The 56383-nt window shown below is 70.4% G+C and carries 55 protein-coding genes (2 of these 55 running past the window's edge); 13 read left to right on the top strand and 42 right to left on the bottom strand.

Translation table 11 applies throughout. The features are described from left to right. Positions 1 to 400 carry the 3' portion of an NUDIX domain-containing protein gene (locus ACFWCK_RS06670; protein ID WP_378805134.1) on the top strand. The gene continues 86 nt to the left of window position 1, outside the view, so the window shows 400 of its 486 coding nt (coding positions 87-486); the start codon falls outside the window, past its left edge; it ends in the stop codon at positions 398 to 400. Positions 401 to 421: 21 nt separating this feature from the next. On the opposite strand, the gene ACFWCK_RS06665 is transcribed toward ACFWCK_RS06670, so the two are convergent. The 4 genes from ACFWCK_RS06665 to ACFWCK_RS06650 form a co-directional block, all read right to left on the bottom strand. Continuing rightward, positions 422 to 994 (bottom strand): GNAT family N-acetyltransferase, encoded by a 573-nt coding sequence (locus ACFWCK_RS06665; RefSeq protein ID WP_233309159.1) that lies wholly within the window; start codon positions 992 to 994, stop codon positions 422 to 424. A gap of 28 nt (positions 995 to 1022) precedes the next feature. Next, complete coding sequence (locus ACFWCK_RS06660; protein ID WP_233309158.1) at positions 1023 to 1751, bottom strand: hypothetical protein; 729 nt, start codon at positions 1749 to 1751, stop codon at positions 1023 to 1025. Further along, complete coding sequence (locus tag ACFWCK_RS06655) at positions 1748 to 2149, bottom strand: DUF6114 domain-containing protein (RefSeq protein WP_233309157.1); 402 nt, start codon at positions 2147 to 2149, stop codon at positions 1748 to 1750. The genes ACFWCK_RS06660 and ACFWCK_RS06655 overlap by 4 nt, the downstream gene beginning before the upstream one ends. Positions 2150 to 2301: 152 nt before the next feature. After that, positions 2302 to 2916, bottom strand: a complete 615-nt coding sequence (locus tag ACFWCK_RS06650; RefSeq protein WP_233309156.1) for a DUF6230 family protein — start codon at positions 2914 to 2916, stop codon at positions 2302 to 2304. Between the two features lie 116 nt (positions 2917 to 3032). Here ACFWCK_RS06650 and ACFWCK_RS06645 point away from each other — a divergent pair, with 116 nt between their 5' ends. Then, entirely contained in the window at positions 3033 to 3632 is a 600-nt protein-coding gene (locus tag ACFWCK_RS06645) for a TetR/AcrR family transcriptional regulator (RefSeq protein WP_378805131.1), read from the top strand. A gap of 24 nt (positions 3633 to 3656) precedes the next feature. On the opposite strand, the gene ACFWCK_RS06640 is transcribed toward ACFWCK_RS06645, so the two are convergent. The 19 genes from ACFWCK_RS06640 to ACFWCK_RS06550 form a co-directional block, all read right to left on the bottom strand. Further along, positions 3657 to 4580, bottom strand: a complete 924-nt coding sequence (locus ACFWCK_RS06640; RefSeq protein WP_233309154.1) for an RluA family pseudouridine synthase — start codon at positions 4578 to 4580, stop codon at positions 3657 to 3659. A 2-nt stretch (positions 4581 to 4582) separates the two neighbouring features. After that, complete coding sequence (lspA, locus tag ACFWCK_RS06635) at positions 4583 to 5272, bottom strand: signal peptidase II (protein WP_378805130.1); 690 nt, start codon at positions 5270 to 5272, stop codon at positions 4583 to 4585. 9 nt (positions 5273 to 5281) lie between these two features. After that, positions 5282 to 5857, bottom strand: coding sequence for a DivIVA domain-containing protein (locus ACFWCK_RS06630; RefSeq protein WP_233309153.1), 576 nt, complete (start codon positions 5855 to 5857; stop codon positions 5282 to 5284). A 125-nt stretch (positions 5858 to 5982) separates the two neighbouring features. Then, positions 5983 to 6288, bottom strand: coding sequence for a YggT family protein (locus ACFWCK_RS06625; RefSeq protein ID WP_233309152.1), 306 nt, complete (start codon positions 6286 to 6288; stop codon positions 5983 to 5985). Between the two features lie 3 nt (positions 6289 to 6291). After that, positions 6292 to 6792: a cell division protein SepF gene (locus ACFWCK_RS06620; protein WP_378805128.1), complete on the bottom strand. Its 501-nt coding sequence runs from the start codon at positions 6790 to 6792 to the stop codon at positions 6292 to 6294. Between the two features lie 39 nt (positions 6793 to 6831). After that, positions 6832 to 7515: a YggS family pyridoxal phosphate-dependent enzyme gene (locus tag ACFWCK_RS06615; protein ID WP_378805127.1), complete on the bottom strand. Its 684-nt coding sequence runs from the start codon at positions 7513 to 7515 to the stop codon at positions 6832 to 6834. Further along, entirely contained in the window at positions 7512 to 8675 is a 1164-nt protein-coding gene (gene ftsZ, locus ACFWCK_RS06610; protein ID WP_378805126.1) for a cell division protein FtsZ, read from the bottom strand. Before ftsZ ends, ACFWCK_RS06615 begins: the two co-directional genes overlap by 4 nt. 165 nt (positions 8676 to 8840) lie before the next feature. Beyond that, complete coding sequence (locus ACFWCK_RS06605) at positions 8841 to 9740, bottom strand: FtsQ-type POTRA domain-containing protein (RefSeq protein ID WP_378805125.1); 900 nt, start codon at positions 9738 to 9740, stop codon at positions 8841 to 8843. 131 nt (positions 9741 to 9871) lie between these two features. Then, the gene (gene murC / locus ACFWCK_RS06600) at positions 9872 to 11272 is read right to left on the bottom strand and encodes a UDP-N-acetylmuramate--L-alanine ligase (RefSeq protein ID WP_378805124.1); all 1401 of its coding nucleotides are present in this window, start codon (positions 11270 to 11272) and stop codon (positions 9872 to 9874) included. A 70-nt stretch (positions 11273 to 11342) separates the two neighbouring features. Further along, entirely contained in the window at positions 11343 to 12416 is a 1074-nt protein-coding gene (locus ACFWCK_RS06595) for a glycosyltransferase (RefSeq protein WP_378805122.1), read from the bottom strand. Further along, a complete protein-coding gene (locus ACFWCK_RS06590) occupies positions 12413 to 13645 on the bottom strand; it encodes a putative peptidoglycan glycosyltransferase FtsW (RefSeq protein ID WP_233309145.1) in 1233 nt (410 codons plus the stop codon). Before ACFWCK_RS06590 ends, ACFWCK_RS06595 begins: the two co-directional genes overlap by 4 nt. Beyond that, positions 13608 to 15146, bottom strand: coding sequence for a UDP-N-acetylmuramoyl-L-alanine--D-glutamate ligase (murD, locus tag ACFWCK_RS06585; protein WP_378805120.1), 1539 nt, complete (start codon positions 15144 to 15146; stop codon positions 13608 to 13610). Before murD ends, ACFWCK_RS06590 begins: the two co-directional genes overlap by 38 nt. Continuing rightward, positions 15143 to 16258, bottom strand: a complete 1116-nt coding sequence (gene mraY / locus ACFWCK_RS06580; protein WP_233309143.1) for a phospho-N-acetylmuramoyl-pentapeptide-transferase — start codon at positions 16256 to 16258, stop codon at positions 15143 to 15145. Before mraY ends, murD begins: the two co-directional genes overlap by 4 nt. Then, the gene (gene murF, locus ACFWCK_RS06575; RefSeq protein ID WP_378805119.1) at positions 16255 to 17667 is read right to left on the bottom strand and encodes a UDP-N-acetylmuramoyl-tripeptide--D-alanyl-D-alanine ligase; all 1413 of its coding nucleotides are present in this window, start codon (positions 17665 to 17667) and stop codon (positions 16255 to 16257) included. The genes mraY and murF overlap by 4 nt, the downstream gene beginning before the upstream one ends. A gap of 54 nt (positions 17668 to 17721) precedes the next feature. Next, positions 17722 to 19500 (bottom strand): penicillin-binding protein 2, encoded by a 1779-nt coding sequence (locus ACFWCK_RS06570; RefSeq protein ID WP_233309141.1) that lies wholly within the window; start codon positions 19498 to 19500, stop codon positions 17722 to 17724. 61 nt (positions 19501 to 19561) lie between these two features. Beyond that, complete coding sequence (locus tag ACFWCK_RS06565) at positions 19562 to 20137, bottom strand: hypothetical protein (RefSeq protein WP_378805118.1); 576 nt, start codon at positions 20135 to 20137, stop codon at positions 19562 to 19564. Continuing rightward, complete coding sequence (rsmH, locus tag ACFWCK_RS06560; RefSeq protein WP_233309139.1) at positions 20134 to 21087, bottom strand: 16S rRNA (cytosine(1402)-N(4))-methyltransferase RsmH; 954 nt, start codon at positions 21085 to 21087, stop codon at positions 20134 to 20136. The genes ACFWCK_RS06565 and rsmH overlap by 4 nt, the downstream gene beginning before the upstream one ends. Before the next feature lie 108 nt (positions 21088 to 21195). Continuing rightward, the gene (gene mraZ / locus ACFWCK_RS06555) at positions 21196 to 21627 is read right to left on the bottom strand and encodes a division/cell wall cluster transcriptional repressor MraZ (protein ID WP_233309138.1); all 432 of its coding nucleotides are present in this window, start codon (positions 21625 to 21627) and stop codon (positions 21196 to 21198) included. Between the two features lie 261 nt (positions 21628 to 21888). After that, on the bottom strand, positions 21889 to 22260 hold the full coding sequence (locus tag ACFWCK_RS06550) for a DUF3040 domain-containing protein (RefSeq protein WP_233309137.1): 372 nt from the start codon (positions 22258 to 22260) through the stop codon (positions 21889 to 21891). A 136-nt stretch (positions 22261 to 22396) separates the two neighbouring features. On the opposite strand from ACFWCK_RS06550, the gene ACFWCK_RS06545 reads away from it, so the two are divergent. Further along, a complete protein-coding gene (locus ACFWCK_RS06545; RefSeq protein ID WP_378805116.1) occupies positions 22397 to 23482 on the top strand; it encodes a polyprenyl synthetase family protein in 1086 nt (361 codons plus the stop codon). 100 nt (positions 23483 to 23582) lie between these two features. Here ACFWCK_RS06545 and ACFWCK_RS06540 read toward each other — a convergent pair whose 3' ends face one another. Beyond that, a complete protein-coding gene (locus tag ACFWCK_RS06540; RefSeq protein ID WP_233309135.1) occupies positions 23583 to 23933 on the bottom strand; it encodes an Rv2175c family DNA-binding protein in 351 nt (116 codons plus the stop codon). Positions 23934 to 24106: 173 nt separating this feature from the next. On the opposite strand from ACFWCK_RS06540, the gene ACFWCK_RS06535 reads away from it, so the two are divergent. Beyond that, positions 24107 to 25141: a LysM peptidoglycan-binding domain-containing protein gene (locus ACFWCK_RS06535; protein WP_378805115.1), complete on the top strand. Its 1035-nt coding sequence runs from the start codon at positions 24107 to 24109 to the stop codon at positions 25139 to 25141. Positions 25142 to 25232: 91 nt separating this feature from the next. After that, on the top strand, positions 25233 to 27161 hold the full coding sequence (gene pknB, locus ACFWCK_RS06530; RefSeq protein WP_378805114.1) for a Stk1 family PASTA domain-containing Ser/Thr kinase: 1929 nt from the start codon (positions 25233 to 25235) through the stop codon (positions 27159 to 27161). A gap of 89 nt (positions 27162 to 27250) precedes the next feature. On the opposite strand, the gene ACFWCK_RS06525 is transcribed toward pknB, so the two are convergent. Continuing rightward, positions 27251 to 28585 carry a class II 3-deoxy-7-phosphoheptulonate synthase gene (locus ACFWCK_RS06525; protein WP_378805113.1) on the bottom strand — a complete coding sequence of 445 codons (1335 nt, stop codon included), beginning with the start codon at positions 28583 to 28585 and terminating at the stop codon, positions 27251 to 27253. Positions 28586 to 28646: 61 nt separating this feature from the next. Continuing rightward, complete coding sequence (locus ACFWCK_RS06520; protein WP_378805112.1) at positions 28647 to 29336, bottom strand: lysophospholipid acyltransferase family protein; 690 nt, start codon at positions 29334 to 29336, stop codon at positions 28647 to 28649. A gap of 170 nt (positions 29337 to 29506) precedes the next feature. On the opposite strand from ACFWCK_RS06520, the gene ACFWCK_RS06515 reads away from it, so the two are divergent. Continuing rightward, complete coding sequence (locus ACFWCK_RS06515) at positions 29507 to 31333, top strand: AMP-dependent synthetase/ligase (protein ID WP_378805111.1); 1827 nt, start codon at positions 29507 to 29509, stop codon at positions 31331 to 31333. Positions 31334 to 31401: 68 nt separating this feature from the next. On the opposite strand, the gene ACFWCK_RS06510 is transcribed toward ACFWCK_RS06515, so the two are convergent. The 3 genes from ACFWCK_RS06510 to ACFWCK_RS06500 all read right to left on the bottom strand — a co-directional run bounded on the left by ACFWCK_RS06510 (position 31402) and on the right by ACFWCK_RS06500 (position 37425). Then, positions 31402 to 31893 (bottom strand): peptide deformylase, encoded by a 492-nt coding sequence (locus ACFWCK_RS06510; protein ID WP_233309129.1) that lies wholly within the window; start codon positions 31891 to 31893, stop codon positions 31402 to 31404. Then, positions 31893 to 33884, bottom strand: a complete 1992-nt coding sequence (locus ACFWCK_RS06505; RefSeq protein ID WP_378805109.1) for an AAA family ATPase — start codon at positions 33882 to 33884, stop codon at positions 31893 to 31895. Before ACFWCK_RS06505 ends, ACFWCK_RS06510 begins: the two co-directional genes overlap by 1 nt. 127 nt (positions 33885 to 34011) lie before the next feature. Continuing rightward, positions 34012 to 37425, bottom strand: coding sequence for a pyruvate carboxylase (locus ACFWCK_RS06500; RefSeq protein ID WP_378805108.1), 3414 nt, complete (start codon positions 37423 to 37425; stop codon positions 34012 to 34014). Between the two features lie 83 nt (positions 37426 to 37508). On the opposite strand from ACFWCK_RS06500, the gene ACFWCK_RS06495 reads away from it, so the two are divergent. After that, positions 37509 to 38318: a ParA family protein gene (locus ACFWCK_RS06495; RefSeq protein ID WP_045252454.1), complete on the top strand. Its 810-nt coding sequence runs from the start codon at positions 37509 to 37511 to the stop codon at positions 38316 to 38318. An 86-nt stretch (positions 38319 to 38404) separates the two neighbouring features. Here the strand turns inward: ACFWCK_RS06495 and ACFWCK_RS06490 are convergent, their stop codons facing one another. The 3 genes from ACFWCK_RS06490 to ACFWCK_RS06480 form a co-directional block, all read right to left on the bottom strand. Then, complete coding sequence (locus ACFWCK_RS06490) at positions 38405 to 38950, bottom strand: MerR family transcriptional regulator (RefSeq protein WP_045272640.1); 546 nt, start codon at positions 38948 to 38950, stop codon at positions 38405 to 38407. A 132-nt stretch (positions 38951 to 39082) separates the two neighbouring features. Beyond that, positions 39083 to 39760: a MerR family transcriptional regulator gene (locus ACFWCK_RS06485; protein WP_378805107.1), complete on the bottom strand. Its 678-nt coding sequence runs from the start codon at positions 39758 to 39760 to the stop codon at positions 39083 to 39085. After that, entirely contained in the window at positions 39760 to 40236 is a 477-nt protein-coding gene (locus ACFWCK_RS06480; protein WP_233309126.1) for an FHA domain-containing protein, read from the bottom strand. The genes ACFWCK_RS06485 and ACFWCK_RS06480 overlap by 1 nt, the downstream gene beginning before the upstream one ends. A 113-nt stretch (positions 40237 to 40349) precedes the next feature. Between ACFWCK_RS06480 and lpdA the strand changes: the two genes are divergently transcribed. Next, positions 40350 to 41747 (top strand): dihydrolipoyl dehydrogenase, encoded by a 1398-nt coding sequence (lpdA, locus tag ACFWCK_RS06475; RefSeq protein WP_233309125.1) that lies wholly within the window; start codon positions 40350 to 40352, stop codon positions 41745 to 41747. 147 nt (positions 41748 to 41894) lie between these two features. Here lpdA and ACFWCK_RS06470 read toward each other — a convergent pair whose 3' ends face one another. The 7 genes from ACFWCK_RS06470 to ACFWCK_RS06440 form a co-directional block, all read right to left on the bottom strand. Beyond that, positions 41895 to 43043, bottom strand: coding sequence for an FAD-dependent oxidoreductase (locus ACFWCK_RS06470; RefSeq protein WP_378805106.1), 1149 nt, complete (start codon positions 43041 to 43043; stop codon positions 41895 to 41897). After that, the gene (locus ACFWCK_RS06465; protein WP_233309123.1) at positions 43030 to 43752 is read right to left on the bottom strand and encodes a methyltransferase domain-containing protein; all 723 of its coding nucleotides are present in this window, start codon (positions 43750 to 43752) and stop codon (positions 43030 to 43032) included. Before ACFWCK_RS06465 ends, ACFWCK_RS06470 begins: the two co-directional genes overlap by 14 nt. Then, complete coding sequence (locus ACFWCK_RS06460) at positions 43742 to 44896, bottom strand: type III polyketide synthase (protein ID WP_378805105.1); 1155 nt, start codon at positions 44894 to 44896, stop codon at positions 43742 to 43744. The genes ACFWCK_RS06465 and ACFWCK_RS06460 overlap by 11 nt, the downstream gene beginning before the upstream one ends. 127 nt (positions 44897 to 45023) lie before the next feature. Next, the gene (locus ACFWCK_RS06455) at positions 45024 to 45638 is read right to left on the bottom strand and encodes a CYTH domain-containing protein (RefSeq protein WP_233309121.1); all 615 of its coding nucleotides are present in this window, start codon (positions 45636 to 45638) and stop codon (positions 45024 to 45026) included. Continuing rightward, positions 45631 to 45843: a hypothetical protein gene (locus tag ACFWCK_RS06450; protein ID WP_045252387.1), complete on the bottom strand. Its 213-nt coding sequence runs from the start codon at positions 45841 to 45843 to the stop codon at positions 45631 to 45633. The genes ACFWCK_RS06455 and ACFWCK_RS06450 overlap by 8 nt, the downstream gene beginning before the upstream one ends. Before the next feature lie 71 nt (positions 45844 to 45914). Beyond that, positions 45915 to 46385 (bottom strand): A24 family peptidase, encoded by a 471-nt coding sequence (locus ACFWCK_RS06445; RefSeq protein ID WP_233309120.1) that lies wholly within the window; start codon positions 46383 to 46385, stop codon positions 45915 to 45917. 80 nt (positions 46386 to 46465) lie between these two features. After that, a complete protein-coding gene (locus ACFWCK_RS06440) occupies positions 46466 to 47320 on the bottom strand; it encodes a Rieske 2Fe-2S domain-containing protein (RefSeq protein ID WP_378805104.1) in 855 nt (284 codons plus the stop codon). 111 nt (positions 47321 to 47431) lie between these two features. On the opposite strand from ACFWCK_RS06440, the gene ACFWCK_RS06435 reads away from it, so the two are divergent. From ACFWCK_RS06435 to ACFWCK_RS06420, 4 genes are all read left to right on the top strand, one after another. After that, the gene (locus tag ACFWCK_RS06435) at positions 47432 to 47881 is read left to right on the top strand and encodes a YybH family protein (RefSeq protein WP_378805103.1); all 450 of its coding nucleotides are present in this window, start codon (positions 47432 to 47434) and stop codon (positions 47879 to 47881) included. Between the two features lie 144 nt (positions 47882 to 48025). After that, a complete protein-coding gene (locus ACFWCK_RS06430; RefSeq protein WP_378805102.1) occupies positions 48026 to 48796 on the top strand; it encodes a hypothetical protein in 771 nt (256 codons plus the stop codon). After that, positions 48793 to 50364 carry a DNA polymerase Y family protein gene (locus ACFWCK_RS06425; RefSeq protein WP_378805101.1) on the top strand — a complete coding sequence of 524 codons (1572 nt, stop codon included), beginning with the start codon at positions 48793 to 48795 and terminating at the stop codon, positions 50362 to 50364. The genes ACFWCK_RS06430 and ACFWCK_RS06425 overlap by 4 nt, the downstream gene beginning before the upstream one ends. Continuing rightward, positions 50364 to 53888: an error-prone DNA polymerase gene (locus tag ACFWCK_RS06420; RefSeq protein ID WP_378805099.1), complete on the top strand. Its 3525-nt coding sequence runs from the start codon at positions 50364 to 50366 to the stop codon at positions 53886 to 53888. The genes ACFWCK_RS06425 and ACFWCK_RS06420 overlap by 1 nt, the downstream gene beginning before the upstream one ends. Positions 53889 to 53954: 66 nt before the next feature. Here the strand turns inward: ACFWCK_RS06420 and ACFWCK_RS06415 are convergent, their stop codons facing one another. Continuing rightward, on the bottom strand, positions 53955 to 54329 hold the full coding sequence (locus ACFWCK_RS06415; protein ID WP_233309114.1) for a hypothetical protein: 375 nt from the start codon (positions 54327 to 54329) through the stop codon (positions 53955 to 53957). Between the two features lie 60 nt (positions 54330 to 54389). Further along, positions 54390 to 54917, bottom strand: coding sequence for a flavin reductase family protein (locus ACFWCK_RS06410; RefSeq protein ID WP_233309113.1), 528 nt, complete (start codon positions 54915 to 54917; stop codon positions 54390 to 54392). 116 nt (positions 54918 to 55033) lie between these two features. On the opposite strand from ACFWCK_RS06410, the gene ACFWCK_RS06405 reads away from it, so the two are divergent. Next, positions 55034 to 55660, top strand: a complete 627-nt coding sequence (locus ACFWCK_RS06405; RefSeq protein WP_378805098.1) for a GyrI-like domain-containing protein — start codon at positions 55034 to 55036, stop codon at positions 55658 to 55660. Between the two features lie 84 nt (positions 55661 to 55744). Here ACFWCK_RS06405 and ACFWCK_RS06400 read toward each other — a convergent pair whose 3' ends face one another. Next, positions 55745 to 56383 carry the 3' portion of a thioesterase family protein gene (locus tag ACFWCK_RS06400; RefSeq protein ID WP_378805097.1) on the bottom strand. The gene runs 141 nt beyond the window's last position, so 639 of the gene's 780 nt are visible here — the last part of the coding sequence; the start codon falls outside the window, past its right edge; the stop codon is at positions 55745 to 55747.

The raw sequence follows: 56383 nt of genomic DNA, 5'->3' as shown, positions 1-56383 counted from the left end.
CCGCGACGAGAAGGTGCTGCTCGGCAGGCGGGCCGACAACGGCGCCTGGCAGGCGGTGTCCGGAATCGTCGAGCCGGGCGAAGAACCCGCCGACGCCGCCGCGCGGGAGTGCCTCGAGGAGGCCGGCGTGGTGGTGAAAGTCGAGCGGCTCGCCCTCGTGCAGCAGCTCCCTCGGGTGACCTATGCGAACGGCGACGAGGTCGACTACCTGGATCTGGTGTTCCGCTGCGCCTGGATCTCGGGCGAACCGCACCCTGCCGACGGCGAACTCACCGAGGTCGGCTTCTACGACCTCGCCGCGATGGGCGACGTCGACGATGCCCACGTCCGCAAGATCGCCCTCGCCGTGGCCGAGGACGACCCCGCGCACTTCCGCGGCGGGCGCCCGCCGCGGACCTGAGCACTCCCCGCCGCTCGATGCCTAACGCAGATCAAGACGCATCAGCACCCGGGGGAACCCGTTGATCACGGATCCGGTGTCGGACGCCTTGGTGAAGCCGGCGGACTCGAACAGCGCGCGGGTACCGACGTAGGCCATGGTGAGATCGACCTTGGCACCCTGGTTGTCGACCGGGTATCCCTCGATCGCCGGCGCGCCGCGGCCCCGTGCATAGTCGACGGCTCCCTCGATGAGCGCGTGTGAGATCCCCTGCTTCCTGTGACCGGGGCGCACGCGGAAGCACCACAGCGACCAGACGTCGAGATCGTCGACGTGTGGGATCAGTCGGTTTCGTGCGAACGACGTGTCCCTGCGCGGGTGCACCGCCGCCCAGCCGACCGGCTCGTCGTCCAGGTACGCGATCACGCCCGGAGAGGGATCCTGTTCGCACAGCTCGCGAACCCTCGCTGCTCTGGCCTCGCCGCGCAGCGCCTGGCTCTCCTTGCTGGGGATCCGATAACTCAGGCAGAAACAGGACTGCGATGTCGGGTTCTTCGGCCCCACGAGCGTCGCGACGTCGTCGAAGACGGTGGCGGGGCGAACCTCGATGTTCATGTTCCCAGTCTGCCCCGGAGGGCCGACATCACGGCTCGACGATGCGCTGGTCGGTGTTCGTGTAACTGATCGAGTCCGCGACGGTGCCCACGAGGCCCATCGTGACGCGCAGCAGGCCGGGTTTGACATCGTCCAGGGGCGGAGGCGTGTCGGTCCCCAGGGTCAGTCCACGGCCGTCCTGCGTGGTCGCCGTGATCGAGCCCAGGTACACGCTCACATGCCCGGTGAGGGTCATGGTGTCGGCGTTCGTCACCAGTCCGGCCTTGTCCGGCGGACGGACCGTGAGTGAGAACCCGGTGATCGTGATCGAGTCCGCAGAGATCTTCAGCGCGCGCACCGTGCCGCCGTCGATCGTCGGTACATCCACGATCGCGATGCCGCTCAGCCCGGTGAACGACAGCCCTTGGGAGCCCATGGAGGCCGGGGTCTTCGTGAAGACCGGCGCGCTCTCGTCCTTGGCGGCGATGACCGGCGTCGGTGCAGGTGTGGGCGCCGCTGCACCCGGAGCGCCGGGCGCCGTGGCACCGGGCGTCGCCGGAGCTCCCGGTAGCGCCGGCAGTCCCGGCACCGGAGAACCGGGCGTTCCCGACGTCGGAGGGGGCGTCGTCGGCGACGGGCTCGGCGAGGGGCACCAGAGCAACGGGATGCACAGCCCTGTCGGCTCTGACGCCGGAGCCGTGGCGGCCCCCAGGGTCAGTGGGGCGACGAGGGCGAGCGATGCCAGGAGCACGGCAGCGTGGCGACGCCGCGGCCTCACGATGCGCCCTCCTCTGGCTCGCCCGCGGGCGCAGGATCGCGGGGCCCCATCCAGGCGACGACCAGCACAGCCCCGGTGCCCGCCAGGAGCATCCCCACGATGAAGCCGCCGAGATTCACCCCGATCAGCGAGTAGATGGCGACGACGAGCGCGAGGATGCCGTAGAAGACGTGGTGAGCGGGCATCGTGATCGCGAGGATCCCGAGCAGCAGCAGTGCGATCGGGATGATCGTCGCCTGCAGTCCCTCGATGCCGAGCTGCACGTGCAGATGGCCGATGTCGAGCTGCCCGGAGAAGAACATCTCCACGCCGCCGATCGCCACCAGCAGCCCCCCGATGAAGGGGCGTTGACGCCGCCAGTGCCGGAACCCCCGTACGGCCGTCTCATCCGCGGACATGCTGGCCGCATCCACGGAATCGTCGGCGCCGTGGGGATCGACATCGGGCGAGGGCTCGGGACGCACCGGCCTCAACCCCGGAGCCTCGGCATCACGACGATCGCGCCGCGCGGACCCCGACGCGCTCGTCTCATCGGTCATCGGAGTGCCGTTCAGAAGCATCCCTGCGAACCGTCCGTCAGCTCCAGCGTCATACCCGTGAGGGTGAACACCGAAGCCTGGGTGCTCCAGGCCGTCTGCTGCAGATTCTTGATCGAGACGGTGTCGGCGTCCTGAGCGAAGTCGCCCGCCGTCCCCTTCGCCTCGGTGTTCACGGTGGACGCGTCCACGCCGATGCGGATCGCTCCGAAGGAGGCGTCGCCCTTGAGCCCGGTCATGCCGATCTGCAGATCGCTGGCGGATGCCGGGTTTCCGTTGCCGCCCGCCTTGATGAGCACCCCGACCTTGCCGAGGGGCGTGTCGGTGATCACGGACTGGCAGAGGTCGCTGAGGGTCGCACTCTTGATGTTCGCGATGGCGACGGTGTGCTCCTTGCCCTCCGTGTCCTTCGCGACGCCTGCGTACTGCGAGAAGCCGGATCCCTCCAGTTGGGAGGCTCCGATCTGGAACTGGCTTCCCGAGACGGCGAACGACACGGGCACGGCGCCCTGAGCGACACCGCCCATCAACGCTGCGGCGACCACTCCCGCCGGAATCGCGACAAGAGCGATACGACCGGCGTGGGACGACCCGAGCTTGCGGACGCGTTCGGACTTCGGGAACTTCATCGATCCTCCTCCAGTGCGCCGACTGCGGTGGCGACGCTCACTGGTCGAGTATATTGCCCGTTGACTCAGAGTCAATACTGGACGCGGCGGCCGCCCCGCCCCACTAGGCTCGGGACATGCCCGACCTGCGACGTGCCCGACTCACGCCCGAGGAGCGTCGTGCGCAGCTCGTCGCGACAGGAGTGAACTTCCTCGCCGAGCATTCCCTGGACGAGCTCACGATGGACGTGCTCGCCCAGCGCGCCGGAGTGTCGCGGCCTCTGCTGTTCCACTACTTCGAGACCCGGCAGGGCATGCACCTCGCGGTGGTGACCATGGCGAGGGACAGCCTGCTGCTCGCCTCGGAGCCGCGCGACGACCTGGAACCCCGGGCGCGCGTGCGCGACACGCTCCTGCGTATCACGGAGTTCGTGCGCCAGCACCAGGGCACGTTCCACTCTCTCGTGCGCGGCATCGCGAGCGGAGATCCCGCCGTCCGCCGGGTGGTGGACGAATCGCGTGACCTCAATGCCGAGCGTCTTCTCGACGCGTTCACCGAGCTCGGCGCCCCGGACACGCCGGGGCTGCGCGTCGCTCTGCGCTCGTGGGTGTCGTTCACCGAGGAGACCCTGATCAGCCTGGTCATCGACCGGGATGAGAATCCGGAGGTGGTCGTCCGGTTCCTGGAGGCGACCCTCGACGGCGTGGTCTCGGCGACGGGTGAACTGCCCCTCTGACCCCGAGGTGTCAGACCGCGCTGCTCAGTCCTCGTCGCGGAGCACGTCCAGCGCATGCTGGAAGTCGGCGGGGTATGGCGATTCCGTCTGCACCCACTCCCCGGTGATCGGATGGGCGAACCCGAGCCGGTGCGCGTGCAGCCACTGCCTCGTCAGGCCCAGCCGCGCCGACAGGGTCGGGTCCGCGCCGTACAGCGGATCACCCACGCACGGATGGCGATGGGCGGCCATGTGCACCCGGATCTGGTGCGTCCGGCCGGTCTCGAGGTGGATCTCCAGCAGCGATGCGCCCGGGAAGGCCTCGAGCGTCTCGTAGTGCGTGACCGAGGGCTTGCCGTCGGGGATCACGGCGAACTTCCAGGAGTGGCTCGGGTGCCGCCCGATCGGCGCGTCGATCGTGCCGGCGAGCGGATCCGGGTGTCCCTGCACGACAGCGTGGTAGATCTTCTCGACCGTCCGCTCCTTGAAGGCGCGCTTGAGAGCCGAGTAGGCGTCCTCGGTCTTCGCGACCACCATGAGCCCGCTGGTTCCCACGTCGAGGCGATGCACGACGCCCTGCCGTTCCGGGGCGCCGCTGGTGGCGATCCGGAAGCCGGCCGCCGCGAGAGCGCCGACCACGGTCGGCCCCTCCCAGCCCACAGACGGGTGCGCGGCGACGCCGGTGGGCTTGTCGACCACCACGATGTCGTCATCGTCGTAGACGATGCCGAGGTCCGGCACCGCGATGGGTTCGATCCGGACCTCCTGCTTGGGGGCCCATTCCACGTCGAGCCAGCCACCGGCGCGCAGCTTGTCCGATTTGCCCAGGACGACGCCGTCGAGCGCCGCACCTCCGGCTTCGGTGACCTCTGCCGCGAAGGTGCGGGAGAAGCCCAGCATCTTGGCCAGCGCCGCATCGACGCGGACGCCGTCGAGTCCGTCCGGAACGGGCAGAGAACGGGATTCCATGATCAGCCCTCTGATCCGGCGCCTTCGCGCGGCGCAGGACTCTTCGGATCCGCGCTCGTCGCGACGTCATCCGCGACGATGTGCGCGGAGGAGGTCTCGATGCCGGAGGAGCCCTCTTCGACACCGGCGAGTCCGGACGTCTCGCCGGCGGAGGAATCGGAGACCGGCTCGTCCTTGTGGTCGCGCTCGCGGGTGCCGTCGAGGCGGAGACCCGTGATGATCAGCAGCGCGATCGAGATCATGCCGCTGACGATGAAGATGTCGGCGACGTTGAAGATCGCCGGAAGCATCCACGGCATCGAGATCATGTCGACGACGTGTCCGACGCCGAATCCCGGTTCACGGAAGATCCGGTCGGTGAGGTTCCCGAGCACGCCGCCCAGCAGCGCTCCGAGCACGACGGCCCACAGCCGCGCGCGCACCGAGAACGCCTTCCACACGATCACGCACGCGACCACGGCCAGCGCGATCGTGAAGATCCAGGTGTAGCCCGCGCCGATCGAGAACGCCGCCCCGGAATTGCGGATGTAGAAGAGTTGCAGGAAGCCCCCGAGCACGGGAACGACCTGCTCCTGGGGCAGGTGGGCGATGGTGAGGTACTTCACAAACTGGTCGGCGGCCAGCACGAGCACTGCGAGAATCGCAATGATCGCGCCGGCCGCCGAACCGTGAAGCGGTTGACGCCGGGTCAACGGGGCCCCTTACTGCGCGGAGGAGGCGTCCCCGTTGGGGCCGCCCTTCTCGTCGAGGTCGCGGAGCTGACCCTCGATGTAGCTGCGCAGCTGCGTGCGGTACGAACGCTCGAAGTCGTGCAGCTCGGTGATCTTGCCCTCGAGCACATTGCGCTCGCGCTCGAGACGTGCGGTCTCCTCGCGCTGCTTCTGCTCCGCGTCGGCGAGGATCTTCGAGGCCTGGGCCTTCGCGTCGGCGATGAGCTGGTCGCGCTGCGACTTGCCCTCGGCGACGTGCTCGTCGTGCAGACGCTGGGCCAGCTCGATGATGCCGGCGGTCGCGGCAGCCGGCGCACCGGTCTCCGCGATCGGAGCGGCGACGGGCGCGGGGGCTGCTGCAGCCGGGGCCTCGGCCACGGGAGCGGCCTTCTCGCCCGACTCGTAGGCGGCGAGCTTCGCCTTCAGCTCGGCGTTCTCGTCGAGGGCCTTGCGCCACTCGAGCACGACCTCGTCGAGGAAGTCGTCGACCTCGTCCGGGTCGAAGCCGTCCTTGAATCGGACGTGCTGGAACTGCTTGGTGACGACGTCATCCGGGGTCAGTGCCATGGGTGGCTCCTCTTTCGATGAGTTCTCGGTGGCCGGGTGGAAATGGCGCCTGCCCCTCGGCGTGCACCTTCAGAAAAGCATAGCCGTCCGATCCCTGCGCCGCGAAGGCGCACGGGAACCGGCGGTCAGATGAACGATCTGGTGATCGACATCAGGATGAGCACGATGATCATCGTGAGGGTGAAGCCCAGGTCGAGCGCGACAGGTCCGATCCTCAGCGGAGGAATGAGGCGTCGGAACATCCTGATCGGCGGATCCGTGAGCGTGTAGATGATCTCGGCCGCGATCAACCCCGCGCCACGCGGGCGCCACGAGCGGTTGAAGATGGGGATGTACTCCAGGATCAACCGTGCGAACAGCGTGAGCAGGTACAGCAGCAGCAGGATGTTGAGGATCGCTGCGATCACAGAGACCGCGGGCGGCACCACCACGTGTCAGGAGTGCGCGAGCGCGGGCTCGTCGCCCCCGGCGATCCCGCCCTGTCCCGACACCGCGATGCTCTCCGGCGACAGCAGGAAGACCTTGCTCGTCACGCGCTCGATGCGCCCGTAGAGGCCGAGCGAGAGCCCGCTCGCGAAGTCGATCAGACGGCGCGCGTCGGCGTCGCTCATCTGCGAGAGGTTGATGATCACCGGAATCCCGTCACGGAAGCTCTCCGCGATGACCTGGGCGTCGCGGTACTGCTTCGGATGCACGGTGAGGATCTCGTTCACGGCCCCGGCGGAGGGCTGACGCACAGCCGTCGGACGACGCAGCGGCGTCACCGGGGCGGGCTTGGCCTCCTCGCGCTCACGGCGCACCTCATCCCGGCGGACGGGCTCGTGACGGATCTGCTCCTGGCGCGCGCTGTGCGCGGCCGGGGCAGCCTCCTCGTAGACCTCTTCCTCATCGGCGAGGCCGAGGTACACCATGGTCTTCTTCAACGGGTTCCCCATCGTGTCCTCCGAACGTGTAGGGGTGGTTCTGTTTCGAGGCTAACCCTGGGCGGGTCGTGGCCCCGTGATTGCCGAGCCGATGCGAAGGTGTGTCGCGCCGGCGGCGATCGCCTCGGCGAAATCTCCCGTCATGCCTGCGGAGATCCAGTCGGCTCCGGGCGCCACGGCGCGCACCCGCTCCGCATACTCATGCACGCGGGCGAAGGCCGCCGCAGGGTCCTCGTCGAGCGGTGCGACGGCCATCACGCCGCGCAGCCGCAGCGTCGGCAGTGCGAGCACCTGCTCGGCGAGCTCCTCGAGCTCTCCCGGCGCGACTCCGCCACGACCGGGATCGTCGGTGAGGTTGATCTGCAGCAGCACGTCGAGCAACTGATCGTCGACCGCGGCGCGGTCGAGCGCTTCGGCGATGCGCAGGCGATCCACCGAATGGACCGCCTGGGCCGCGCGGCGGATCGCGCCGGCCTTGTTCGTCTGCGCCTGGCCGATGAAGTGCCAGCGCAGGCCGTCGAGGGCGGCCAGGGAGGTCGCCTTGGCGGAGAGCTCCTGCTGCCGGTTCTCCCCCACTTCCCGGACCCCGAGATCGTACAGCTCGCTCACGAGCGAAACCGGGTGGAACTTCGTCACGACGATGCGGGTGATCTCCACGGGATCGCGTCCCGCGCGCCGCGCGGCGTCCGCGATCGCTGCATCGATCGCGGACAGCCGCCCGGCGACGGAGCTCACTTCAGGAACTCGGGGATGTCGAGGTCGCTCTCATCGAAGGCCGGCTCGATGCTGGTGTGCACCGGCGGAATCGACGGCGCGGTCACCGAAACCGTCTCCCGCGGCGCCTCCTCTGTCTGCGCCGAGTCCTCGCGCTCCTCGACGGAGGGCTTCTCGGTGACGGCGGGTGCCGTCGTACGCGAGAAGATCTGCGGGTCGAGACGCAGCGTGGGTTCGCCGCTGTCGAAGCCGGCCGCGATCACCGTGACGCGCACCTCGTCGCCGAGGGTGTCGTCGATGACCGTTCCGAAGATGATGTTGGCCTCGGGGTGCGCGGCTTCCTTGACCAGATCCGCGGCGTCGTGGATCTCGAAGATGCCGAGGTTCGATCCGCCCTGGATCGACAGCAGCACGCCGTGCGCGCCTTCGATCGACGCCTCCAGCAGAGGCGACTCGACGGCGAGCTCAGCGGCCTTGATCGCACGGTCCGCACCGCGCGCCGAGCCGATGCCCATGAGCGCGGAACCGGCTCCCTGCATGACCGACTTGACGTCGTTGAAGTCCAGGTTGATGAGACCGGGCGTCGTGATGAGGTCCGTGATGCCCTGCACACCGGCGAGGAGCACCTGATCGGCGGTCGCGAACGCCTCGATCATCGAGATACCGCGATCGCTGATCTCGAGCAGACGGTCGTTCGGCACCACGATGAGGGTGTCGACCTCTTCCTTCAGCTTCGCCACGCCGGCGTCGGCCTGGCTCTGCCGACGGCGGCCCTCGAACGAGAACGGCTTGGTCACGACACCGATGGTCAGGGCGCCGATCGACTTCGCGATGCGCGCCACGATCGGCGCGCCGCCGGTGCCGGTGCCGCCGCCCTCGCCCGCGGTGACGAAGACCATGTCTGCGCCGGTCAGGGCCTGCTCGATCTCCTCCGCGTGGTCCTCGGCGGCGCGTCGGCCGACCTCCGGGTCGGCGCCGGCTCCGAGGCCGCGGGTGAGGTCGCGGCCGACGTCGAGCTTGACGTCCGCGTCACTCATGAGCAGCGCCTGCGCATCGGTGTTGATCGCGATGAACTCGACGCCGCGCAGGCCGAGATCGATCATGCGATTGACGGCATTGACGCCGCCACCGCCGACACCGACGACCTTGATCACGGCAAGGTAGTTCTGGTTCTGGCTCATCCCGTCCTCCGATGTTGTCGAGCCCCGGGCCGGAAACCTTAAACCTCAAGCAGAAGGTTAAAGTATTTCCCGGTATTGCTTTCTCTTGGATCGAAGGTAAGCGGCGCATGGCACCCAGGAGCCAAGCGACACGCACCTGCGCGCGATCGAGGCGGATATTCGTGCTCAGCCGACGACGCCGACGCCCGGGGAGGACACGTCGTACGACGCGGCGGCGGGGTTCGCCTTCATCAGGGCCTGCAGGGAGCGGGTCTTGAGCGCCGACTGCTCGGCACTCCCCCACACCACCTTGGCGCCGCCGGTCAGCTGCAGGACGATGTCGTCCGGAGTGGACGCGGTGGCGCCGTCGACCTGCGCGCGCAACTCGGCGGGCAGCGTGCGCAGCGCGGTGCCCACCGCCGCGAACGCCGGGGATGCCGTGCCGCCGCTGACGTCGATCAACGCGTATCCGGCCGGCCGTCCTTCACTGGTCGAGAGCACGACCCCCGCGGCGTCGACGACGGTGAAGCGCCCGTCGCTCTGCTGGATCACGCCGACGGGCGTGCGCTCCACGATCCGCACCACGAGGTCGTGCGGAGGGTGCGCCTCGAGGCGGTACGTCTCGATCAGCGGGAATCTGACCAGCGCGGCCTTGACCGCACTGGCGTCCACGAGCGCGAGCGGCCGGCCCACCTGCTCCGAGAGCGCCTTCTGCACATCGGCGGCCTTGAGGGAGCTCGCCCCCTCCACGGTGATGGTCTGCACCGCGAACAGCGGGCTGTACGCCGCGCCGACGCTGCCTCCCACGATGAGGAGTGCCAGAGCGGCAGCGATGACCCAGCCGATCCGGCGGCGTCGGGAGCGCTGGGTGAAGCGGCGGATCTCCGTGCGCAGCGCCTTCCGGCGCGCACGGGTGGCCTGCCAGAGGTCGCGCGCGGTCAGGGGCGCGTCATCCTGGGACGTCGAACGGTCCGCCTCCTCCGTGCGGTCCGGCGCGATCGTCGGATCAGCCGCCCCGCGCCTGAGAAGGATCGGCGCGGTCGCGTTCTCCTCGTCCGGCAGGCCCGTGACCGCCTCGGACTCCACCGGATCGTTCCCCGTACCTGCCCGCGCCCCCCACGCACGCGTCGGCGCGCCACCGGACGGCTGCGCGCGGACCGGGCGCTCCGGCTCGACCGGAGGCGCCGAAGCGGGGATCGCGGACGGCCGGCGCACGGTCAGCCTTCGGCGGTGGCGCGCAGCGCGTCCAGCACCTGCGGGATGATCTGGTAGACGTTGCCGCAGCCCAGGGTGATCACGTAGTCTCCCTCGCGCGCCACGGACGCGGTGTAGTCCGCGGCCTGCTGCCAGTCCGCGACGTAGTGCACGTGGTGCGGGTCCGCGAACGCGCCGCTGACCAGCTCGCCGGTGACGCCCGGAACCGGATCCTCGCGCGCACCGTAGACGTCCAGCATCACGGTGTGGTCCGCACCGGACTCCAGCACCTCCGCGAATTCGCGGTACATGTGCTGGGTCCGCGAGTACGTGTGCGGCTGCTGGATCGCGATGATGCGGCCGTCGCCGACGATCGTGCGCATGGCATCCAGCGCGGCGCGGACCTCGGTCGGATGGTGCGAGTAGTCGTCGTAGACGCTCACCCCGCGTGCGCTGCCGTGCAGCTCGAGGCGGCGGACGGTGCCAGCGAAGCCCTCCATCGCGCCGGCGGCGTCCGCGAGCCCGTAGCCGAGCGTCGTGAGCACCGCCACGGCACCGGCCGCGTTGATCGCGTTGTGCACGCCGGGAACCGCGAGCTGCATGCGGGCCGAGGAGCCGTGCATTGTCAGCGTCGCGGCGACCGGGCCGTCCGTGACGATGTCGGTGACCCGCAGATCCGCATCCTCCGCGAGACCGAACGAGATCACGTTCGGATGAGTGATCCCCGCCCGGACGCGGAGGGCGCCGGGGTCGTCGCTGGAGATCACGACGGCCTCGCTCGCGGCGTTCGCGAAGGTCACGAACGCGTCGTGGAAGGCCTCGTCGGATCCGTAGTGGTCCAGGTGGTCGGGATCGACGTTCGTGATCAGCGCGACCGAGGTGTCGTAGAGCAGGAAGGTGCCGTCGGACTCGTCGGCCTCGATCACGAAGAGGTCGTCGGCACCGGAGGAGCTGGAAGCGCCCAGCTGCTCGATCACACCGCCGTTGACGAAGTTCGGATCGGCGCCGAGCTCGCGCAGCGCGGTCACGATCATGCCCGTCGAGCTGGTCTTGCCGTGGGCGCCCGCCACCGAGACGAGGCGACGTCCGCGGATCAGCCAGTGCAGCGCCTGCGACCGGTGGATGACGTGCAGTCCACGCTCTTTGGCCAGCACGAATTCCGGGTTCTCCGGCCAGATCGCACCGGTGTGCACGACCGTGTCGGCATCGCCCAGGTTCGCTGCGTCGTGGCCGACATGCACGTCGGCGCCGAGTGCGGCCAGGGCCTGGAGGTTGGCGCTGTCCGCGCGATCGCTGCCGGACACGCGGATCCCCGCGTCGATGAACATGCGGGCGAGGCCCGACATGCCGGATCCGCCGATGCCGATGAAGTGCGCGGCGGTGATGTCTTCCGGGATCGGCAGGGAGAGGTCGGGTCTGATCATGGCTGAATCATCCTAAGTCGGGGCGAGCGGGCCGGAGGCCTGGCTCGCCGGGTCAGGGCGGGGGCGGCTCTCAGTGTGCGAGTGCGCGGTCGGCGAGGGCGATGAGGTCCTCGGTCCCGGTGCGCGATCCGACGAGCTCGGCAGCCTGCCGCATCGAGGCACGGCGGACGTCGTCGCCCAGCAGCGGGACCACCTCGCTCCGTACGCGCTCCGGGGTGAGCTGGCCGTCCTCGATCAGCACGGCGGCGCCCGCCTCGATCGCGGCCGCCGCATTCAGACGCTGCTCGCCGTTGCCGACGGCGTAGGGCACGTAGACGGCAGGGATCCCGAGAGCGCTGATCTCGCTGACGGTCGCCGAACCGGAGCGGGACAGGATCAGATCCGCCATGGCGAACGCCAGATCCATCCGATCCAGGTAGCGACGCATCGCATAACCCGAAGCGCCAGGATCCGGCATGTCCGAGCGGTCGCCGGTCGCATGCAGGATCTGCCACCCCGCGTCGAGGATGTCCCGCCAGGATCCGGCGATCGCCTCGTTCAGGCGCTGCGCGCCGAGCGAGCCGCCGAACACGAGCAGCACGGGCCGCTCCGGATCCAGACCGAACTCCGCCGCAGCCTCCGCGCGGAGAGCGGCGCGGTCCAGATCGACGATCTCCCGGCGCAACGGCATGCCGACGAGCTCGCCCCGGCGCAGAGGCGTGCCGGGGAATGCGACGCCGACCGCCGCCGCGGTGCGGGCGCCCAGCACGTTCGCCATGCCAGGACGGGCGTTGGCCTCGTGCACGACGAACGGGACGCGTTCGCGCCGCGCGGCCACGTACGCGGGGGCCGAGGCGTAGCCGCCGAAGCCGATCACCGCCTCGACGCCGTGCTCGCGGATGTAGGTGCGCACCTGCTTGACGGCACGTGCGAACCGCGCCGGGAACGCCAGGGCCGCACCGTTCGGGCGGCGAGGGAAGGGGACCTTGTCGATCGTGAGCAGCTCGTACCCGCGCTGCGGCACCAGCCGCGCCTCGAGGCCTTCGCGGGTGCCGAGGACCAGCACGGTCGCCTCGGGATCACGGGCGCGCAGGCCGTCGGCGACGGCGAGCAGCGGGTTGACATGCCCGGCGGTCCCGCCGCCGGCCAGAAGATACGTGGTCACTTCAGGAGGGTACCGGACCGACCTGCGGCCGATCCCTGCGCGGGCGCCGGCAGCGTCCGCGCGAATGACAGCAGCACACCGCAGGCCAGCAGTACGGACAGCAGCGACGTGCCGCCCTGAGACATGAACGGCAGCGGGACACCCAGAACCGGGAACACGCGCAGGACGACGCCGATGTTGATGAGCGCCTGGGAGAGGATCCACACGACGATGCCGCCGGATGTGATGCGGACGAACAGGTCGTCCGTCTTGCGGATCATCCGGAAGACGGCGACAGCGAAGAGCACGAACAGCGCCAGCACGAGCGCACAGCCGATCAGCCCCAGCTCCTCCCCCACGATCGCGAAGATGTAGTCGTTGGACGCGGCGGGGAGCCAGCCGTACTTCTCGCGCGAGTTGCCCAGACCGAGCCCGAAGATGCCACCGTTGGCCATGCCCCAGATCGCGTGCACCTGCTGGTAACACGTGGTGAGGTAGCAACTGGTGTCGCTCTTGCTGCTGAACATACTGAGGATGAGCAGCCGCCGCCGTTCGTCGGTCAGGGCGAAAAGCAGCACCGCGGTGCCGATAGCCAGCAGCGGCATCAGGATGACCCGCACCCGGACGCCGGCGAAGAACATCGCTCCCAGCAGGATCAGGAACAGCACCATCGATGTGCCGAGATCGCCGCCGCCGTAGACGGATCCGATGGCGAGGAATGCAACGGGCAGAAGCGGGATGTAGACGTGCTGCCAGCGGCCGAGCAGATCCTGCTTGCGCCACAGGATGAACCCGGCCCAGATGGCCAGCGACAGCTTGATGAACTCCGAGGGCTGGATCACCTGCCCGGCGATCCTCACCCAGTTGGTATTGCCGTCGTTGGTCCAGCCCAGGGGCGTGTAGATCAGCATCTGCAGAGCCACGGCCCCGATCAGCACGACCCATGCCATGCGCTTCCAGAACAGGACGGGCAGCCGGCTCACGAGGAACATCATCGGCACGCCGAGGGCCGCCACGATCGCCTGGGTCAGGACGATCGAGAACGGGCCCAGTCCCTGGTCGACCGCGTTCGCGCTCGACGCCGACAGGATCATCACCAGACCGAACACCGTCAACAGCAGCGACGTCGACGTGATCAGCGCGAACTCGGTGGACACCGGGCGGAACACGCGACCGAGCCTCACTCGCGCGGCGAGCCCGTCGACGCGCGGCTCAGGCGTCGACGCCGGACGTGCTCCCACCTGCGTCACCGGCACTCCCCTGATCGATCCACTGCCGCACCGCCTCGGCGAAGCGGTGGCCACGATCCGCATAGCTGGCGAACTGATCGAAGGACGCCGCCGCAGGAGCGAGGAGCACGGTGTCCCCCTCCTGGGCGATGCCCGCGGCCAGTTCCACCACCCGGGTCATGACCTCTTCAGTGTCGCCGGGGACGACCTCCAGGACCTGCACCGCGGGCGCGTGTCGTGCGAACGCCTCGAGCAGATGCGTCCGGTCGACGCCGATGACGAGGGCCGCGCGGGCGGTCGCCCCCGCTCCGGCCACGAGCTCCGACAGGTCGACGCCCTTCAGGTCACCGCCGACGACCCAGATCGCGCCCGGGAACGCCCGCAGCGACGACTGCGCGGCGTGCGGGTTCGTCGCCTTCGAATCGTCCACCCAGGTGATCCCCGCAGAACGGGCGACGACCTCGATGCGATGCGCATCGAGGCGAAAGCCGTCGAGCGCCGTCCTGATCGCGGCGGGCTCGACGCTGAGCGACCGGCTGAGAGCCGCCGCGGCGAGGATGTTCTGCACGATGTGCGGGGCGTTCAGCCCGTGCGCGGCGAGATCCGCCACAGTCGTGAGCTCGAGGGCGCTGTGATGGCGGTCGTCGAGGAAGGCGCGGTCGGCGAGGATCCCCTCCACCACGCCCAGGTCGCTGGGGCCGGGGATTCCGAGCCCGAATCCGATCGCACGGGCGCCGTCGATGACGTCGGCGTCCTCGACCATGCGCTGCGTGGCCGCATCGGCCTTGTTGTATACGCAGGCGATGCGGGTGTTGCGGTACACGACGGCCTTGGCTTCGCGGTACGCCTCCGCACTGCCGTGCCACACGAGGTGGTCGTCGGCGAGATTGAGGCACGTGGCCGCCCACGGCACCGGCTGACCGACCGCGTCGGAGAGCCCCAGGTACCAGAGCTGGTGGCTGGACAGCTCGACCACGAGCACGTCGAAGCCGCCCGGGTCGCGCACCGCGTCGAGCACGGGCACGCCGATGTTGCCGCAGGGAGCAGCGCGCAGGCCGCCCGCCACGAGCATCGTCGCGGTGAGCTGGGTCGTCGTGGTCTTGCCGTTCGTCCCCGTGATCAGCACCCATTCCGCGGGGGTGCCGTCGTCACGGAGGACCTTGTCCCGCACCCGCCAGGCGAGCTCGATGTCGCCCCACAGCGCGATCGAGCCCGCGCGGGTCCATGCGATGACCGGATGCGCGGGCGCGAACCCCGGCGACGCGATGACGACCTCCGGTGCGAACTCGACGAGTCGCTCGGGGACGGAGCCGAGGTCTCCGATCCACAGCTCGGCGCCGATCAGCGGCACCAGGCGCTCGTACTCCTCGGTGGCGCTCTCGGAGAGCACCAGCACCTCCGCGCCGAGCTCGGTCAGGGTGTCGGCGACCGAGAATCCGGTCACGGACAGCCCGAGCACCGCGACCCGCAGCCCCCGCCAGTCGGCGTGCCAGCTGGTCAGGGCATCGAGATCGCGCGTCATGAGCTGGTCAGCCTCAGCCACTCGACGTAGAACAGGCCGAACGCCGACACGGAGAGCAGACCGGCGATGATCCACATGCGGACCACGATCGTCGCCTCCGGCCAGCCGCGCATCTCGAGATGATGATGGAACGGGCTCTGCAGGAACAGGCGCTTGCCACGGGTGAGCTTGAAGTAGGCCAGCTGCACGATGACCGAGCCCGACGCGATGATGAAGACGCCCGCGAGCAGCACGAGCAGCAGCTCGGTGCGGGTGAGGATCGCGAGTGCGGCGATCACGCCGCCGATGGACATGGATCCGACGTCGCCCATGAAGACCTTCGCCTTGGGCGCGTTCCACCACAGGAAGCCGATCAGCGCGCCGACGAAGGACGCGGAGATGACGGCCAGATCGAACGGGTGCGCGACGTCGTAGCAGCCGGCCAGCGACGACGGCGAGAGCGACTCGGCGGCGCAGGACTGCTTGAACTGCCAGAACGAGATGAGGCTGTACGCGCCGATCACGAACACTGCGCACCCCGCGGCGAGGCCGTCCAGGCCGTCGGTGAGGTTGACGCTGTTGGAGGTGGCGATGCCGATCACCGAGATCCAGAGCAGGTACAGCAGCCAGCCGACGATGGGGCCCAGGGCGAACAGCCACAGCACGGGGATGTCGCGGAAGAGCGACACGAACCCGCTGGCCGGGGTGTTGCCCGACGGGCTGCGCACCGTGAGCGCCACGATGCCGAACGGGACCATGACCAGCACCTGGCCGAGGATCTTGCGCCAGCCCGAGAGCCCGAGGCTGTTGCGCTGTCGCAGCTTCATGTAGTCGTCGATGAAGCCGACCGCGCCGAAGCCCAGCATGAGCCAGATGACCAGCAGTCCGGAGACCGTCGGATAGCTGCCTCCGGTGAAGGTGCCGACGCCGTACCCGACGACGGTGCCGAGGATGAAGATGACGCCGCCCATGGTCGGCGTGCCCCGCTTCGCCTGATGGCTGGGGTTGCTGATCGATTCCGGCGTGCGGATGACCTGCCCCCAGCCCCACTTCCGGAACAGCCGGAGGAACACCGGCGTCAGCAGGAGCGTGAACGCGAGGGAGATCGCGGCGGAGGTAAGCAGGGATCTCACGAGAACGATTCTCCCAGACGATCGCCGAGGAACCGGAGCCCGGCGGAATTGGACGACTTCACGAGCACCCGATCACCGGGGCGCAGCTCGCGCTGGAGGTACTCGAAGGCGGCGTCGGCGTCCGCAAGATGCACGGCTTCGCCGTCCCACGAGCCCTCGCCCACGGCGGCCAGGTAGAGCCGGCGCGCCTCGGCGCCGACCACGACGATGCGCTGGATGTTCAGACGCACGGCGAGCAGGCCGATCCGGTCGTGCTCGTCGCCGGCCGTCTCGCCGAGCTCGCTCATCGCACCCAGCACGGCGACCGTGCGCTCGTCGGGACCGGTGATCTGCGCGAGCGTGCGCAGGGCGGCGGCCATCGAGTCCGGGCTCGCGTTGTACGCGTCGTTGATGATGCGCACGTCCGTGCCGCCCATGGGCTGCATGCGCCACCGTTCGGCCAGCTGCACGGTCTCCAGGCGCGCGATGGCGTCAGCGGGTGCGACGCCGAGGGCGCCGGTCGCCGCGATCGCCGCGATCGCGTTGTTCACGTGATGCGCCCCGAGCACCTGCAGGCGCAACGGCAGCGCCTGCCCGTCCACGTGGACGATGCACGACGTGCCGGACGGGGTGACGTCGATCTCGGCGGCGCGCACGTCTGCCGCGGTCCCCTGGCCGAAGCCGACGATCCGCAGTCCGCGCTCCTCGGCGAGGGACGCCATGCCCGCCACGCGCGGGTCGTCCAGGTTCAGCACCGCGGTGCCGCCGGGCGCGGCGGCCTCGACCAGTTCGGCCTTTGCCCGCGCGGTCTCCTCGATGCCGCCGAAGCCGCCGGCGTGCGCGAGCCCGACCATGAGCTCGATCACGACGTCGGGGGTCACGAGACCGGCCAGGCGGGCGATCTCCCGCGGCGCGCTGGCGCCGAACTCGCATACCAGGAAGCGCGTGGTGTCGGTGATCCGCAGCATCGTGAGCGGCGCGCCGACCTCGTTGTTGTACGACGCGATCGGAGCGATCGTCTCGCCCTCGTCCTGAAGGATCCGCGCCAGGAAGTTCTTCGTCGTGGTCTTGCCGTTGGATCCGGTCACGCCGACGATGCGCAGGCCGCCGGCGGCACGGACCCTGGCGACGACCGCACGGGCGAGCTCCGCGATGGCGTCGACGACATCGGGCACGACGATCTGCGAGATCGCCTCGGCGACGGGGTGCTCGACGAGCGCCAGCACCGCACCGTTCTCCAGCGCCGCGCCCACGAACCGGTGGCCGTCGGTGTGCTCACCGGGCTTGGCGACGAAGACACCGCCCTGGGTCATCTGGCGCGAGTCGGTGTCGACGACACCGGAGACGATCGATGCGGGATCGTGACCTGCAGCGGGGCGCAGATCACCGCCGACGATCTCGGCGATCTCCGCGAGGGACAGACCGATCATGGGAAGGGATCCTCCGAGGGCGATGCCGCCACCTCGAGGCGACGGCAGCCATCACTAGTACTTGGGCAGCAGCGGTTCCATGGGGGTGGTGGACGGCTGCACGCGATAGGTCTTCAGCACCTGCGTCATCGCCTTCTGGAAGGCGGGCGCGGTGGCCGCAGACGAGGTTACCCTAGTGGGCTCGTCGAGGGTGACCACGACGACGTACTCGGGGTGGTCGGCGGGGGCGTATCCCACCATGCTGGTGAAGTAGATCCCCTCCTTGTAGGCGCCCGTCTCCGGATCCGGCTTCTGGGCGGTTCCGGTCTTGGCCGCGATGCGGTAGCCGGGGACCTTGATCAGGTCGGAGACGCTGCCCTGCTCGGCGACGTTCTCGATCATGCGGCTGAGTTCGGCGTCCTTGGTCGCGTCGAACACGCGCTGCGGCTTGGGCGCCGGCGCTTTCGTGACCTTGCCCGCCGCGTCGGTGCAGGACTCCACCAGGGACAGCGGGACCTTCACCCCGCCGTTCGCGATGGCCTGGTACGCGCTCGCGACCTGCGGCGCGGTGACCGTGTAGTACTGCCCGAAGGTGGTCGTGTAGTGCGACTGGTAGTCCCAGTCCTTGACCGGGTGGATGACGCCGGAGGCTTCGCCGGGGAAGTCGATGGCGGTCTTGCTGCCCACCCCGAACTTGACCAGCTCGTCATAGCGCTGCTGGTCGGTGACCATGTCGCCGAATTTAGACAGCGCCACGTTCGAGGAGTCGATCAGGGCGCCCGCGAGCGTGTAGTCGTAGGCCGGGTGCTCGAACGCGTCGTTGATCACGGCGCCGTTCGGGAACTCCTCATGGCTGGAGGCTCCCGTGATCCTCGTCGAGGCGTTCGCGTTCGCATACTCCATGACCGATGCGGCGGTGATGGCCTTGAAGGTGGATCCGGGCTCGAAGCTCGTCGAGAAGATCCGGGATCCTCGGTCCTCGGGGTTCGCGGCGCCGGGGTCGTTGGGGTCGACGCTCGGGAACTCGGCGGCCGCGCGGATCTTGCCCGTGCCGACCTCGACGACCGTCACCGTGCCCGCTTTGGCCGCCTGCGTCTTGACCTCTTCGGAGATCATCTGCTGCAGGTACCACTGCAGCTCCGTATTGATCGTGAGCTGCACCGTGCCGCCGTCGACCGCGGGCGTCTCGCTCTGACTGCCGGGGATGACGACGCCGTCCTTGCCCTGGAGGTAGCTCTCCTTGCCCTTGGTGGCGCTCAGGCAGCTGTTCTGCGTCTGTTCGAGTCCGGTGAGCTCGCCGTCGCCCGAGATGAACCCGAGGAGGTTGCCTGCGACGGCGCCGTTCGGATAGACCCTGATCGAGCGCGGCTTCGGCCAGAGGTAGGCCAGATCGAGCGCGCGGAGCTTGAGGAACTGGTCGGTGTCGACGCCCTTCTTCAGCTCGACGTACTGCGACTCCGGGTTCGCCTTGAGCGAGTCGGAGACTTCCTTGCGCACGGTGTCGCCGCTCTCGCCGATGATCTCGGCGATCTTCTCCGAGGCTTTCGCCCAAGGGAGCTTCGGCTTCGACTTCGCCTCCTCCAGCCCCTTCATCGCCGAGGGATCCATGGTGATGTCGTACACCAGCTGACTCTCGGCGAGGACGGTGCCGTTCGAGTCCACGATCGTGCCCCGCGCGCCGTCGATGTCGCGCGTGGTGCCGAGGCTCCAGTCCATCGATTCCTTGACGTTCGCGGAGGCGCTGACGACCTGGATGTCGACCAGTCGGACCAGGAAGCCGCAGATGATCGCGGCGATCACAGCGAGGGCGAGGACGGTCCGCCGGCGCGGTGTCCGGCTGGCTCGGGGTGTCATCGGATCTCCGTCCGGGGCTCGCGGTCTGTCATCGTCTCGGGCTGATCGTCGGCGGCTCGGGTCAGCGGATGGTCGGACTCGGCAGGCCCTCTGCCGTCGGCGGGGCCTCCACCTGCACGGGAGCCTTCTCCTGTGTCTTCGGTTCTACGCCTGCTCCCCCCGGCTTCGTCGCGGTGGTGGGCGGCGTGTCGCGGACCAGGGCGTTCGGCACGGCGTTCCCGCCGGTGGGGTTGACCGTGGAGGCCCACGGCGCGGGGCCCGCGGCGCCGATGACGCCGCCGTCGCTCAGCCGCAGGTAGCTCGCACTGCCGCCGACCACCAGCCCGAGCTTGCTCGCCTCCGCGGCGAGGGACTGCGGCGAGCTGATCCCGTCGAGGTCCTGAGCCGCGGCCTGCGCCTGCCAGGTCAGCTGCTTGTTCTGCTGGGTCAGCTTCGCGACCGCGAACGAGTCCTGCGTGGTCGCGATGGTCAGCGCGATCTGCGCGCCGGCGATGAGGGCCGCTCCGGCCAGCGCCACGACGGCGTACGCCAGACGCGGACGGCGGCGTCGGGCGGGGCGTTCGATCGCACGGAGGTGGCGCGACCGCTGCGGGTCGTCGAACTCGGGCTGCAGCAGGGCGTTCTCGGCCAGGCTCATCGCGCGGCGCTCCTCTGATCGTCTCTCACACGTTCTGCGGCGCGCAGGCGCACCGGGATGGCGCGGGGGTTGGCCGCGCGCTCCTCCTCGTCGGCGAGCTCCGCGCCCTTCGTCAGGTTCTTGAATCGCGGCGCGTGCTCCGGCAGCTCGACCGGCAGGCCCGCCGGAGCCGTCGATGCCGAAGCCGCGGCGAACGCCTGCTTGACCAGCCGGTCCTCCAGGGATTGGTAGGACATGACGACGATCCGCCCGCCCAGGACGAGCGCGTCCATGGCGGCGGGGATCGCGTCGGCGAGCACGTTCAGTTCGCGGTTCACTTCGATGCGCAGCGCCTGGAACACGCGCTTCGCGGGGTGCCCTGCGCGCGCCACCGCTGCCGGGGTGGCGTCCTGCAGCACCTCGACCAAGCGTCCGGAGCGCTCCAGCGGCGCGGACTGGCGGGCCTGCACGATCGCGCGGGCATAGCGGCCGGCGAGCTTCTCCTCGCCGTAGCGCTCGAAGATGCGGCGCAGCTGCCCCTCGCTGTAGGTCGCGAGCACCTCGGCGGCGGTGACGCCGCTCGACTGGTCCATCCGCATGTCCAGCGGCGCGTCCTTGGCGTAGGCGAAGCCGCGCTCGGCCTCGTCCAGTTGCAGTGAGGAGACCCCCAGGTCGAACAGGATCCCCGACGCACCCTGGGCGTGGGTGCCGATCGCGTCGTAGACGGTGTGCACGAGGGTCACGCGGTCGCCGAAGCGGGCCAGCCGCTCCCCCGCGATCCGCAGCGCGTCCGTGTCGCGGTCGAGTCCGACCAGGCGGATGTTCGGCAGACGCTCGAGAAACGCCTCGGAGTGCCCGCCCATTCCGAGCGTGGCGTCGACGAGGACCGCACCGTCGTGCTGCAGCGCAGGAGCCAGCAGCTCGACGCAGCGCTCGAGCATCACGGGGGTGTGTATGCGACGGATGTCCATGGTTCCTTCGGCCTTCCGGTCCCTGACCCTGATCCCCATCCGCTCGACCCGGCACCGGGGAAGGTGCGCCGGGGCGGGAGCGGCTGGGAGTCACAGCCAGGGGCCGGTTCAGAACAGGCCGGGGATCACCTCCTCCTCGAGTTCGGCGAAGGCGTCTTCGTGTCCTTCGGCGTACGCGTTCCACGCCGCCGCGTCCCAGATCTCGGCGTGCGCGCCGACGCCGGTGACGATGAGCTCCTTGCCCAGGCCCGCGTACGTGCGCAGGTGAGCGGGGATGGTGATGCGGTTCTGGCTGTCCGGCATCTCCGCGCTCGCCCCCGAGAGGAACATGCGCAGGAACGCGCGCGCCTCCTTGTTCGCGAGAGGCGCCTGCCGGATGCGTTCGTGCACGCTCTCGAACTCCGCCGTGCTGAACACGTACAGACAGCGGTCCTGTCCGCGAGTGACGACGATGCCGCCGGCCAGATCCTCGCGGAATTTGGCGGGGAGGATGACGCGGCCCTTGTCGTCGAGCTTGGGGGAATGCGTGCCGAGCAACATGCGCCTATCCCCCTTTCGCCGCCGTTTCCTCCACTTTACTCCACTTCCCTCCATTTCGATACCTATTCGTGTCTCGGCGGGCACCGCGCGGGGCACGACGAAGGCCCCGGTTCCGCGAGATCACGCGGAACCGAGGCCTGTGGAGTGAAGTGGAGGGAGTGGTGGAGCGAAGGGGAGGATGCCGGGGCCGATCTGACCCGCGGACGACGGAGGGTCCGGCGGCCGAAGCCGCCGGACCCTCAGGAGATCACAGTGAGGAGATCAGCGCTCCTCGTGCCGACGGTCCCACCGATCGTTCATGCGGTCCATGAACGACGGGGACGGCTCTTTGCTCTTGGAGCTGGGGCCCGCGTCGCGTCCGCCGCTGTGGTGCACCGGCGTGAGGGCGAGCATCAGCCCCCCGAGCATGGCGGCGAAGGCGACCACGCCGATGATGATCCCGCCGATGTTGCCCACCACGACGCCCACGATCAGGCCGCCGACGCCGGCGAGCAGCAGCACGGCTCCGTAGATGAGATTGCGATAGCTGAGCGCGCGGTCTCCTGCGTGCGCGGAAACGACGTCGGCGTCGTTCTGCATGAGATGGCGCTCCATCTCATCGAGCAGGCGCTGCTCCTGTTCGGAGAGTGGCATTTCGTCCCCCTCGGGTGGTCTTCCGCCCAGTCTACGCGCGCCGGGATGCCCCGGGGTAGGGATTCGCCTGGGAGTTGCGCATCACCTTGCAGAATGCGTGCCCGTCCGGCTCGATCGCGCTGAGTAGGCTGATCCGGTGGCATCCTCATCCGCTGTGATCGACCAGGTCTCCGCCCGTCTCGACGCCTTCGTCGCCCGGATGCGCGAGGAGACCGCGACGTACGGCCCCGATGCCTCGGCCTTCGTCTCGTCCGCCGAGGCGACCCTGCGCGGCGGCAAGCGCCTGCGTGCGCGGTTCTGCCATGCGGGATGGGCCTCGGTTGCGGGCCTTGACGGGATCGACGCTCCGCCGACCGCGCTCTGGGACGCCTGCGCCGCGCTCGAGGCGTTCCAGTCCGCCGCACTCGTGCATGACGATCTGATCGACAACTCCGACACGCGCCGAGGCCGGCCCTCGGCGCACCGCGCCCTGGAGGCCGCGCACGTCGGACAGGGATGGAGCGGCAACGCCGTCGAATTCGGTCGCGCCGCCGCCGTACTGCTCGGCGACCTGCTCGTGGCGTGGAGCGATGACCTGCTGGAGGCCGGGATCTCGACGAGTCCGCACGCCGGCGCCGTCCGCGCGGAGTACGCCCGGATGCGCCGTGACGTCACGATCGGACAGTTCCTCGACATCGCCGAGGAGTCGGCGTGGAGTGTGAACCTCGACGACGGCCATTCCGAACGCGCCCTGCGCGTCGTCTCGTTGAAGGCGGCGCGGTACAGCGTCGAGCAGCCGCTGCTGATCGGAGCGGTGATCGCCGGCGCCGATCAGGCCCAGCAGGCCGCCCTGCGCGCCTTCGGGCACCCGCTCGGCATGGCCTTCCAGCTGCGCGACGACGTGCTCGGCGTCTTCGGCGACGAGCAGGTCACCGGCAAGCCGGCCGGCGACGACCTGCGCGAGGGCAAGCGCACCCTGCTCATCGCGTGGACCCGGCAGGCGCTCGCACCCCAGGGCCGGCGTCTCGTCGACGAGCTGCTGGGCGATCCCCAGCTGACCGCGGATCAGATCGCGAGCCTGCAGGCGATCATCATGGAGTCCGGAGCACTCACCCGCATGGAACAGCTCATCGTGGAATACGCCGAAGCCGGCGAAGCCGCCCTACGGGAGGCGCCGCTGGATGCCGGGGCGCTCGACCTGCTGCGCGGGCTCGCCCGCGACGCGACACAGCGCACGGCCTGACCGCGGCGACGACCGGCCGGAGGTCCCGCCGACCGCCGTGCTGATCGAGCTCGGCACGAGCCCGATCAGGCTCGGCGGACCCGACCTGGGCTCTGCGGTGTCAGGCCAGGGCGCGTGCGACCCGCCGGACCTCGCTCTTGTGGCCATCGCGAAGAGCCGCGATCGGTGCGCGACCGATGGACTCCTCCTCGGCGAGCAGCCAGTCGATGACCTCGTCGTCGCTGAACCCGGCGTCCTTGAGCACGATGATGGTGCCACGCAGCGAGCCCAGCGGCTGGTCGTCCTTCAGGAAGACGGCCGGAACCGCGAGCGGCCCGTTGCGCCGGGAGCCGACGAGATGCTGCTCGTCGAAGAGCCGGTGCACACGCCCCAGCGGCTCGCCGAGGATCTCGACGAGTTCAGGAAGGGTCAGCCATTCGGCCGCGGGGGCCGCCGTTTCCGTTTCAGACACCCAGCAATGTTCTCATCCCCCGGCCGGGGCGGCGGTCACGGCGCCCATTTCCCACGCTGATCTCATCTTTCACATTTGTCACTTCAGTTGACTTGCCTTTACATCCGTGACAACGTCGTAGGGCCGACGCGCGATGCCGCGCACCGGTGCCAGACGTCAGAATCGGGGGATCCATGACGACCACACCGAGTACGCGCCGTGCTCTCGGCCTCGCCGTACCGACCGTGCTGCTGACCACGGTGGCGACCGCGCTCGTCGCGACGCCCGCTCAGGCGCACACGCCCGCTCGCGTCCCCGCGCCTGGGCTGACCGCGTTGCCGACCGGAGCGGCCGCGGCTGCTCTCGCAGCGAGGACCGTGCCGGTCGAGCTCGCCCCGGTGACCGCCTACACGGTGCAGGACGGCGACACGCTGTGGGACATCGCTCGGGCCCACGGAACCAGCGTCGCGGCCCTCTACGCGGCCAACGGGCTCGGATCCGATTCGATCATCTACCCCGGCCAGGTGCTCGCCCTGGGCGGCACGGCGCCGGCCCCCTCCCCCGCCGCGTCCGAGTCGGCGACGCCGGCCCCCGCAGCGGACGCCGCCGGTCCCGGGTACGCCGTGGTCGCCGGCGACACGCTGTGGTCGATCGCGCACGAGCACGGGATCTCCCTCGCCGAGCTCTACGCGGCCAACGGGCTCTCCCCCGACTCGATCATCTACCCCGGCCAGACTCTGCGATTCGCTGCGCCCGCGCCTGCGCCTGCTCCCGCACCCGCTGCGGCCGATCCTGCGCCTCAGCCTGCACCGGACACCTACACCGCCCCGCAGGTCGTGCTCGACGATGTGCAGACGGCCAACGCGCAGCACATCATCCGCGTCGGCCGCGAGCTGGGCGTGAGCGACCGTGGAATCGCGATCGCCCTGGCCACGGCGATGGTCGAATCCGGTCTGGTGAACACGCCGTCCGGAGATCGCGACTCGATCGGACTGTTCCAGCAGCGCCCCAGCACCGGCTGGGGATCCCCGGAGCAGATCGCCGACGCGGACTACGCGATCAGGGCGTTCTACGTGGGCACCGCGCACACCAACGGCCTGCTGGACATCCCCGGCTGGGAGAGCCTCGGCTTCAGCGAGGCCGCCCAGGAGGTGCAGATCTCCGCGTTCCCCGCCCGCTACGGACTGTGGGAACCGCAGGCCGACGGCTGGCTCGCCGCACTCGGCTGAGCGGCTGCGGATCGCTCCCCCGGTGAACGGAAAAGCCCCCGCACGCGAGCCGTTCCCCGGGCTCTCAGCGAGTTCTCCATAGACTCTTGCCGTGACGACCAGCCAACAAGCCGACCCCCTCATCGGGCGGCTCGTCGACGGTCGCTACCGCGTCCGCGCACGGATCGCGCGTGGCGGCATGGCCACCGTGTACGTCGCCACCGACCTGCGGCTCGAACGCCGCATCGCCCTGAAGGTCATGCACGGCCACCTCAGCGACGACTCCGTGTTCCAGAGCCGCTTCATCCAGGAGGCCCGCGCGGCCGCGCGACTCGCCGATCCGCACGTCGTCAACGTCTTCGACCAGGGTCAGGACGGCGAGCTCGCCTATCTCGTCATGGAGTATCTGCCCGGCATCACGCTGCGCGAGCTCATGCGCGAGCAGCGCCGCCTCACCGTCCCGCAGACCATCACGATCATGGACGCGGTGCTGTCGGGTCTCGCGGCCGCGCATCGCGCCGGCATCGTGCACCGGGACGTCAAGCCGGAGAACGTGCTGCTGGCGGAGGACGGCCGGATCAAGATCGGCGACTTCGGCCTGGCGCGTGCGACCACGGCGAACACCGCCTCGGGTGCCCAGCTGATGGGCACGATCGCCTACCTCGCCCCGGAGCTCGTCACGCGCGGCACCGCGGACGCCCGCAGTGACATCTACGCGCTCGGGATCATGCTGTACGAGATGCTCGTCGGCGAGCAGCCCTACAAGGGCGAGCAGCCGATGCAGATCGCGTTCCAGCACGCCACCGATTCGGTCCCCCGCCCCAGCGTGCGCAATCCCGGGGTGCCGGAGCAGCTCGACGAGCTCGTGCTGTGGGCGACCGAGAAGACACCGGACGAACGGCCGGACGACGCGCAGGCGATGCTCGACCGGTTGCGCGTGATCGAACGCGAGCTGGGCGTGACGCCCGCCCCGACCACCGCGAAGACGACGGTCGTGCCGATGCGCGACACCGGGGATCAGACCCTCGTGCTGCCAGGCATCCCGGCCACGACCGCCCCAGCCCCCGCGGCAGAGGCGCCGCTCGACAACGCGACGCTACTGCGCCGCCGCACCGCGCACCGGCGCTCCCGCGGCGCGCTGCTGCTGATGCTCGTGCTGCTGCTGGCCGTGGCGGCGGGTGGGACCGGCTGGTGGTTCGGATCCGGTCCCGGCTCGAAGCTCTCGGTTCCGGAGGTCGCGGGAAAGACCTGGGAGGTCGCCGCCGCGGCGATCACGAAGGAGGGGCTCACCCCCGTCCAGGGCGGGGAGAACTCGCTCAATGTGCCGCAGGGCCAGGCGATCCGCACGGATCCGCCCGCGGGGTCACGCGTGGACAAGAAGGCCAAGGTCACCGTGTTGATCTCGACCGGTCCCGCCAAGCACGATCTCCCGAAGCTCGACGCGATGACCGAGGACCAGGCGAAGAAGGCGCTCGCACCGTTCCACCTGAAGCTGCAGGATTCCGTGGCGCTGTTCTCCGGGGCCGACAGCGGACTCGTCATCAACGCCGAGGTCACCCCGCGCGCGGGCGGCGACGCCTACGAGTGCGGCGGAGGCTGCAGCGTCTTCGAGGGCGACCAGATCCGCCTCCTGACCTCCCTGGGTCCGGTTCCGGACGTGACGGGCCTGACCGTGGACGACGCCACGAGCAAGCTCAAGGCCGTGGGTCTCGGCGTCGACTCCGGCTCGGTCTCCTCCTACAGCGACAGCGTGCCGAAGGGTCGCGTGATCGGCATCGGTGATCGCGAGGGCGGCGGCAACTGGCGACCGGGCGACACCATCGTGCTGAACGTGTCCAAGGGGCCGGAGCCCGTGACGGTGCCCGACGTCGTCGGGAAGAACCTCGCCGAGGCCATGCAGACCCTCACGAATGCGGGTCTGAACCCGCAGACCAGCGTGCCCGAGATCGCGTGGAGCCTGTTCCAGGTGACCGGGACGGATCCGAAGGCCGGCGACAGCGTGGAGAAGAACTCGACGATCCGGGTCAAGGTCTCCGGCTGATCGGAGCGTCCTCAGCCGGATGACCGGCCCGTCCCGGTCACGACGAAGGCCCGGATCCGCTGCGCGCAGTGCCGGGCCTTCGGACGATGTCAGCGCTTCTCGAGCTCCTCGGCGACGAGGAACGCGAGCTCGAGCGACTGCATGTGGTTCAGGCGCGGGTCGCACAGCGACTCGTAGCGCGTCGCGAGCGCGGCCTCGTCGATCTGCTCGGATCCGCCCAGGCACTCGGTCACGTCATCGCCGGTGAGCTCCACGTGGATCCCGCCGGGGAAGGTGCCGACGGCGCGGTGCGCCTCGAAGAAGCCGCGCACCTCGTCGACCACGTCATCGAAGCGCCGGGTCTTGTATCCGGTCGGCGTGGTGATGCCGTTGCCGTGCATCGGGTCGGTGACCCACAGCGGCTGCGCGCCGGAGTCCTTCACGGCCTGCAGCAGCGGCGGCAGCGCCTCGCGGATCTTGCCCGCACCCATGCGCGTGATGAACGTGAGCCGGCCGGGCTCGCGATTCGGGTCGAGCTTGTCGATGAGGGCGAGCGCGGTGTCGGTCGTCGTGGTGGGACCGAGCTTCACGCCGATGGGGTTGCGGACCTTCGAGAAGTAGTCGACGTGCGCACCGTCCAGCTCGCGGGTGCGCTCCCCGATCCAGAGGAAGTGCGCCGAGGTGTTGTACGGCGTCAGGGTGCGGGAGTCGATGCGGGTCATCGGGCGCTCGTAGTCCATGAGTAGACCCTCATGGCCGGTGAAGAACTCGACGCGCTTGAGCTCATCGAAGTCGGCGCCCGCCGCCTCCATGAACTTGATGGCGCGGTCAATCTCGGCCGCCATGCGCTCGTAGCGCTGGTTGGCGGGGTTCTTCGCGAAGCCCTGGTTCCAGGAGTGCACCTCGCGGAGGTCCGCGAATCCACCCTGGGTGAAGGCGCGGATGAGGTTCAGCGTCGAGGCGGCCGTGTGGTAGCCCTGCAGCAGTCGCGAGGGGTTCGCCTCGCGGGAGCCCTCCGTGAAGTCGTAGCCGTTGACGATGTCGCCGCGGTACGCGGGCAGCGTCACGTCGCCGCGGGTCTCCGTGTCGCTCGAACGCGGCTTGGCGAACTGCCCGGCCATGCGTCCCATCTTCACCACGGGCATGGACGCGCCGTAGGTGAGCACGACCGCCATCTGCAGCACCGTCTTGATGCGGTTGCGGATCTGGTCGGCGGTGGCACCGGCGAACGTCTCGGCGCAGTCGCCGCCCTGCAGCAGGAACGCCTGCCCGGAGGCAGCACGGGCGAGACGCTCGCGGAGGTTGTCCACCTCACCGGCGAACACGAGCGGCGGAAGTGCGGCGATCTGCGAGGAGACCTCGGCGACGCGCTCGGCGTCGGGCCACTGGGGCTGCTGCTTGATCGGGAGGGCGCGCCACGAGTCGAGATCGAGAGGCTGAGGCATCCCCCCATCCTAGGGTGCGGGGACGGGGGCGGATCGCTCTATGAAGCCCGCACGGCGCCGGCTACGACGCCTGCGCGGCGAGGCGGTCCTTGACGGTGGAGGCGTAGACGTCCTCGTAGTGCTGCTCGCCCAGCCGCTGCAGCGCGATCATGATCTCGTCGGTCACCGAGCGCAGGATGTAGCGGTCGTTCTCCATGCCCGCATATCGGGAGAAGTCCAGAGGCTCCCCGATCACGATGCCCACGCGCATGATCTTGGGGATGCGCTGCCCGGTTGGCATCGCGACGTCGGTGTCGACCATCACGACAGGGACCACCGGGACCTTCGCCTCCAGCGCCATCCGCGCGATGCCGGTGCGACCGCGGTACAGCTTGCCGTCGGGGCTGCGCGTGCCCTCGGGGTAGATGCCGAGCAGGTCGCCGCGGCCGAGCACGCCGAGCCCGGTGTTCAGCGAAGCCTCGGAGGCTTTGCCGCCCGAGCGGTCGATGGGCAGCTGACCTGTGCCCTTCATGAACATCCGCGTGGCCCAGCCTTTGAGGCCGCGGCCGGTGAAGTAGTCGCTCTTGGCGAGGAACGACATCTTCCGATCCAGCATCAGCGGCAGGAAGATCGAGTCGGAGAAGGACAGGTGGTTGCTCGCCATGATCGCGGCACCCGTCACCGGAACATGCGCCCTGCCCACGATCCACGGGCGGAAGATCGCCTTCACCAGCGGCCCGATGGCGATGTACTTCATGAACCAGTAGATCATCGCCCGCAGTCTATCCCGCTGCAGGGACGAGGACGAGAGCCGCGTCCGCAGGGTGCGACGCAGTTTCACCGATCGTGCGACTGAATCTCACCGTGGATGCCCCGACCCCAGACGCCGCATGGCATAGACTCCTGGGAAGCATGTACCCGTCCGGCCCCGAAGGAGTTGCCGTGGTCCAGTTCGAAGTCCCCGCGATCGTCAAAGCCGCACCCGAGGACAACATCACCGACCTCCTCGAGCAGCGGGTGCAGAAGACCCCGAATCTCGCACTGTTCTCCGTGCCGGAGGGTGCCGGCTGGCGCGACATCACCGCCGCCGAGTTCCGCACGGCGGTGATCGCCCTCGCGAAGGGCTTCGTGGCGGCCGGCATCCAGCCCGGCGAGAAGGTGGGCTTCCTCGCGCGCACGACGTATGAGTGGACCCTGGTCGACTTCGCCCTGTTCTACGCCGGTGCCGTCATGGTGCCGATCTACGAGACCAGCTCCCCGTCGCAGATCCAGTGGATCCTCGAGGACTCGGCGGCGATCTCGCTCATGGTCGAGTCCCCCGAGCACTTCACCCGCTTCGACGAGGTCCGCGGCGACCTGCCGCTGGTCCGCGACGTCTGGCAGATGCACCTCGGCGCGATCGCGCAGCTCACCGCGCAGGGGGTCGACGTGCCCGACGAGGAGATCGAGCGCCGCCGCGTCATCGCCAACGGCGCGGACATCGCCACGCTCATCTACACCTCGGGTTCGACCGGGCGCCCCAAGGGTTGCGTCCTCACGCACAGCAACTTCGTCGAGCTGTCCCGCAATGCGGCGAAGTCGCTCGACGACGTCGTGTCGATCCAGGGCGCGTCGACCGTGCTGTTCATCACGACCGCACACGTGTTCGCGCGCTTCATCTCCATCCTCGACATCCACGCCGGCGTCCGCACCGGCCACCAGCCGGACACCAAGCAGCTGCTCCCCGCGCTCGGATCCTTCAAGCCCACCTTCCTCCTCGCCGTGCCGCGCGTCTTCGAGAAGGTCTACAACTCGGCCGAGCAGAAGGCCGAGGCCGGTGGCAAGGGCAAGATCTTCCGCGCCGCCGCGGCGACCGCCATCGAGCACTCCCGCCTCGTCGAGGAGGGCGCGAAGATCCCGCTCGGCATGAGGATCAAGTTCGCCCTGTTCGACAGGCTCGTCTACGCGAAGCTGCGTGAGGCGATGGGCGGCAACGTGCAGTATGCGATCTCCGGATCCGCGCCGCTCGGGGCGCGCCTCGGCCACTTCTTCCACAGCCTGGGGATCACGATCCTGGAGGGCTACGGGCTCACCGAGACCACGGCCCCCGCGACCGTGAACACCGCGCACAAGGCGAAGATCGGCACCGTCGGTCCCGCGCTGCCCGGAGTGGGCATCCGCCTCGCCGACGACGGCGAGATCGAGGTGCGCGGCATCAACGTCTTCAAGGAGTACTGGAACAACCCGGAGGCCACCGAGGCCGCGTTCCACGACAGCTGGTTCCGCACCGGTGACCTCGGCTCCTTCGACGACGAGGGTTTCCTGACCATCACCGGCCGCAAGAAGGAGATCATCGTCACCGCAGGCGGCAAGAACGTCTCCCCCGCCGCGCTCGAGGATCCGATCCGCGCCAACCCGATCGTCGGCCAGGTGGTCGTGGTCGGCGACCAGAAGCCGTTCATCGCGGCGCTCGTCACGCTCGACCCGGAGATGCTGCCGTCCTGGCTGGCGAACAACGGTCTGGACGCGGGCATGTCGCTCGCCGATGCCGCCACGAACGACGCTGTCCGCGCAGAGGTGCAGCGCGCCATCGACGTCGCCAACACCCGCGTGTCGCGCGCCGAGTCGATCCGCAAGTTCACGATCCTGCCCTCCGAGTGGACCGAGGCGAGCGGGCACCTCACGCCCAAGCTCTCGATCAAGCGCAACGTGATCATGAAGGACTTCGCACCGCAGGTCGCCGAGATCTACAACGAGACCACGGCCACCACGACGGTGCCGCTGGGCTGATCGCAGGACAACGGAGAAGGGCCCCGGGATCTTCCCCGGGGCCCTTCTCCGTTCTCAGATCCCCGTTCTCAGAACCAGGAGCTCTCGCGGACCTCACGCATCGCGATCTTGCGGGTCTCGGGATCCAGCCGGGAGAGGTACACCGTGCCGTCCAGGTGGTCGGTCTCGTGCTGCAGCGCCTGGGCGAGCAGCCCCTCCCCCTCCAGCACCACGGGCTCGCCGTCGAGGTCGATCCCCTCCACGCGCGCCCACGGGTGGCGCAGTGCGTCGTGCCAGAGGCCGGGCACGGAGAGGCAGCCCTCACCGGTGGGCACCGGCTCGCCGCGCACCTCGACCAGCACCGGGTTCAGCACGTAGCCGATGTCGCCGTCGATGTTGTAGCTGAACGCGCGCAGCGCCACACCGATCTGCGGCGCCGCGACTCCGGCACGACCGGGCAGCTCGACACTGTCGACCAGGTCGGCGACGAGCGCACGGACGCCGTCATCGATCGTCCCGATCTCCGCGCACACCGTGCGCAGCACAGGGTCTCCGAAGAGCCTGATCTCACGGACCGCCATCAGGCCGCCTGCGCTCTCAGGCCCTCGACCACGATCGCGGCGAGCTCCCGCGCGGCCTGGCGCGTCTCGGGCTGCAGGGCAGCGAAGGTGATCGCGCTGCCTGCCGCGATGCGGGCGTCGTACGGGATGCGCAGCACGTGCGCGACACGGGTGCGGAAGTGCGCCTCCAGTTCTCCCAGGCGCACCATGGGAGACCCCGGGGTCGACTGGTTGAGCACCACGACCGCCTCGCGGACCTTGCCGGCATAGCCGTTCGTCTCGAGCCAGGTGAGCGTCTCGGACGCGAGGCGCGCCTCGTCGACGCTGAGCCCCGCGACGATCACGAGCGTGTCCGCGCGGTCCAGGGTCGCGCCCATCACCGAATGCACGATGCCGGTGCCGGTGTCGGTCAGCACGAGCGAGTAGTAGTGCGCGGCGACGGAGGCGACCTGGTCGTAATCCTCGTCGCTGAACGCCTCGGAGACGCGAGGGTCGGCGTCCGAGGCCAGCACATCGAGGCGCGTGGCATCGCGCGAGACCACGGCGGAGATGTCGTGATAGCCGGTGACCTGATCGTGGATGCGCACCAGGTCGCGCACGGTCTTGCTGTTCGTGCGTGCGATGCGGTCGGCAAGCGTGCCGCGGTCGGGGTTCGCGTCGACCGCGATGACCCTGTCCTCCCGTGCGTCGGCGAGAGCCATCCCGAGCAGCGCCGTCACCGTGGTCTTGCCGACGCCGCCCTTGCGGCTCAGCACCGGGACGAACCGGGCCGTACCCGACAGCGGCGCGGCGATGCGCGCGCTCAGAGCCTTGCGCTGCTGGGCGCGTTTGCCGTCGCCGAGGTTGATGCGGCGGCCGGACACCGTGTAGAGCAGATGGCTCCACAGGCCCTCCGGCTCGGGACCGGCGAGTCTGCTCGCGTCCAGCAGCCGGTCGGCGGTGAGCAGGTCCGCGCTCTCCCGTTCCCGGTCGCCGAGCTGATCCAGCCGGCGCGAGGTGAGGTCGGGGTCGGACGTGCGGGCCTGGTCGTCGGTCATGATCTCTTCCTCCGCAGCTGCGGCGGGCACGGTGTTCCTATCGAGCACCCGGACCGGCGCGGGCCCCGATCCGTCGACGGCGCGGAGCACCGGCTCCTCGGGGCGGACCGATGCCGCAGGACCGTCGGTCCTCTCGGGCTCGCGAGTGGCGGCGAAGGTGCGCACCGGCAGCGGGTACGAGTCCTGCGGCGGCACCGGGTCGGGCTCCGCTCCGGCATCCGCGCGGCGGACCCAGGAAGCGCCCTCTTCGTCGAGAGATCCCGCGGGGCCTTCTGCGCCCGCGACGGCGTCCGTGTCGCTCTCGGTGGTGGCGTCGTCGCCCTCGGCAGCGCTCTCGACGTCTTCGTGGACTTCGGCAGCGCTCTCGACGTCCTCATGGACCTCTGCGTCCTCAGCGACCGCCGCGACCTGGATCTCGGGCTCTCCCGCGTCCACGTGCTCGTCGGCGGTGGCCTCGAGTACGACGTCAGGGATCCGGTGATCGGCTCCGTCGGCGGCGGACTCCACGACCGTCTCCACGACCGCATCGAGTGCTTCAGAGGATGGCGTCAGCCGCGACGGGCCGTCGGGATCCTCGACCTCCCCGACGACGTCGTGCCCGTGCTCGTCGTCGTGCTCGGGGGCAGGAGCCTCCTCGACGAGCTCTGCGACGAGGACGTCCTCGGCGGCGACCGCCGGGATCTCGATCACGATGTCCGAGATGCCCGCGCCCTGATGGATCCTCCCGATGCCGTCGTCCGGGCGGACGAGGTCGGCGGGGTCGGCGTCGAGGACGAGGTCGGCGAACGCCTCCCCGTCGGTGACGTCGTCGTCGACGAGATCATCGTCGTCCTGGACCGGCAGCGCGACGGAGACCTGGGCGTTCGGTTCTCCGAGCAGCCCGATGTCCGCCGTGCCGATGGCGCCGGTGCTGTCGAGGACACCGAGGGCGTCCTCGGCATCCTCGCTCTGTGTATTCCTGCGTTCTGTGCTCATGATGCTTCTCCCCCGTGATACGCCCTGTCGGCGCGCATCACAACGCCCAAGGTTAGTGCACATCGCCGCGCCCCGACGCGGCGGGCCGGGGCGGAGGGCGTCCGACGTGCGGGGCCCTCCGCCGCTCTCAGTCCGTGTGCGACGGGCGGATCACGACCAGGAGATCGCCCGCATCGACCTGCTGCGTGGCGCCGATCGCGAGGCGCTCGACGACGCCGTCCACGGGGGCCGTGATCGCCGCCTCCATCTTCATCGCCTCGATGGAGGCGACCGCCTCGCCGGCGCGGACGGCATCACCGACCTCGGCCTTCAGGGTCACCACGCCCGAGAACGGCGCAGCCACCTGCCCCGGCTTCGAGGTGTCCGCCTTCTCGACCTCGTGCACGGTGATCTTGAGGGAGCGATCCCGCACGAACACCGGCCGGAGCTGACCGTTCAGCGTCGTCATGACGGTGCGGAAGCCCTTCTCGTCCGCTTCGCCGATGGCCTCGAGACCCACGTAGAGCTGCACCCCCGGATCGATCTCGGCGACGTGCTCCTCGCCGGGGACCAGGCCGTAGAGGTAGTCCGGCGTGCCGAGCGCGGACAGATCGCCGAACGCGGCGCGGTTGCGTTCGAACTCCGCGGCAGGTCCCGGGAAGAGCAGACGGTTCAGCGCCTGCCGCCGCTCGAGGCTCTCGCCGTCGAGTGCGCGCTGCTCGTCCGGTGAGATCGGGACGACGTCGATCGACACCTGTCGTCCCGCCAGCACCTTCGTGCGGAACGGCTCCGGCCATCCGCCGGGCAGGTCTCCCAACTCTCCGGCCATGAAGCCGATCACCGAGTCGGGGATGTCGTAGTTCTGCGGATTCTGCTCGAAGTCCGCCGGATCCGCTCCCGCCGCGACGAGCGCCAGGGCGAGATCGCCGACGACCTTCGAAGACGGGGTCACCTTGGGGATCCGGCCGAGGATCCGGTCCGCTGCGGCGTACATGTCCTCGATGCGCTCGAAATCGTCCGCGAGGCCCAGCGCGATGGCCTGCTGGCGCAGGTTGGAGAGCTGGCCACCGGGGATCTCGTGGTGGTACACGCGTCCCGTGGGCGCGGGCAAACCCGATTCGAAGGGGCGGTAGAGCTGGCGCACGCCCTCCCAGTACGGCTCCAGATCGCCGATCGCCTGCAGATCCAGCCCGGTGTCGCGGTCGGTGTGCGCAAGTGCCGCCACGAGGGCCGACAGCGACGGCTGGCTCGTCGTGCCGGACATCGGTGCGGCGGCCGCGTCCACCGCGTCGGCGCCGGCGGCACTGGCGGCCAGCAGCGTCGCGAGCTGCCCGCCCGCGGTGTCGTGCGTGTGCACCTGGACGGGCAGATCGAACCGCTCGCGCAACGCGGCCACGAGACGCGCCGCCGCCGCGGGCCGGAGGAGACCCGCCATGTCCTTGATCGCGAGGATGTGCGCGCCGGACTCCACGATCTGCTCAGCGAGGCGCAGGTAGTAGTCCAGCGTGTAGAGCTGTTCCGCGGGGTCCAGCAGATCCCCGGTGTAGCAGAGCGCCACCTCGGCGACCGCGGTGCCCGTCTCCAGCACGGCGTCGATCGCGGGACGCATCTGCGACACGTCGTTGAGCGCGTCGAAGATGCGGAAGATGTCCACCCCCGTCGACGCCGCCTCGCGCACGAACGTGTTCGTCACCTCGACCGGCCGCGGCGTGTACCCGACCGTGTTGCGGCCGCGCAGCAGCATCTGCAGCGGGATGTTCGGGATGGCGGTGCGCAGCGCCTCGAGGCGCTCCCACGGGTCCTCCGCGAGGAAGCGCAGCGCGACGTCGTAGGTCGCCCCGCCCCAGGCCTCGATCGAGAGCAGCTGCGGCGTCATGCGCGCCGCGTGCGGGCCCACGCGCACCAGGTCCCGGGTGCGCACGCGCGTGGCCAGCAGCGACTGGTGCGCGTCGCGGTAGGTGGTCTCGGTGACGGCGAGCGCGGTCTGCTCGCGGAGCGCACGGGCGAACCCTGCCGGCCCGAGGCGGAGCAGCCGCTCGCGGGCTCCGGCGGGCGGCTCGACGCTCAGATCGATCTTCGGGAGCTTGCTGCCGGGCGACGGCGACAACGGCTTCGGTCCGTACTGCTTGTTCACCGTGACATCGCCGAGCCAATTCAGCAGTCGCGTCGCCCGGTCCCTCGAGGGGTTGCTGGTGAGCAGCTGCGGCCGCTCCTCGATGAAGAGCGTCGACACGTCGCCGGCGACGAACGCCGGATCGTCCAGCACGGCGCGCAGGAACGGGATGTTGGTCGCGACCCCGCGGATGCGGAACTCGGCGAGGGCACGCTTCGCCCGGGCCACCGCCGCCGGGAAGTCCCGGCCTCGGCAGGTGAGCTTCGCGAGCATCGAGTCGAAATGCGGGCTGATCTGCGAGCCGGCCGCGGTGGTGCCGCCGTCGAGTCGGATGCCGGCACCGCCGGGCGACCGGTAGGTCGTGATCCGCCCGGTGTCGGGGCGGAAACCCTGCGCCGGGTCCTCGGTCGTGATGCGGCACTGCAGCGCGGCTCCGCGCAGCTGGATCTGGTCCTGCTCGAGGCCCAGGTCGGCGAGCGTCTCGCCGGCCGCGATCCTGATCTGCGACTGCACGAGGTCGACGTCGGTGACCTCCTCCGTCACGGTGTGCTCGACCTGGATCCGTGGGTTCATCTCGATGAAGACGACCTCGCCGGCCCGCTCGCCGGCCGTCTCCAGGAGGAACTCGACGGTGCCGGCGTTCTCGTAGCCGATGGACTTCGCGAACGCCACCGCGTAGCCGTGCAGAGCCTTGCGGATCGTGTCGTCGAGGTTCGGCGCCGGGGCGATCTCGACCACCTTCTGATGGCGGCGCTGCACCGAGCAGTCCCGCTCGAACAGGTGCACGGTATGGCCCGTGCCGTCTGCGAGCACCTGCACCTCGATGTGCCGCGGCCGCTGCACGGCCTGTTCGAGGAAGACGCGGGCGTCGCCGAACGCGCTCCCCGCCTCGCGCATGGCCTCGGCCAGGGCGGGAGCCAGCTCGCCGATCGTCTCCACCCGGCGCATCCCGCGGCCTCCGCCGCCCGCGACGGCCTTGACGAAGATCGGGAACCCGATCCCCTCGGCCTGCGCGACCAGCTCGTCCACGTCGTCCGAGGCGCCGGTCGAGCGCAGCACCGGCACGCCTGCGGCGACCGCGTGCTGCTTCGCGGTGACCTTGTTGCCGGCCATCTCCAGCACATGCGCCGGAGGCCCGATGAAGGCGATGCCGTTCTCGGCCGCGCGCGCCGCCAGCTCCGGGTTCTCGGAGAGGAAGCCGTAGCCGGGGTAGATCGCGTCCGCGCCGCACTCGCGTGCCACCCGGATGATCTCCTCCACGTCGAGGTAGGCCCGCACCGGGTGCCCGACCTCGCCGATCTGATACGACTCATCGGCTTTCTGCCGGTGGATGGATCCGCGATCCTCCCAGGGGAAGACCGCGACGGTCCTGGCCCCTACCTCGAACGCGGCTCTGAAGGCCCGGATCGCGATCTCTCCACGATTGGCCACAAGGATCTTCTGGAACATGGCACCTCGAACACTGGTTGCGCAACGACGCGCATCGGGGGGCTGAGTGTTTCCTCAGCCTAGAGGAAGGTAACGTGGTCTCCGTGCACGTACTCAGCGTCAGTTCCCTCAAGGGCGGTGTCGGCAAGACGACCGTGACCCTCGGCCTCGCCTCGGCGGCGTTCGCCCGCGGCGTCCGGACCCTCGTGGTCGACCTCGACCCGCAGTCCGACGTCTCCACCGGCATGGACATCCAGGTCGCCGGGCGCCTCAACATCGCCGATGTCCTGGCGAACCCGAAGGAGAAGGTGGTCCGACAGGCGATCACGTCCTCGGGCTGGGCCAAGGTGCACCCCGGCACGATCGACGTGCTGATCGGCAGCCCGTCCGCGATCAACTTCGACGGCCCGCACCCGAGCGTGCGCGACGTCTGGAAGCTCGAGGAGGCACTCGCCGCCGTCGAGGCCGACTACGACCTCGTGCTGATCGACTGCGCCCCGTCGCTGAACGCGCTCACGCGCACCGCATGGGCCGCGAGCGACCGTGTCATGGTCGTGACCGAGCCCGGACTGTTCTCGGTGGCCGCCGCCGACCGCGCCCTGCGCGCGATCGAGGAGATCCGCCGCGGCCTCTCCCCCCGACTGCAGCCGCTCGGCATCGTGGTCAACCGCGTGCGCCCGCAGTCGATCGAGCACCAGTTCCGCATCAAGGAGCTGCGCGACATGTTCGGCCCGCTCGTGCTCTCGCCCCAGCTGCCGGAGCGCACCTCTCTGCAGCAGGCACAGGGCGCCGCGAAGCCGCTGCACATCTGGCCCGGCGACTCCGCGCAGGAGCTCGCCGCCGACTTCGACACGCTGCTGGACCGGGTGATCCGCACCGGGCGCATCGCCCTGCCCGACGACACCCGCGTCTGAGCGGACTCCGCGGTTCGCAGGAACCCCCGAGACGACGAGAGCCGGTCCCCGAGGGGCCGGCTCTTTCCGTCTGTCGCGCCGCGCGGTCAGGCGGTGCGACGGGAGCGGCGTGCGGCGAGGTCGTCCATCGGCTCCGGCGCGAGGGCGTCGAACTCGACGAGCGTCGCCTCGACCTCGTGGAACACCTTGCCCACGGCGATGCCGAAGACGCCCTGGCCGCGGCTGAGCAGGTCGATCACCTCGTCGTTCGAGGTGCACAGGTAGACCGAGGCGCCATCGCTCATGAGCGTGGTGCCGGCGAGGTCGCGGATGCCGGCAGCGCGGAGCTGGTCGACGGCGGTGCGGATCTGCTGCAGCGAGATGCCGGTGTTCAGCAGCTCCTTGACGAGCTTCAGCACGAGGATGTCGCGGAAGCCGTAGAGCCGCTGGGATCCGGATCCGCTCGCGCCGCGGACGGTGGGGACGACCAGCTCGGTGCGCGCCCAGTAGTCCAGCTGGCGATACGTGATGCCGGCCGCGCGGGCGGCCACGGCACCGCGATAGCCGACCTCGTCGTCCATCGCGGGAAGCCCGTCGGTGAAGAGGAGATCGTCCCCGAACGACGGTGCATCGCCCCGTTCCTCGGCGCTCATGGCATCCTCCTCATCCTGAAGGCACAGCATCCTTCAACCACAACCTGAAAGTCGATGACTCCACGCTAGAACAGCGCGGACCCCCCGACAACGACATCCGTCCCGGGAGGGGGGTGTGTCGCAATCAGTTCGTTACGACAGCAGTCGGCCGATGCCGTCCTTGACCAGGAGCGAGCGCACCTCGTCCAGGCGGGACGCCAGTTCGGGGGCCATCTCGCTGGCGCGCGCCCGCGACGGGGTGTCGGTGCGGCGCAGCAGAGCGGACAGCGCCGACTGGACCAGGGCGATGTCGCGTTCGGCGCTCTGACGCAGCGGCCGCAGGTGGCGCGGCCCGATGCCGTGGCCGTCCAGGGCAGCGAGCGCGCGCAGCAGGGACACCGCGGATTCGGGATAGGTCTCGGCCGCGGGCAGCATGCCGCTGGACACCGCGTCGCCGAGGAGCGCGTGCGACGCACCCGCCGCATGGATCAGCTCGTCGCGACGGTACCGCCGCGGCCCCTGCACGATCGACGCGGGCAGCTCCGGCGAGCCGCCGGACTCCTCGAGCGCGTCGAGGTGCTCGCGGATGACCTTGAGCGGCAGGTACTGATCGCGCTGCAGCGTGAGCGCGATGCGGATCCGCTCCAGGTCGGCGGCGGAGAACTTGCGGTACCCGGATGCGGTGCGCACCGGGTTGACGATCCCCTTCTCCTCCAGGAAGCGGAGCTTGGAGGCGCGCACGTCGGGGAACTCCGGCGTGAGGCGTGCGAGCACCTGGCCGATGCTCAGCAACCCGGTGGGGGCGGAACGCTCGGCGGCCGACGCCGCCATCAGTCGTTCGCCTGCGCGAGATCCACGGGCGAGGCGAAGAAGTTCAGCCGGAACTTGCCGACGCGCACCTCGTAGCCGTTGTGAAGCTCGCTGCGATCGACCCGCTCGCCGTTGACGTAGGTTCCGTTCAGCGAGCGCTGGTCGACGATCTCGAACGCCGTGCCGGTGCGGATGACCTCGGCATGCCGCCGGGAGACCGTCACGTCGTCGAAGAAGATGTCCGCCTCGGGGTGGCGGCCGACCGTGGTGACCGCCGTGTCGAGCAGGTAGCGGGCGCCCGCGAGCGCACCGGAGCGGACCAGCAGCAGCGCGGAACCCGAAGGAAGCGCGGCGATCGCCGCCAGCTCGACCTCGGTCAGCTCGGCGCCGAACGGGACGAACGACAGGTCGGAGTCGTGGCCGAACGTCTGCGTGGTGTCGTGCAGGGGCTCACCGCCGCGGCGGACGGCGCCTTCGGGAACGTCGTTCTCAGTCACTGTTCTCCCCCTCCTCTGGCGTTCCAGCCTATCGGAAGCGCGCGCCCCCCGGGAGCCGGATCCGCGCTGTCTCACCTGCCCGAGCCCGCCCGCGCGGACGATAGGCTGGAAGCATGCCACACTACGACGTCGTCATCCTCGGCGCTGGCCCCGGCGGCTACGTCGCCGCCGTCCGCAGCGCCCAGCTCGGCCTTTCCACCGCGATCATCGAGGAGAAGTACTGGGGCGGCATCTGCCTCAACGTGGGGTGCATCCCCTCGAAGTCGCTCCTCAAGAACGCGGAGATCGCGCACACGTTCAACCACAAGGCCGAGTTCTTCGGCATCTCGGGCGACGTGCACTTCGACTTCGGTGCGGCGTTCGACCGCAGCCGCAAGGTCGCGGACACCCATGTCAAGGGCATCCACTTCCTGATGAAGAAGAACAAGGTCGTCGAGTACGACGGCCGAGGCACCTTCACGGGCCCCAAGGCGATCTCCGTGGCGAAGTCCGACGGCACGACCGAAGAGGTCACGTTCGACAACGTCATCATCGCGACCGGATCCACCGTCCGTCTGCTGCCGGGCGTGCAGCTGAGCGACAACGTCGTCACCTTCGAGGAGCAGATCCTCACGCGCGACCTGCCCGAGTCGATCGTCATCGTGGGCGCCGGCGCCATCGGCATGGAGTTCGGCTACGTGCTGACCAACTACGGCGTGAAGGTCACCATCATCGAGTTCCTCGACCGGGCGCTGCCCAACGAGGACGTCGAGGTCTCCAAGGAGATCCAGAAGCAGTACAAGAAGCTCGGCGTCGACATCCTCACCTCGACCGCGGTGAAGACGGTGACCGACAACGGCTCCTCCGTGCACGTCACCTATGAGACCCGTGACGGCCAGCCGGGCGAGATCACCGCGGGCAAGGTCCTCATGTCCGTCGGCTTCGCCCCGAACGTGAACGGCTACGGCCTGGAGAACACGGGCGTGGCTCTCACCGACCGCGGCGCGATCGACATCGACGACCACATGCGCACCAACGTCGAGGGCATCTACGCCATCGGCGACGTGACCGCCAAGCTGCAGCTCGCCCACGTCGCCGAGGCGCAGGCCGTCGTCGCCGCCGAGACCATCGGCAAGGCGGAGACCATGACGCTGGGCGACTACAGGATGATGCCACGTGCGACGTTCTGCCAGCCGCAGGTCGCCAGCTTCGGTCTCACCGAGGAGCAGGCCAGGGCCGAGGGCCGCGAGATCAAGGTCGCGAAGTTCCCGTTCAGCGCGAACGGCAAGGCGAACGGCCTCGGCGAGCCCGTGGGCTTCGTCAAGCTCATCGCGGATGCCGAGCACCTCGAGCTCATCGGCGGCCACCTGATCGGCCCGGACGTGTCCGAGCTCCTGCCCGAGCTGACCCTCGCGCAGAAGTGGGACCTCACGGCACTCGAAGCCGCCCGCAACGTGCACACGCACCCGACCCTGTCGGAGGCGCTGCAGGAGGCGTTCCACGGGCTCGCGGGCCACATGATCAACCTCTGATCGGATCCGATCGAGCTGAGGGCCGGTCACGCCATGGGCGTGGCCGGCCCTCTGCCGTCCCGCCGACCGCCCTATCGCTGATGAGCGGGCGACATCCGAGTCCCGGCCCCTGTCGTGAAGCGCCCGGATGAGGCTCCGACCGGAGCCTCAGACGCCGTGCATCGTCACCAGACCCGCTGCCCATGGACGCAGCGGCGCCGAGCCCAGGGCCCGGATGAGCGTCTCCTTCGCGACCATCGGCACGCCCCGTGCGGGGGCGCCCATGGTCATGTAGAAGGCGCTGCGTCGCTGGGCGGCGCGGGCGGCGCGCAGCGCCCCGCGCGCATAGCCGCCGAGATCAGCCTCGCCCTCGACCAGCGCGGCGCGCAGTGCCGTCGCCAGCCTTCCCGCGTTCACCCAGCCGAGGTTCATGCCCTGCCCGCCGATCGGGCTGATCTCGTGCGCGGCATCGCCGAGCAGCGCCACGCGGCCACGGACGACGGTACGGCTCAGATGCTGGGTCGCGACGAAACCGGTGGGCTGGATGTCATCCTCGATCTCCGGATCCCGCCCGATCCGCTCTGCGATCGCCTCCCGGAACTCCGCCCCGGTGTGCACTCCGCTGCCGCGCAGCACCCAGCGCCGCATGCCGCCGGGCAGAGGGAACGCCTCGACGATCCCCCCGGGCTCGCAGTGCAGCTGGGCGCGCACTCCGGCCGCGGGGTCAGGGACGTCGGCCATCGTGTACGCCGCGCGGCCAGGGCGGCGCCGCCAGCCGAGGCCGACCTGGTGCCGCAGCGCGCTGTGCACGCCGTCCGCGAGCACGACGAACGCCGCGGTGACCTCCTGCCGGCCGGCCGGCCGCTCCACGGCGAGCCGCACGAACTCCCCCTCGTCCCGCACCGCCCGCACGCTGCAGCCGGGACGCAGGGCGCCGGCGGACAGCGACTGCAGTCTCTCCCGCAGCAGCGCGTGGGTGCGCTGCTGCGGGAGCACGCGCACAGGGCGGTGCGCGGAGAAGTCGAGCGACGCGAGGATCCGGCCTCGGCAGAGCACATCGCCGCCCTCGAGCGCGAGCGACGCGGAGCGCACCATCGCCCCCACGCCGGCGCGGTCGAGCATCTGCAGGCCTGGGGCGTGCACTCCGATCGCCCGGCTGCGCGGATCATCTCCTTGGCGGCGTTCGCAGACGGCGACATCGATGCCGTCCTGGGCGAGCAGGCAGGCCAGGAGCAGCCCCACCGGGCCCGCCCCGACGATCACGATGTCATGGTCGAGCAGCGTGGCGCGCTCCCGCGGGACCTCAGGGTCTGTCATCGCCCGGCTCCCGGCGCAATTCCAGTCGTGCGGGGACCCCGCGCCGCACGACCCACCCCGCCGGCGCGACGGCCGCGAGCTCCCTGGCCGTGTAGGAGCGCCGGATGCTGGTCAGCCCATCGGCGCGGATGAAGGATCCGGCCAGCAGATTCGCGGCGAACGGCCACGTCCCCGTCGCGAACAGCGCGTACGCGGCGCGGCTGCGCGCGATGTCGCGGTGCACGACGAGCCCGGTCCTGCCGGCGAGACGCGCGGTGTCGGCGAGCATCTCCTGCAGCTGTATCCGCCCCAGGTGGTGCAGCACGTGATTGGACAGCACGATGTCGTAGGTCTCGCCGGCTCGGACCAGGTCGGCGACGAACGCGCATCGGTAGACGACGCCGGCGCCGTCGTCATGCGCGGCTGCCCAGGCCGTGGCCCGCGCATCGGCATCCAGCGCCGTGATCTCGACGGCGAGCCGATCTCGGGAGAGCCGCGACGCGAGAGCGCGGCAGAGATCCCCGCCGCCCGCGCCGACATCCAGGATCCGCACCCGCCCCGTTCTGGCCCGCGGTCGGATGTCGCGCCGGTACAGCGCACCGGGGCGGGACACCACGGCGTTCACCGCGCCGAAGCGCCGGTAGGTGCGCGCGAGCATCTGCGCATCCGCGGCGGGGTCGTCCATCAGCTCGCGCACGTCGACGGCGCGAGCCGACAGGTCAGCGCCCATCGCCCTCCGCGCCGACGACCGTCATCAGCGCGCTCTCCGCCGTCAGACCGGGCCCGAACGCCATCGCCGACACACGGTCGCCGTCGCGCGCGCCCTCCTCCTCCAGGATCCGCTGCAGCACGAACAGGATCGTCGCGCTGGACATGTTGCCGTGCGTCCGCAGCGTCTCCCTGGCGGGGTGCAGCTGCAGGTCGCTGAGGCCGAGGCGGTCCTGGACGCGGTCCAGGATGCTGCGTCCGCCGGGATGGATCGCCCAGTGCCGGATCTCGTCGCCGATCCTGCCGTCCTCGAAGGGCACCTCCAGCTCCCCCGCGTACAGCGGGTGCAGCGCATCGACGATCGTCTCGCCGATGATCTGCGGCACGGCGGTGGACAGGGTCATCTCGAAGCCGTGGTCCCCGATGGTCCACGCCATGTCCTTCTCCCCCTGCGGGGCGATCGCAGTGTGGAACCGGTCGAGGCGCAGCCCGGGGCCGGCGGACGGGCGGGCGGTGACGATGCCGGCCGCCGCTCCGTCGGCGAACAGGGAGGAGGCGACGATCACGTCCGGATCCTCGGACGAGCGCAGATGCAGGGTGCACAGCTCGACGCTGACCACCAGCACCACGGCGTCCGGATCCGCGGCGCAGAACTGGCTCGCCGCACGCAGCGCCGGCATCGAGGCGTAGCAGCCCATGAAGCCGAGATGATAGCGCTGCACGGAGTCGGAGAGGCCCAGCGCGCGCACGATCCCGTACTCCGGTCCCGGGGCGTGGAACCCCGTGCAGGAGACCGTGACGACATGGGTGATGTCTGCGGGCCCGACCTCGGGGTCGGCGTCGAGAGCGGCCCGGGCCGCGGCGACGAACAGCCGCCCGGCCTCGCGGACGTAGACATCGTTGCGGACGCCGGTGGCCGGGGACAGCAGTTCCCCCGTCGCGTGATCGAAGAACACCGGCTCCGCATCGGTCGCCGCGAGCGTCAGCTCGTCGAGCACGGTGCGGCGGGTGTCGATGCCGGATCCGTCGAAGGAGGCGGTGACGATGCGGCGGGCGAGCCGGCTCAGGTCCGGCTGCGCCGCGAAGACGTCGCGCACCTCGCTCTGATGCAGGACCGTGTCCGGCACCACCGTCTGCAGGGACCTCAGCACCGCCGGGCTGCTCATGGTGACACTCAAGCATGCCGTCCGCGTGGCGGGAAGGGGCTTGCGGATCCCCGTCGACTCTGCGACATCGCCGGATGACGGCGGCCGGCTCCCCCAGCGGAGCCCAGAGGCCTGCGAGATGTTCCGTTCAGAACCCGAGCGCGCGACCGAGCTTGGATCCGGAGGGGGACTTCCGGCCGCCCGCGGCGATGACCGCCTGCTCCACCGCGTGGAAGAAGGCCACCCGCCCCGCCTCGTCCGCCGGGGCCGCAGGGCCCAGCTCCATCTCCCACTCGCGCCATTCCCGCTGGCCGCCGTGACGCAGGTCCGTGCCGCGGACGCGATCGTCCACGAACTCCGCCACCACGCCACCGGGACCGATGAGCAGGTAGGCAGTGCGGGCGTTCTCGATGCGCGCGAGCGGGAGGACGGGGTGCGACGTCCACTGGGCGACGATCTCCGCGACGGCCGACGGCATCTCCTCGTCCTCGCCGAGCGGCCAGCCCAGCTCGACGCGACCGTCGCCGCTGCGAGGGCCTTTCACGTGCCATCCCTCGTCCGGTCCTCCGGTACGACGCCGCAGCGCCACGCCCGCACGGGCGAGATCGCCCGCGGCCGTGTCGAAGTAGCGGGCGTCCAGCGCTCGGGCCTCACCCTCCGTCACCGAGTCCACGCCGGGGACCGCATCCCACGACGGCAGCGGCGTGCTGCCGTCGACGTCGTACTTGCGCTCGACCTCGACGGTGCGGGACGGCTCAGACATCCGCGGGATTGAGATCGTCCTGAGACCCCTGGTACCAGTACGCGTACTCGGTGGGCCCGTCGTGCTCCCCCGTGTGCGTGGGTTCGCCGCGCTTGTTGTAGACGAGCAGCGTCTCGCTGTAAGGGACGGCGATCTCGTCGTCCGCCGACCCGAGGGGGATGATCTGCCCGTCCAGCGGGCCGCCGTGAAGCCGTGCGAGTGCCATGTGCTCACCCTAATCCCCCGGCCACCCGCGGGACGCGTTCCTCGTTCTTCGCGCCCGCCGGCACCGGGTCCTCACACCACTGCCACGCCGAGGGCGCCGCCCATGATCATCCACGGCCCGAACGCGATGTGCGTCGAACCGGTCGCACGGCGCAGCACGATGAGTCCGAGCGCATGCACGGCGCCCAGCACGAACGCCGCAGCGGCGCCGACCACGAGCGCCTGCCATCCGTGCCATCCCAGGACCAGGCCGATGAGGGCTGCGAGCTTCACATCGCCGCCGCCCATGCCCTCGCGACTCAGCGCCCGCAGCAGGGCGTAGAAGCCGCCGAGGATCAGCATCCCCCACAGCGCTCCGAGGAGCCGCGCACCCCCGCCCGCGAGCACGGCGTCGGCGAGCGCGAGCAGGAGAGCGCCCGCCAGCGTCGGCAGCACGATCCGGTCGGGGAGCCGGTGCGTCGCGATGTCGACGGCGATCAGCCGGGCCCCGATCCCGAGCAGCGCGAGGTGCGCCAGCACGACGATCACCGCAGCAGGATCCATGCCCCCGACCGTAGAGGATCGACCCGAGCGGCGTGATTAGCCTGTGGACAACCCGTCGGAGGACCGCCCGACGTCGCTTCTCAGGCGGATCGGAGCAGGATCCGGCCGTCCTCGACCTTCGCCTCCCAGCGCGGTTGCGGCACGCTCGCCGGACCTCGCTGCACGGACCCGTCCTCGATGCGGAACCTGCTGCCGTGCCAGGGACAGGTGACGCAGCCGTCCGCGCCGAGCCTCCCCTCGTCGAGGGGGCCGCCGGCGTGGCTGCAGACGGCGGAGATCGCGCGCAGTTCGCTGTTGACGCGGATGAGCAGCACGGGGACGTCACCCACGAGCACCCGCGATCGCGTCCCCTCGGCGAGGTCGGCGTCCGCGCCGACGTCCGTCCAGCGCCGCACCGAGCCCTGGAACGCCGTGTGGTTCACGCCGGTGCCGCGGACGAAGGAGAGGTGCCCGCCGAGATACGACGACCCCAGGGTGAGGCTCAGCCCGAGCAGGCTGAGCGCGGCGCCGGCGCCGTGGTGCCCGCGCCGGCGCACGAGCCAGGAGGTGATCTGCAGCACGGACGCGGTCGCGTTCGCGGCGGCGTGGATCAGGCCGACCCGTTTGGCGGGACCGTACAGGGCCGACCAGTCGGAGGCGCCCGCCGCCGCAGTCGGCGCGGAGGCGAGGATGCCGAGGCCGACGAGGCGCCGCGATGCGGCCGGATCCGCCCCGGTGAGATCGAGCACCGTGGCCGCGCCCCACGCCCCGATCGGCAGATCCGAGAGCATGGGATGCACCTGGTGGCCCAGCCAGGAACCGGACAGCGCGTTCTTCACGGGCGTGGGGCGGGTGGCGGCGTCGACCCAGCCGCTCAGCGTCTCCGCCGCGGGATCGAGTCCCCTGCTCCTCCCGATCGTCCGGATCAGGGACTGCATCGCCGCTGTCACTCGCATGGATCGCTCCTCCGCACCGTGCCGTGGGAACCTCCTGTCTACCCCCGCGGTCGGCAGGGGTCAACGGCTGGACGGGCAGCGGGTGCTGCGCGAGCTGATAGCCTCGCCGCGATGGACCCGACCGCCCGCTCCCTGCCCCTCGAGGACGTGCATCGCCTGCTGACGGGGATGTACGACGACTATCTGCGCGGCGACTCCACCGCGATCGACGACCGCCTCGCGGAGGACGTGACGATCTTCGACTCCGCCGCCGACGCCCTGGTGACGGGACTCGAGGAGCTCGCCGCCCTTCGCCGGGCCCGCACCTCCGCGCCGGCTGCTCCGCCGCCGTGGGCCTGGACGGAGAACTCCCTGACCGTCGAGGATCTCCGTGTGCGCGAGGTCGGCGACATCCTCATCGCGACCTGGTGGCTGCGTGTGGACGGGACGGATTCTCACGGCGCCGCGATCTCCCCCGAGCTGTCCCGCAACACCGCCGTGCTGCAGCGCCGACAGGACGGCGCGCTGCGCATCGCGCACCTGCACGAGGACGTGCGCCAGGAGGCCCGCCCCGTCGTCTGAGGATGCGGATCGCCGTCTGCCGACCGGCAGGCGGTCCGTGCTCGACCCCTCTCCCGCTCTCGGCATCCATGTCGGATGTACGAGTTATCGTCGTCTCTGCTGTTGCATTATTAGAAGAGATCTTCGAGAATGGAGTTCATGGGGATGACGCTCGCTTCCATGATCGCCCCCGACGCCGACACCCGCGCCGAGGATGTGCTGCGGCTGCGCCGCGAGATCACCCGCATGCAGCGCCGGCGCAGCGACCTGCCGCTGATCCCGGTCCCCCCTCCCCTCGAGGCGATCCTTCCCGAAGGCGGTCTGCAGGTCGGCACGACGTATACGCTCTCCCCCTCCCCCGGGCTCATCGGAGCGCTCCTCGCCGGGGCCTCGCGCACCGGCGCGTGGTGCGCCGCCGTCGGCATGCCCACTCTGGGCGTGGAGGCGCTGGCCGGGCACGGCGTGGATCTGGACCGTCTCCTCCTCGTCCCCGCCCCGGGGTCGCGCTGGCTCTCCGTCGTCTCGGCGCTGAGCGAGGTGATCCCGCTCATCGCGATCCGCCCCTCCTCCGCGGTGCGGGACGCGGAACTGAGCCGACTGAGCGCCCGGCTCCGCGATCGCGGCTGCACGCTGCTGGTCGTCTCCGGAGGGCCGGGCGCCGCCTGGCCGCAGAGCGAGGGATCCCTTCAGGTGCACGATCCGCACTGGCGAGGGCTGGGATCCGGCTGGGGTGCGCTGGAGGAGTGCGAGGTGACGGTCACCGCGCGCACCCGGCGCTCCCCCGCGCCGCAGAGCGTGCGCGTGCGACTTCCCGGCATCAACGGCATGGTCGAGGCCGTCGCCCCCGCGGCGCCCCGCCTCATCCCGCTCCCCTCCATGCACGTCGCCCCGCGTCCGCTCGTCGATGCGCCCGCGCTCCTGGCGGTGGCGGGATGAGCCCCGCGGTGCGGGAGCCGGTCCGGGTGATCGTGCTGTGGTTCCCGGACTGGCCGCTGCGCGCGGCCCTGGGCGCCGAGGCGGGTGAGCCCGCGGCGATCCTGCATGCGAACAGGGTCGTCGCCTGCAGCGTGGCCGCACGCGCACAGGGCGTGCGGGTCGGGCAGCGCCGCAGGGAGGCGCAGGGGCTGCTACCGAACCTGCGCATCCTGCCCGCGGATCCGGCCAGGGACGAACGGGCGTTCCTGCCCGTCCTGCGTCTGATCGAGGAGCAGGCGCCCGGGGCGCAGCTGCTCCGGCCGGGGCTCGCCCTGCTCCGCGCCCGCGGTGTCGCACGCTTCCACGGCGGGGAGGACGAGGCGGCGCGCGCTCTGCACGTCCGACTCACGGACGAGGGACACCCCGAGGTGCGGATCGGGATCGCGGACGGGCCGTTCACCGCCGAGCTCGCGGCGCGCGGCGCGGATCCGGTGCTCGTGGTCGGGGCGGGAGCCTCCGCCGCCTTCCTCGCTCCGCTGCCCGTGCAGGCCCTGCAGGATCCGGAGGTGACGGCGCTGCTGCTCCGCCTCGGCGTGCGCACCCTCGGCGAGCTCACCGCCCTCGGCGCGGAACGACTGCGGGCTCGGTTCGGCGAGCACGGCGCGCGCCTGCACGCCTTGGCCGCGGGCGCGGACTCCCGCCCCGTCGTGCCGCGCCCACCGGACCCGGAGCTGGTGGCGGAGGTCGAGTTCGAGTCACCCCTGGGACAGTCCGATCAGATCGCATTCGCCGTCCGGCAGAGTGCCGACGCCGTCATCCTCGCCCTCGCGAAGGCCTCGCTGGTGTGCACCGAGGTGCGCATCGACCTCACGGACGACGACGAGCAGGTGACGTCGCGCACCTGGCTGCACCCCACCTGCTTCGAGGCCTCCGACCTGGTCGACCGGGTGCGCTGGCAGCTGGAGTCGCTGGCCGCCGAGACCGCCGCCGCGGGCGACGACGACGAGGCGCACCGGTTCCGCGGCATCGTCCGGGTGCGGATCGCCCCCATCGCCGTCGACGACGCCGCGCACCACCAGCCCGGCCTGTTCGGATCCGGTACCGATGAGCGGCTGCACCACGCCGTCTCCCGCGTGCAGACCCTGCTCGGGCACGAGGGCGTGGTCACCGCCGTCGTGGCCGGCGGGCGCCTCGTCTCCGACCGGCAGCAGCTGACGCCCTGGGGCGAGCGGGTCGTGCCGGCCCGCCCTGCGGATCAGCCCTGGCCGGGGCAGCTGCCGGATCCGCTGCCGGCCGAGGTGTTCGCCCCGCCACGGCCGATCACAGTGACCGCAGCCGACGGCAGCCCGATCGACATCGACGGCCGCGGGCTGCTCACTGCCGACCCTGCCGCCGTGGATGAGTGCGCGGTGCTGTCCTGGGCGGGCCCCTGGCCGGTGCGGGACCGGCGCGGGGATCCGGCGGGCTCGTTCCGCGGCGAGCGCCTGCAGCTCGTCGACGAGCAGGAGCGGGCCTGGCTGGTGCTCCATGTTGCCGACGCCGGCGGAGCCGGTGGCGCGCAGTGGTGGGCCGAGGGGAGGTATCACTGATGGGCTTCCACAACCCCGACATGTCGTGGGCCGCGCTGGAGCGCACCCTCAGCGGCAGAGACGGTGCCGGTCCGCTGCATCAGCAGATCGCGATCGACGCTCCCTCCCGCATGCACAAGCGCCCGCCCATCCGGCTGGACGGGATCGAGCGTCCGAAGAACGCCGTCCCCTACGCCGAGCTGCACGTGCACTCCTCGTACTCCTTCCTCGACGGCGCCTCCTCCCCCGAGGACCTCATCGCCGAGGCTCAGCGGCTCGGCCTCACGGCCCTCGCGATCACCGATCATGACGGCTTCTACGGTGCCGCGAGCTTCGCCGAGGCCGCCGCGTCCCTCACGGATCCGGAGAAGAACACGAAGGCGGAGAGCACCGAGGACGCCGGGCCGCCGCTGCAGACCGTGTTCGGAGCGGAGCTGTCACTCCCCGGCCCGGAGGCGCGTGGTCCCGGCGCACGAGGTCGCGCCGGTCTCCTCCCGCCCCCGGAGCGCCGGGGACTGCCGGATCCGCTCGGCGAGCACCTGCTCGTGCTGGCCCGTGGCGAGGAGGGCTACCACCGCCTCTCCGCCGCGATCACCGAGGCGCAGCTGCGCGGGGGCGAGAAGGGGCGGCCGTTCTACGAGATCGAGTCGCTGGCGAACCGCGCCGGGGGGCATTGGACGATCCTCACCGGCTGCCGCAAGGGAGGCGTCCGCAGCGCTCTCGAACGGGAGGGACCGGAGGGTGCGGAGCGGGCACTGCTCACCCTCGTCGACCTGTTCGGCACCGACCGGGTCGCCGTCGAGCTCATCGACCACGGCGATCCGCTCGACAGCCGTCGCAACGACGCCCTCGCCGCCCTCGCGCTCCGCTACGGCCTGCCCGTGGTCGCGACGAACAACGTGCACTACGCCGCACCGGAACGTGCCCAGCTCGCCGAGGCGATCGCCGCCGTGCGCGCCACCCGCAGCATGCGCGAGCTCGAGGGGTGGCTGCCCGCGCATGGCACCGCGCATCTGCGTTCGGGGGCGGAGATGACGGCGCGCTTCGCCCGATATCCCGGGGCGATCGCAGCGGGCCTCGAGATCGCCGAGGCCTGCGCCTTCCCGTTGCGCCGCGCCAAGCCCGCCCTGCCGACCATGAGGGTGCCCGAGGGCGAGACCCCGATGAGCCACCTGCGGGCGCTGGTCTGGGCGGCGGCACCCTCGGCCTACCCCGACGGCACCCCGAAAGAGCTCACCGACGAGGGGAGGCGCCGCATCGAACGGGAGCTGAACGTGATCGAGGAGAAGGATTTCCCCGGCTACTTCCTCATCGTGCACGGGATCGTCAAAGAGGCGAAGGACCGCGGGATCCTCTGTCAGGGCCGCGGATCGGCGGCGGCGAGCGTGGTCTGCTATCTGCTCGGCATCACCGCGGTGGATCCGATCCTCTACGGCCTGCCCTTCGAGCGCTTCCTCGCCACGACCCGCACCGAGGAGCCCGACATCGACGTCGACTTCGACTCGGGGCGCCGCGAGGAGATCATCCAGTGGGTCTATGACGAATACGGTCGGGAGAACGCGGCGCAGGTCGCGAACGTCATCCAGTACCGGCCGAAGAACGCGGTGCGGGACATGGCCCGGGCTCTCGGGCATTCCCCGGGACAGCAGGACGCCTGGTCGCGCCAGGTGGAGCGCTGGGGGCTGGATCTGAGCCCCGTGCCCGACCACGACATCCCGGAGCAGGTGGTCGCCTACGCCGACGAGCTGCTGCGCGCGCCCCGCCATCTGGGGATCCACTCCGGCGGCATGGTGCTCACCCGGCGCCCGGTCGGCGAGGTCGTCCCCGTCGAGCACGCCCGGATGGAGAAGCGCACCGTCATCCAATGGGACAAGGACGCGGCGGCGTGGATGGGCCTGGTGAAGTTCGATCTGCTCGGGATCGGGATGCTCTCCGCCCTGCGGCACTGCTTCGACCTGGTCCGCGACGCCACCGGCGAGGAGTGGACGCTGGACTCCCTGCCGAAAGAGGAGCCCGCGGTCTACGACATGCTCTGCCGCGCCGACACGATCGGGGTCTTCCAGGTCGAGTCCCGCGCGCAGATGGGGCTGCTCCCCCGCCTGCAGCCGAGGGAGTTCTACGAGCTGGCGGTCCAGATCGCCCTCATCCGCCCCGGTCCCATCCAGGGCGGCGCGGTGCACCCGTTCGTGCGGCGCAAGCTCGGCCAGGAGACCGTGACCTATGCGCATCCGGTGCTGGAGCCGGTGCTGAGCCGCACGCTGGGCATCCCGGTCTTCCAGGAGCAGCTCATCCAGATGGCGACCACGCTCGGCGACTGCACCGCCGACGAGGCCGACACGCTGCGTCGGGCGATGGGGTCCAAGCGGGGGCTGGAGAAGATCGACAGCATCAGGGAGAGCCTGTACACAGGCATGCGCCGGCACGGACTGGACGCGGAGACCTCGGACCGCATCTACGCACAGATCCAGGCCTTCTCCGACTTCGGCTTCGCGGAATCCCACTCGCTCTCGTTCGCGCTGCTCGTGTACGCCAGCTCCTGGCTCAAGCTGCACTACCCCGCCGCGTTCCTCGCCGGGCTCCTGCGCTCCCAGCCCATGGGGTTCTACTCCGCCGCGACCCTCACCGGCGACGCCCGCCGGCACGGGGTCGAGGTGCGTCGGCCCGACATCCGCCTCTCCGGAGCGACGGAGACCCTGGAGCCGGTGGATCCGGCCGTGGCAGGGATGACGGGGCTGGAGGCCTGCACGCATCAGCTCCCGGCGAGGCCTCCTGGAGTGAAGGCGGATCCGTTCGACCCCAAGGCTCCCGACGAGACCGCCGCGCACCGCAGGGACGGCCGCTTCGCCGTGCGTCTCGGGCTCGCCGGCGTCACCGGGATCGGCGAGAAGACGGCCGAGCGGATCGTCGCCGAACGCGACACCCGCGGTCCGTACCGAGATCTGAACGACCTCGTGCGCCGCACCGACCTCACCGCCTCACAGGTGGAGGCCCTCGCCACCGCCGGGGCCTTCGACTCCCTCGGGCTGCAGCGCCGGGAGGCGATCTGGCTGGCCGGCTCCGCGGCGGAGGATCGCGCCCGCTACCTGCCCGACACGGTGGTCGCGGTGCAGCCGCCTCTGTTCGGCGACCAGACCAGCTACGAGATCCTCACCGCCGACCTCTGGGCGACCGGGGTGTCCACCGACGACCACCCGCTCGCGCATTTCCGCCCGGGGCTCGACGCGCGCGGGGTGCTGACCTCCTCCGCACTGCGCACATACGAGAACGGCCGGCGGGTCGAGACGGCGGGCCTCGTGACCCATCGTCAGCGTCCGTCCACCGCGGGCGGTGTGACCTTCCTCAACCTCGAGGACGAGCACGGCCTGGTGAACGTCATCTGCACGCAGGGCGTGTGGCTGCGCTATCGCCGGATCGCCCGGGAGTCGCCCGCGCTGATCGTGCGCGGCATCCTGGAGCGCTCCCCCGAGGGCGTCACCAATCTGCTGGCCGATGCGTTCGAGCAGCTCGCGGTGGGCGTGACGCACCACTCGCGGGACTTTCAATGAACAGGGACCCGGTCCCCGGATGGAGTGGTTCTGAGGCGCTCGTCCGCGCCCCTGCCCCTGCCACGCTCACCAGAAGCGCTCGGGCACCTCGTGCGCGCGCCGATCGGTGCCTCCCCAGTTCGCGGCCTGGTCCCGGGCGTCGTCCGCCGCTCGCTGCGCCCCGCGGAGCGCGTCGGCCGCGCCGCGACGCTCCGCACCCACCGGGTTGGCGTCGAGCACGAGCTCCGTGACCACGCCCTCCTCCGTCGCCAGCACCGTGCAGGCCTCCACCCGGCCGCGCCAGGGCAGCGCCCCGAGCTCCGGCAGGACGGATCCGGGCACGCGGTAGACGATCCCCGTGGTCAGGTCGCGGATCCGCACCGTGCCGCTCTCCTCATCGACCGTGATGATGCGGCCGACGCCGAGCGGCGCGGTCAGAGGGAGGATCAGCGTGACGGCCATGGCTCCACCTTCGTTCAGAACGGCTGCAGGGGCAAGCGCCTCGACGTCGGCCGGATGCGCTCAGCCCTGCGGTGCCGGCGCCTGCGCGCTCGCCGAGACGAGGCTGTCGTAGTGCCGGTCGACATAGAGCAGCGGCGCACCGGGAGTGCCCTCGACCACATCGAGCACATCGAGCAGCACGAGCGCCGAGGGCCCGACCGGGTGCGTCTCCCGGATGGTCCCGCGCACGGCGACCCGGGCCGACGGCAGGAAGGGCTCGCCGGTGGGCAGCATCCGGAACCCCTGCTCGGGGGTGAATCGAGGCTGACCCGACCGGGCGAAGGCGTCGGCGATGGGCTCCTGACCCGCGACCAGGAAGTGCACGAGCACGCTGGGCGCCGAGAGGATCCCGCCCGCGCTTCCGGTCGCACGCGTGACCGAGAAGACGAGCACGGCGGGGTCGGCGCTCACCGAGGCGACACTCGACAGCGTGAGGCCCACGGGACCGTCCGGGGCGATTCCCGTCACCAGCGCGACTCCGGCGGGGTGATGCCGGAACGCTCCCTTGAACTTCTCGGTGACGTCCTCTTCCAGACCGGGGGTGCTCATCGTGCTTCTCTCTGTCGTTGCCGGGGGCACAGCGCTGGTGCCCACCCTCAACGGTATGCCCGTTCTCGAGGTGCCGGCTCCGATCCGATGTCCGACCCGCGTGCTGGAATGACCTCATGACGACGGGGACCAAGACCGATCTCGCCAAGAGCCTGGACGGCTACCGCGCCCGCACCGGCGAGTTCCGCCTCGTGGACCTGCCCGCGAGCCGCTATCTCGCGATCGACGGGCACGGCGACCCCAACACGGCTCCCGCGTACGCCGAAGCCCTCGAGACCCTCTACCCGGTGGCCTACGCACTCAAGTTCGCCAGCAGGCGCGAGCTCGACAGGGATTACGTCGTTCCGCCGCTGGAAGGGTTGTGGTGGGCGGACGAGATGGACGCGTTCACGACCGCACGCGACAAGTCGCGCTGGGACTGGACGATGCTGATCCTCATCCCCGAGTGGATCCAGGGCGCGCTCGTGGACGACTCGATCACCGCCGTCCGTGCGAAGAAGGCACCGGCGCGACTCGACGATCTTCGAGTGCTTCCTCTGTCGGAAGGGCTCTGCATGCAGACGCTGCACATCGGAACCTTCGACGACGAGGCGCCGCTCCTCGAGCGCATGCACGACGAGATCATCCCGGAGCAGGGGCTGCGCCTGGCGGGCCTGCACCACGAGGTCTATCTGAGCGACGCCCGCCGGGTGGCTCCCGAGAAGCGCCGCACGATCCTGCGTCAGCCCGTGGCGCCCGCCTGATCGCGACCCAGGATCTCAAGAGGCCGCTCGCAGATCCCGGCCTGCCGCCCCCTTGCGTGTCGGTCGTGTCGACCCAGTGCTCGATCAGCCGCGCATCGGGCGAACCGTGAGGATCTGCTGCACCGTCCCGACCGGGCCTCGTTCGTCGTGCAGCACGGTCTCGGTCAGGCCGAGCCCGGTCGGACCGATCGAGACCGTCGTGTCGAAGCCGATCCAGTCGCCCTCGGGTGCGGCGAACAGATGGCAGGTGAGATCAACGTTCGGGAACGCGACCTCCGTCGGCGCCAGCCGCAGGGTGAGGCCGTTCGCGAAGTCGACCATGCCCAGCAGCCGGGCGATCCGGCCGATCGGCTCTCCCTGCACGAGCGGGATCCGCGGCCGCAGCCATGCCCAGGCATGCCCCGGCTGCCGCTGTCCGCGGTGGAAGTCCACGCTGCGCACGGCCCCGCCCTGCCAGTGATCGCCCATCTCCCACGGGTCGAGTTCGTCGCGGCCCGGCATCGCGGGCAGCGCGCTGCCGGTGAGCGCGCGGGTGTCCGCGGCCTGCATGAACCAGGCCCGCGCGATCACGGCGGCACGCCCGTCGTGGCTCAGCACCGCCTCCACGAGCTCGATCGTGCGGCCGGGGCGCAGGATCCGGATGTCGAGGTCGACGCGTTCTATCGGGATCGTGCCGAGGATGTCGTACGAGATCCGTCCGAGCTGCAGGTCGCCGCCCCGGCG

Origin of the sequence: Microbacterium sp. NPDC060117, from assembly GCF_042729315.1 — a bacterium.
GTDB lineage: Bacteria > Actinomycetota > Actinomycetes > Actinomycetales > Microbacteriaceae > Microbacterium.
This window is presented reverse-complemented; position numbering and strand designations above follow the sequence as displayed.

Coding starts and splice junctions, on each gene's coding strand:
- ACFWCK_RS06665 (WP_233309159.1), bottom strand. CDS start 994: ATGAACATCGAGGTTCGCCCCGCCACCGTCTTCGACGACGTCGCGACG.
- ACFWCK_RS06655 (WP_233309157.1), bottom strand. CDS start 2,149: ATGTCCGCGGATGAGACGGCCGTACGGGGGTTCCGGCACTGGCGGCGT.
- ACFWCK_RS06650 (WP_233309156.1), bottom strand. CDS start 2,916: ATGAAGTTCCCGAAGTCCGAACGCGTCCGCAAGCTCGGGTCGTCCCAC.
- ACFWCK_RS06645 (WP_378805131.1), top strand. CDS start 3,033: ATGCCCGACCTGCGACGTGCCCGACTCACGCCCGAGGAGCGTCGTGCG.
- ACFWCK_RS06640 (WP_233309154.1), bottom strand. CDS start 4,580: ATGGAATCCCGTTCTCTGCCCGTTCCGGACGGACTCGACGGCGTCCGC.
- ACFWCK_RS06630 (WP_233309153.1), bottom strand. CDS start 5,857: ATGGCACTGACCCCGGATGACGTCGTCACCAAGCAGTTCCAGCACGTC.
- ACFWCK_RS06620 (WP_378805128.1), bottom strand. CDS start 6,792: ATGGGGAACCCGTTGAAGAAGACCATGGTGTACCTCGGCCTCGCCGAT.
- ftsZ (WP_378805126.1), bottom strand. CDS start 8,675: ATGAGCCAGAACCAGAACTACCTTGCCGTGATCAAGGTCGTCGGTGTC.
- murC (WP_378805124.1), bottom strand. CDS start 11,272: ATGATCAGACCCGACCTCTCCCTGCCGATCCCGGAAGACATCACCGCC.
- murD (WP_378805120.1), bottom strand. CDS start 15,146: ATGACGCGCGATCTCGATGCCCTGACCAGCTGGCACGCCGACTGGCGG.
- murF (WP_378805119.1), bottom strand. CDS start 17,667: ATGATCGGTCTGTCCCTCGCGGAGATCGCCGAGATCGTCGGCGGTGAT.
- ACFWCK_RS06570 (WP_233309141.1), bottom strand. CDS start 19,500: ATGACACCCCGAGCCAGCCGGACACCGCGCCGGCGGACCGTCCTCGCC.
- ACFWCK_RS06565 (WP_378805118.1), bottom strand. CDS start 20,137: ATGAGCCTGGCCGAGAACGCCCTGCTGCAGCCCGAGTTCGACGACCCG.
- rsmH (WP_233309139.1), bottom strand. CDS start 21,087: ATGGACATCCGTCGCATACACACCCCCGTGATGCTCGAGCGCTGCGTC.
- mraZ (WP_233309138.1), bottom strand. CDS start 21,627: ATGTTGCTCGGCACGCATTCCCCCAAGCTCGACGACAAGGGCCGCGTC.
- ACFWCK_RS06550 (WP_233309137.1), bottom strand. CDS start 22,260: ATGCCACTCTCCGAACAGGAGCAGCGCCTGCTCGATGAGATGGAGCGC.
- ACFWCK_RS06535 (WP_378805115.1), top strand. CDS start 24,107: ATGACGACCACACCGAGTACGCGCCGTGCTCTCGGCCTCGCCGTACCG.
- ACFWCK_RS06525 (WP_378805113.1), bottom strand. CDS start 28,585: ATGCCTCAGCCTCTCGATCTCGACTCGTGGCGCGCCCTCCCGATCAAG.
- ACFWCK_RS06520 (WP_378805112.1), bottom strand. CDS start 29,336: ATGATCTACTGGTTCATGAAGTACATCGCCATCGGGCCGCTGGTGAAG.
- ACFWCK_RS06510 (WP_233309129.1), bottom strand. CDS start 31,893: ATGGCGGTCCGTGAGATCAGGCTCTTCGGAGACCCTGTGCTGCGCACG.
- ACFWCK_RS06505 (WP_378805109.1), bottom strand. CDS start 33,884: ATGAGCACAGAACGCAGGAATACACAGAGCGAGGATGCCGAGGACGCC.
- ACFWCK_RS06500 (WP_378805108.1), bottom strand. CDS start 37,425: ATGTTCCAGAAGATCCTTGTGGCCAATCGTGGAGAGATCGCGATCCGG.
- ACFWCK_RS06490 (WP_045272640.1), bottom strand. CDS start 38,950: ATGAGCGCCGAGGAACGGGGCGATGCACCGTCGTTCGGGGACGATCTC.
- ACFWCK_RS06485 (WP_378805107.1), bottom strand. CDS start 39,760: ATGGCGGCGTCGGCCGCCGAGCGTTCCGCCCCCACCGGGTTGCTGAGC.
- lpdA (WP_233309125.1), top strand. CDS start 40,350: ATGCCACACTACGACGTCGTCATCCTCGGCGCTGGCCCCGGCGGCTAC.
- ACFWCK_RS06470 (WP_378805106.1), bottom strand. CDS start 43,043: ATGACAGACCCTGAGGTCCCGCGGGAGCGCGCCACGCTGCTCGACCAT.
- ACFWCK_RS06465 (WP_233309123.1), bottom strand. CDS start 43,752: ATGGGCGCTGACCTGTCGGCTCGCGCCGTCGACGTGCGCGAGCTGATG.
- ACFWCK_RS06460 (WP_378805105.1), bottom strand. CDS start 44,896: ATGAGCAGCCCGGCGGTGCTGAGGTCCCTGCAGACGGTGGTGCCGGAC.
- ACFWCK_RS06455 (WP_233309121.1), bottom strand. CDS start 45,638: ATGTCTGAGCCGTCCCGCACCGTCGAGGTCGAGCGCAAGTACGACGTC.
- ACFWCK_RS06450 (WP_045252387.1), bottom strand. CDS start 45,843: ATGGCACTCGCACGGCTTCACGGCGGCCCGCTGGACGGGCAGATCATC.
- ACFWCK_RS06445 (WP_233309120.1), bottom strand. CDS start 46,385: ATGGATCCTGCTGCGGTGATCGTCGTGCTGGCGCACCTCGCGCTGCTC.
- ACFWCK_RS06440 (WP_378805104.1), bottom strand. CDS start 47,320: ATGCGAGTGACAGCGGCGATGCAGTCCCTGATCCGGACGATCGGGAGG.
- ACFWCK_RS06435 (WP_378805103.1), top strand. CDS start 47,432: ATGGACCCGACCGCCCGCTCCCTGCCCCTCGAGGACGTGCATCGCCTG.
- ACFWCK_RS06430 (WP_378805102.1), top strand. CDS start 48,026: ATGACGCTCGCTTCCATGATCGCCCCCGACGCCGACACCCGCGCCGAG.
- ACFWCK_RS06425 (WP_378805101.1), top strand. CDS start 48,793: ATGAGCCCCGCGGTGCGGGAGCCGGTCCGGGTGATCGTGCTGTGGTTC.
- ACFWCK_RS06420 (WP_378805099.1), top strand. CDS start 50,364: ATGGGCTTCCACAACCCCGACATGTCGTGGGCCGCGCTGGAGCGCACC.
- ACFWCK_RS06415 (WP_233309114.1), bottom strand. CDS start 54,329: ATGGCCGTCACGCTGATCCTCCCTCTGACCGCGCCGCTCGGCGTCGGC.
- ACFWCK_RS06410 (WP_233309113.1), bottom strand. CDS start 54,917: ATGAGCACCCCCGGTCTGGAAGAGGACGTCACCGAGAAGTTCAAGGGA.
- ACFWCK_RS06405 (WP_378805098.1), top strand. CDS start 55,034: ATGACGACGGGGACCAAGACCGATCTCGCCAAGAGCCTGGACGGCTAC.